This window comes from Ciceribacter sp. L1K22 (assembly GCF_017599385.1).
Classification (GTDB): Bacteria; Pseudomonadota; Alphaproteobacteria; order Rhizobiales; family Rhizobiaceae; genus Allorhizobium.
On record NZ_JAGFPK010000002.1, the window covers coordinates 627944 to 685614 of the forward strand.

Consider the following 57671-nt stretch of genomic DNA (forward strand, 5'->3'; position numbering starts at 1 on the left):
GAGGACATCCTCGATATTGAGCGAAGTGCGGCCCCGAAGCCGGACATCGCCGCTGGCGCGACGGCATGGAAGGATATTCAGGACATCTCTTTCCAGCGCTTCGCCGGAAGCAAGAGCCCGATCGTAGCGGACCGGCTCGCCTCCGACGGCGCCGCCATCGCCCTTGACCGCAGCTCGACAGGTTGGAACACGCAGCTGAAGTTTGACAAACTGCCAAAAACCGGGACATGGTGGCTTTATGCTGCCCTTCGGACCGAAGGCGCGACCGATGGTGAAAGAGTTGCAAGACTGGGTGCCGCGCCACCGATGAACTGCTTCACGACGATCAGGAACGGGACCGGCATGACGGCATCATATCGATGGTTTCAGGTACCGGGCGGTCCATTTTCCCACACATCGGACCATTCTTTCAGCATCTACGTCCAACCGCTGGGCGGGCCGGAGGGGTCACGTATCCTGGTCGACCGGATCGTCGCGCTTCCCGAGCCCGCAGGTGAGGTTCCGGCTGCCTCGGTGGAAGGAAACTGCGGTTGACCTACTACTACAACGACCTCCCGTCGCGCATGTCCGGTCGCCCCGATACGGTGGAGACAAAAGCGCCCGCCCGAACGGTCTGGGATATTCCGGCCTTCCTTTTGTGCGCGGGACTTCTCGCCCTGCCCTTCCAGGTAGTTCAGGTATCGATCGCCCAGCCGGGACACCTCTGGATGCTGGCCACGCTTGGCTTCATGCTGCTTTACCGATCAGTGCGGTTCTCCACGGCGGAAGCGCTCGTTTTCGCACTGTTTCTCGGCGTAACGGTCATCCTGACGTTCTTGCAGGACTATCCGCGGGTCAAGAGTGTGGAGCAGCTCAGCAAGTTCGCCTTCTTCTATCCCGGTTTCTACCTAGTGGGCCGCTGGCTCGGATGGCGGTTTGAAAACAGGCTGATTCCGCTGGGATACGTCTTTCTGTTCAGCTTCCTTCTCTTCCAGTATCTCACCCAGGCACTGTCGCTGCCCGTCATTTACCAGGAAATCAACTTCGGCCAGGGGGCTCTCCACGGCACTTTCCGGGAGCGCAACTGGCTCGCCGTCTACTTCCTGCTCTTTTCCTACATCCTTCTTTTGAAGGACGAGTCGCGATGGAAATTTGCCTGGTTCTTTCTCCTGAACGGGCTCGTGATGCTGCTCTCCGGGTCGAAAACGACTTTCGTCGCGGCCGGCATCATCTTCCTGTTCCAGTCGCGCCTGCCGCTATGGATGAAGCTCGTGCCCATGGCCGTGGGAGCCGTATTTTATCTCTCCGTGTTTTCGGATGAATTCAGCGAGGAGAAGCTGAACGTGAAACTCGAGGAGGAACGCGGTCTCGCGTTCCAGGCGAGCATCGAACTGATCGAGAAGAACCCGGTGGGTTACGGGCTCGGGTTCGTGGAAGCCTATTTCGGCAGCAACTCGCTTGAAATCCGCGGTCTGGGAGAGGGTACGAACTCCGTCTTCTCCGTGCCGCTCGATCTGATGATCGTTGCCGGCTTCGCAGGCATCGCCCTCTGGCTGATGATTTTCGTCGGCGTTGGAAATTCAGCCGTTCTCGCTTTGGCGCCAATAGCGGCACTATCGCTGCTCAATCCGCTGCATCAGTCGGAGCTGGTGTACTTTTTCATCGGCTTCATCGTCACGCTCGCCCGCATGAAGGCATGCAAGCCAGGTATGACTTCCGTCCATCGACCGTGACTGATGCAAACCGTCTGGCCTAGAGTTTGAAGCCCGAGGCCTTCAGGACTTTCTTTCGCTCTTCAGGCAATTCCTCGAACACGGCAAGGGCACGCACGCGCAGCAGGTCACCGGGATCTTTCAGTGTTCGCGCTGCCTCCCATGCTGGAGCGTAGAGCAAAAGCGTCCGCAGATCCGCGTTCAATGCATCCGCAGCCAGATCCAGGGTTTGTTCGCTCGCCTTTCTCCAGACAATGAAGCGTGCCTTCACGACTTCACCATTCGCCGGCGCATAGCGGACCGACTGCTGCAACAGAAACGACAGTAGAGGCGGCTGCTCGGCGATGGCCCAACGAACCATCGCCAGACGCAGCCAGAGGTTTCCATCGCTGGGCGAGCAGCCGATCGCATGTTTGATGTAACGGTCCGCGTTCTCCATGGCGGCCGCCCATGCATCATAGCGAGCAAAGGAATTCTGCCGGTCGAGATCGGCGAGGATCACCCGCAGACCGTCACCGACAATGTCGCTTCGGCAGACGCCGTCGTTCGAAACCGCCATCGCCTCCCGCGCATAACGCGAGAGCACGGCCGCATCAAGCTGTGCTCCATCCTGCAGCCGATCGGAAAGATAGGAAATCGACGCGAAGCGCACTGATGCCGCCAGTTCCCGGGCGGCAAGGCCTATGGTTGCGGCCGCTGCAACGGCGAGCGCCACGAGAGCCAGGCGAGATCCGACGACACCGTCACGACGCATCGCGGTAATAGGATGAATAGCGAGAGTAGTAGTATTCGCTCGAACCGTAGTCCCGGTAGAGATCCATCTTCTTCTCGTCGACCTTGTTAAGGATCACGCCGGCGCAACGGCGGAAGATTTCGGAGTCGTTTTCCAGACACGTCTTGACCATCTTCCGAGAAGTGCGTCCCCATTCGATCACATAGAGGAAACTGTCGATCCGCGAGGCGATTGCGCGTGCATCGACGACCGGCGCCAGCGGCGGAAGGTCAATCACGACATAGTCGAACGTACTTTTCGCCGTCTCCAGAACGGTTTTCATGGCTGGAGAGGAGAGCAGTTCCGACGAATGCGGCACGCGGCGCGTCACGACCGACGGCAAAAAGCCCATCTTCGTCTTGAGGTCGAACATCAGCATGTCCTTGATCGGCCGCTTCTCGATCAGCGCCTCGAGAAGTCCCGCCTCCGCGTGACGCCCGATCGCGCGGGTCGACCCGGGATTGCGCAGGTCGGCGTCGATCAACAGGACCCGGGAGCCCTGCATCGCAAGAAGCTCGGCGAAATTGATAGCAACCGTGGACTTGCCTTCGCCAGGCAGGCTCGACACGACGCCGATCACCTTCGCGGTCTCGCTCTGGCTCGGGCCGGACAGATCGACGGCGATCTTGGCACTGCGCAAGGTTTCGGCGAACATCGAAAGGGGATGTTCCAACACGTAGCTCGTCACCGAATTGACGTGCCGGATGTGACGCGGGTGATCCTGCAGATTGTCGGCCGTTCTTGCTTCCATCGACTGCGCAAGCGGCGCGGTCCCCAGGAATTCGACACCGAGTTCGCGTCGCACCTGGTCACCGGTCCGGAAGAAACGGTCTCGAAACTCCCTAAATGCACCGATCCCGGCACCGACCAGTCCACCAAGAAAGATCGAGAAGGCCAGAACGAGCTTCTTGTTCGGCTCGCTCGGTCCCTTGGGGGCGACAGCGCTGCTGATCACACGCGCTTCCGTCACGGGGAAGGACTGCTGCTGGATCGCCTCCTGGTAACGCTGGAGGAAGGTCTGATAAAGGTTTTTGTAGGTATCTGCCGTCCGCTGTAGCTCGCGCAGTTGCACCTGGGTTTCGCCGGCAAGCGCGGTCACGCCTTGCGCCGCGTCCACGCTTTCCTGCAGCGCCTTCTCCCTCGCTTCAGCGACGTTCATATCGCTCTGGTAGCTCTCCGCGATACGACCGAGCTCCTCGAACATCAGCCGTTCGAACTCCTTCATTTCGCTCCGCAAGCGTACCGCCTGGACGTGATTGGGACCAAGTCGCCGAGAGATATCTGCCTCTAGCTTGGAAGCATCCAGGTATTTCCGCCGCAGTTCGTTCGAGATCGAACTGTCCAGCACGTCATTGACGATCGCGTCGGTCTTGCCCGAACTGATGATCTCCTGGATCCGGTCATAACGAGCCCTGGTTCGCGCCGTCTCGGCGCGCGCCACGATCAGTTGGCTGTTCAGTTCGGACAGCTGCTGGTCACTGATCAGCGTGTCTCCCGCCGCCACAAGACCATTTTCCGTCCTGAAACGCTGGACCGCCAGATCTGATTCGAGAGCCTTCTGCTTCAACTCGTCGATGCGCTCGAGCAACCAGTCGCTGGCGCGACGCGTCGCATCGTACTTGGAGTTCAGCTTGTCGAGCAGGTAGGCCTCGGCAATGCCGTTGGCGACGCGAGCGGACAAATCCGGGTCCGTAGACGTGTAGCGAATTTCCAGTACGTAGGTTTTACCGACGCGGCGAACTTCGGTGTTGCCGGTGATCAGTTTGATGGCGGCAAGCCGTTCGGCCTCGACCTCGTCGGCAGTCTTGACGTCTTCGCTGCTGAACCAGTTGAGCGGGTTGGCGACGAACTTGATGCCATCGATCATCCGGCCGAGCGGCGACGCGGTCTGGTTCATGAACAGCTTGTCTTCAAAGAGCTTCCGCTTTTCCACCACGGACGCGGCGATCGTTTCCGACTTCAACAATTCGAGCTGGCTGAGTACGGTAGGTTCGTCATCGATGGCAGAGCCGATGGCTGCCAACTGGTTGACGATCTCGCTCTGGCTACGGTCGATCAGAACGGTTGTGAGAGCGGTGTACCGAGGCACTGCTGTCGCCACGTAAATCACAGCAAGCACGACGAAAAATGCGGTAGCGGCGGCAACCACACGCCACTGCCGTCTCACGACCGCCATCAGGCGGTCGAAATCAATCTTGAAATCGATATTGTCATCCCCCGTACCGTTGCCCCCACCCCTTGAGAACATGTTATCCGGAGACAGCAAACCGGTACCTCGCGACTATAAGTGTTAAATCAGAGCATGACGACGACGATCAGTTCGTCGGGCTCACGCTGGTTCCGTCGTTTCCGGAGGAGAAGCCACCGCCGCTAGCGACAAAACCGGGCGCGCCGGACTGCCCGACGGTAGTGTCGCCGCCGATTCCGGCGGAACCAAGACCGCCTCCTCCGCCGCCACCACCGCCGATGTCACCACCGCCGCCGACTGCGCCGATTGCGCCCAACGCAGCCGTCTGGACCTCGTTGCTCGCCGCCAGGAATGCCGTCAACAACTCCGGCGAGTTCAGCTCCGCTACCTTCTGCTGAATCAGACCGGCATATTCCGGATTTACAGGGGCACAAGCTCTTGCCGCGCGGGCCAAGCCGGTACCCATCGCCGCTTTTTGATCGGCGTTGGCTTGGGGAACCGTGCTCAACAGCAGGTCAAGTGTGGCCTCGCTCGAGCCGACCAGCGCGCGCACCTCGCTCGACATCCGCAGGCCGCCCGTCGGATTATCCGAAAGCAGCGCAGCGGGATTGCCCGTAAATGCCGAGATGGCTTCATCGTTCATTCTCGCCGGCCCCTGGAAACACGCACCACCAGCCTGCGCGAAAGCAAACGTCGCGGTAAAGGACGAAGAAATCGTAGCCAGCAACAGGGCTGCGCCGGCGTTCCGTACAGTCTTGTGAATGGACATTGTAGACCTCTCTTCAACAAGGATGTCCGCGGGCAGACCTTTGTACCGCGTCCCGCAATTTGAGAGACCCGGCGACAAGTTGCCGGGCCGAAACCAAACCATTAATCCGTCAGCTCGCGTACCGCATCGCGAGTGGTCACAGCATCGGAGCTTACACCCGAAACTGTCGAGGAGACGCTGTTCACGATACTCAAGAACTTTGTCAGCTCAACCGAGTCCGAGTTCGAGATATACAGGATGTCCTTATCCTGCATCGCAAACTGCTGGGCCGCAAAGAAGGCAGACGGGTCTCGCAGATTGGCGCGGAAGATAACCGGAATGCTGTCTCCCTCGAACGCCGAAGTGTCTATGCCAAGTGCCTGGAGCGTCTTGCGGTCAACCGAACGATAAAGGGCAACCTGTGCGGGGTCGGCCCGACTGTCGAGCAGACCGCCTGCCTTCGCCAACGCATCTGCCAGCGTGAGCGACGATTCCTCGAAATCATACCGCCCATTGGTGCCCGAGGCACCGAATGCAAGGTATGTGCGGCGCTCGCGGTCGACGAAGATGGTATCGCCAGGCGCCACGAAAATATTCTCTGCCGGCGTCTTCGAAAGCTTTTCGTAGGAAATCGTTGCCGTCCGTCCGCGGCGGTGCAACGTGATGTTCGTTTCCACTCCCGGAGACGAAAGACCACCCGCCGTGGAGATCACATCAAGAACACGTTCCCCGGCAGAGGTCACGGTCACTTTTTGCGGGCTATTGACATCACCCAGAACGGCGACCTGGCTGGAACGGCTCGAAGAAACCGTAATGACGACCTGCGGTTCAATGGCTCGATTTGCCAGCAGATCCTCGATCTCCTGTTCTACCTGCTCCTTGGGACGCCCGGCGGCGGCGATGCGACCGGCGTATGGCACGGAGATATTACCGCTACTGTCGATCTGCTGAGGTGGCAGCGTTATGTAGTTTCCAGGACGGCTACCCGCATCCGCAGGAATGAAAAGACCGCCCGCCTGCGCCTCGAAAATCGACACTTCGACCGTATCTCCGGTCCCAAGCGGAATACCGGGAGGACCACCCCTTCCACCGCCAAAACCGCCCTGAAGCGAAGTAGCGACATCAGACTTGAAGTGGCTGAGTATACTCTTGTTTATATCGATGAGAACGTAGTCGATACCGACCTTCTTCCCCTCGGACGACAGCTTCACAGCCGCCTGCCCCTCAATCGCACGAGGCGCCGGGCCGGATGCGGGAAGCGCTGTGCAGCCGCTGAGTGCAGCCGCGAGGATAGCCACGGAAAAGTGCGCTTTGCTTACCAACATATTTCCGCCCGATATAAAAGTCTAATTTTCACAAATTCTATGACACGCGATCCGATCAGCGGCCAGCCTCCGGGAGACCTAAACAACGCCCTGAAAAACAATCTAGCAGCACTTGTTGCCGCAGCGCAACATCCTGCATCGTCATAAATTTATTAAGATTTGCAACATCTTGATGTATTGAAATGCACTTGCCCAATTTAAGTGCAGGACTAAGCTTTATTGTGCGAAATCTGCCGCGCCAGACAGATCGTCACGATTGGAGCCATAGCGGCCGAAAAGAAAAGCGCCATTCCCGGCAACTGCAGGGAAAAGTCGAGCACGGAGTGCACCATCGTCATCGCCAGAATGGCAATTCCGATCACCGGATAAATTCGAAGCCGTCGACGGGCTCTCAAACCCGACACCAGAATCCGCGACAGAAGCACCAATCCGGTCGCCAGAACGGGGACAGCAGCAACGCCCAGCCCTAGCATCGCCTCAAGATACACGCTGTGAGCGCGGTCCCACACGCCATAGAGCCCGCATTCCGGTGGACGAAACGCCGCGAAAGACTGGAGGAAGGCACCAAACCCGGTGCCCGAAAGCCAATTCTGACCGATCGCGGTCAAAATAGAAGGATAGATACAGAACCGCGGATCGGAGAGTCCGCCCACATCCGCCCGCAAGAGAACCTGACCGGCAAATGCCACGAGCACGACTGTTGTCCCGAGGACGATCCCGGCGATGCGCAGAAATCGTATCGCTCGCCTCTGCGGCAACCTTCCCACCCCCAGTCCCTCACCACCTGCCTCGCGATCCGCGGCTGCAAGCACGAGAAGCAGGACCAGAGCGAGAAAGACGCTCAACGTACCCGCCCGCGAGACCGTCAGCAGCAAGCCGACGGTACTGAGACCGAGCAGGATGACGTCGAACAGCAGTTTCCAGGCCTTGCGGCGCTCCGGTGAAGCAAGCCTTTGCCCCATGATCAGCGCCAGTGCCAGGCGATGGCGCCGCCGCAGCACCGCATCGACGATGAGACCTGCGAGCACCAGGATGACCAACCCCAGAAAGGTCGCAGCAGTATTGCGGTTGACGAAGGTACTGGTGAAGCTATCGAGGTAGAACCGTTTCTGCCACAGCAGGAGTGTGTCGGCGAACGACATGTACTGCAGCAGCGCCAGCGCTGCCAGGACACCGCCGGCGCGCGCGAGCGTTCCAACTGCCCAGACAGCGTCGTCATCGGTCCGAAAAATCAACAAACCGTTACAGAAAAGCAAAAAAGGAGCCGATATCTGCAAGAGGCTGGCGATCGTATCTGCCGGAGCGACGGAAATGACCGCGCCTTCGCCACCGGTGACGCTGTTGGCAGCCGCCCACGCGGCGTCTGCAAATGCACCGGGAAAGGGAAGGTAAGCCTGAAAGCCGATGAGGAGCGCTAGAAATAGGAAAAGAGCGACGGTATTTCGGAGTGTCGCCATCACATAGAGCGGTCGCTGGGCGAAACCGATCACCACCAGGCTCAAGAGAGCGGTGAAACCGGCAAAAACAGCCTGCGCCTCGATCGACACCGCGCCCCTTGGAAGAAGGGCAAGCAATGGTATCGCGACAAAGCACCATCTGAGAACTGATTGCACCCGCCACTCCACTGTCTGACGGGCTTTTCAACAAAGCTGCCGCCGAACAAGGCCGGGATCGACCGTCTGGCAGGCATGCCTGTGCCCCCGCGGAGGTTTATCCATCCGAACGGGGGCAAGCAAGATACCGCTGGGCTTTTACATGGCCATCCAGAGGCGGGGATTGTCGCCGGACTGTATCTTGATCCAGCGAAGATCGGTTTTCTTCCAGGGCTTGATGGCATTGGTGCGATTGTCGAGAACGAGATCGCCCTCGCTTGTCTTGACGACCAGCACCGCATGTCCCTCACCAGATCCGGTCCGCGCCACCGCGATGCGCAACGCCCGGGGCGACCAGCCCATGGCAATCAGGCGCTTTCGCTTTGTCAGGGCGAAATCCTCGCAATCACCGCTGTTGACGGCGATCTTCCACACATCGCCAAATTCATCGAAGCCATTGTCGTTCACCGGCCGGATAGAAGCGTTGATCGATGCGTTCACACGACGCAACTGCTTCTCGCGATGGTCGGTAAGAGCGATGGTCGACACGCCGGCCGACGCGCGGCATTCTCCGGGGTTCTCCATGCAGAACTTGACATGTGCGAAGGGAGCCAACGTCGGGCGTCCCGCAACGATGAAGCTGACCGTCGGATTGTTCCGCAGATTGCGGGCCAGGCCACCTGGGCCAGCCGCCTGAACAGGCTCGGAAAGAACAAACGCCGTCGCCGCGACGACAGCCGTTGCAAGCAGTTTCTTCAGCATGACCTTATCCCCGTTCATCTCTTCTTTTCTTCTGGCGGGGAACGCATCCGAAGGTGTTCGATGTCCCCGATGCGTCTTGGTTCGAGACCGAAGCCTTCGACCGCCTTGTACCAGACACTACACGGGAGGTTTTTCGACCGACTTAAGCAGAATGATTCAATTTTACGGGATGACGCATTTATCCCGTTTTGGCACGACTGGGTGACGTACCATGTCCCAATGCTGTAAGAATCATCCGACCGATTCCGACTAGTGACTTCAGCGACGGCGAACGGCAGGTATCATGAGAGGTATTTTGGAGCGCGTTTTCGGACGGGTGGCGCCGACCGGGAAACAGCGGAGGCCGAGGCACTTCTTCAACCGCATTCCGCGCACTGTCTACGTAATCGGTGACATTCACGGCTGCCTGAAGGCGCTTCTCGATCTGGAGCGGAAAATCGTCGATGATGCGGCGTTCAGAAGCGGGATCAAGCTTCTGGTCTATCTCGGGGATTATGTCGATCGTGGCCCCTCGTCGGCGCAAGTGATCAGCCATCTCCTGAAACCGCCACCACGTGACTTTCGGCGCATCTGTATTGCCGGCAATCATGAGGAGATGTTTCTCGAGTTCATCGCCGGCGGCTGTCGCAACGATGCCTGGCTCGAGATGGGCGGTCTGCAAACCCTGACATCCTACGGCGTGCAAATGACTGGTCAGACAAAAAAAGACCTGGCTGCGGACATTCAGGAACGCGTCCCGGCAACGCACCTCGATTTTCTGGCCGGCCTGCCCTCCCTTGTGCGCATGGATGGCTACTGCTTCGTTCACGCCGGCATAGATCCGGCCACAGGCCTTGAGGAACAGAAGGATCGCGTGCTGATGTGGTCGCGTCCAGGGGAGTTTACTTGGCCCGACGATGACATTGGCTTCACCGTCATTCACGGCCACACACCGGTCACCCACGTGGAGGTGGCACCCAATCGCATCAATGTCGATACGGGCGCGTTCATGACGGACGTACTTTCAGCCGTGCGGATCACCAGCGACGGCACAACGATATTCACCTCGCGCTAAGCCGCCCGACACCTCGCTGTTTTTACAGGCTTCCAAACAAGATACGGATACGATTTAGTTCCAGCCATCGCAGTGGCGATGTGCACCGGCCAGGCGATATCCGTCCGATGAGCAACTCGAGGTCGACTATGTCAAATCATCTTAAATTCTACATCGACGGCGCCTGGGTCGACCCCGTTGCGCCCAGTACCCTCGATGTTATCGATCCCTCGACCGAGGAACCCTTCACGCAGATATCTCTTGGTTCGAAAGCCGATGTCGACAAGGCGGTTGCCGCCGCGAAGACGGCCTTCGTCACCTTCTCGCAGACTTCGGTCGCCGACCGCCTGGCGCTGCTGCGCAAAATTCTGGAAGTCTACAACGCCCGATTTGAGGATGTCGCCCAGGCAGTGAGCCGCGAGATGGGCGCACCGCTGTCTTTCGCCCGCGACGCGCAAGCATGGGCCGGACGCGCGCACATGGAATCGACCATCGCCTCGCTTGAAACCTATGAGTTCTCCGAAAAGCGCGGCTCGACAATGATCGTCAAGGAGCCGATCGGCGTTTGCGCGCTGATTACACCGTGGAACTGGCCGCTCAACCAGATCGTCTGCAAGGTCGCGCCGGCGCTCGCCGCCGGCTGCACGGTCGTGCTGAAACCTTCCGAAATAGCGCCGATCTCCGGTATCGTCTGGGCCGAGATCATGCACGAGGCCGGCGTTCCGAAGGGTGTGTTCAATCTCGTCAACGGAAATGGCCCTGATGTCGGTCAGGTGATGGCCAGCCACCCCGACGTTGACATGGTCTCGTTCACCGGCTCGACCCGCGCCGGCATCATTGTCGCCAAGACGGCTGCGGATACGGTCAAGCGCGTGGCGCAGGAACTGGGTGGGAAGTCGCCCAACATCATTCTCCCCGACGCGGATTTGGAGCACGCGGTGCGTCAGGGCGTGCAGGGCTGCTTCGGCAACTCCGGTCAGTCCTGCGACGCGCCGACCCGCATGCTGGTACCGGCCGACCGGCACGATGAGGCGCTGGCTTTCGCAAAATCCGAGGCCGAGAGTTTTGTTACCGGCGATCCGCGCGACGAGAAGACTGTGCTCGGACCCGTCGTCAGCCAATTGCAGTTCGACAAGATCCAGCGCCTCATCGAGACGGGTATCAAGGAGGGCGCTACGCTCGTCACCGGCGGCCTCGGTCGCCCGGAGAACCTCAATCGTGGCTACTACATCCGCCCCACGATCTTCGGCAACGTTTCCCGCGACATGACCATCGCCCGCGAAGAAATCTTCGGGCCGGTGCTCTCGATCCTACCCTACAGCGACGAAGAGGAGGCGATCGAAATAGCAAACGACACCGTCTACGGTCTCGCGGCCTATGTCCAATCGACCGATATCGGCCACGCCCGAAACGTCGCAGCGCGCATGCGGGCCGGCTCCGTCTATCTCAACTATCCCGAATGGGACACCTTCGCCCCCTTCGGCGGCTACAAGCAGTCCGGCAACGGTCGCGAGTACGCCGATTGGGCGATCCACGACTTTCTAGAGATCAAGGGCATCGTCGGTTACGGCGACTGAGAGCGCACAAATCAAAGGCAACCGGCCTCATGGCCATTTGCCGGGCCGGTTTGGGCTCGATCACCTCAAATATTGACAGACTAACGGATTTTGCATGTCGGAAAACCTCGGAAAATCGGTGGCGCAGCTCGCCGTCCTCCTTCAGCAGCGGGCACTCGACCCTGTCGATCTCGCGGAGGAGACATTGGACGCAATGGCCAACCATCCGGACAAGGCGATCTTTACGACCATGACCGCCGACCGAGCGAGAACGGAAGCCCGCCTCTCCTCCGAACGCATCCGCGGGGGCCGTTCGCACGGCCTGCTGGACGGCGTGCCGATCGCGTGGAAGGACCTCTTTGATCTCAAGGGTCTCTCGACGACCGCCGGCTCGGTCGTTCTTAAAAGCGAACAGCCGGCGAGTACGGACGCCGACGTCGTGACCGCGTTGAAATCCGCCGGGATGGTCTGCATCGGCCGAACCAACATGAGCGAATTCGCGTTCTCGGGCCTCGGCATCAATCCGAATTACGGGACGCCGCGCAATCCGCGCTCGACCGACGTTCCAAGACTTCCGGGAGGCTCCTCCTCCGGCTCGGCAGTCGCCGTCGCCGCCGGACTGGTACCCGTTGCGATGGGCACAGACACTGGTGGCTCGGTCCGCATTCCAGCCGCCTTCAACGGGCTGGTCGGCTACAAGGCGAGCCGCAGCCGCTACTCGATGAGCGGCGTCTATCCTCTCGCAACCAGCCTCGATTCCCTCGGCCCCCTTGTCCGTACCGTCTCAGATGCGATCTGGGTCGATGCTGCAATGCGGAGGATGACCGCGCCGTCCATCCCGGCCACCTCTATTGCCGATCTGAAACTGGTCGTTCCGGAAACGGTCTTCTTCGATGGCGCCGAACCGGGCGTGGTAGCTGCGTTCGAGGCTGCTATCAGCCGGCTGGAGAAGTCGGGTGTGAGGGTTCGCCGACAGGCTTTTCCGGAAATCTCTGAAATCTTCGAACTCATGACGCAACACGGGGCGCTTGTCACCGCCGAAGCCTATGTGTTGCATCATGAGCGCCTGGCCGGACCGGACGCCAGCCGGATGGACCATCGTGTCGTTCAACGGGCACGTCTTGGCGAAAAGATCAGCCTCGTCGACTACGTGATGATTCAGCAGGCCCGCGAGCGTCTGACGCGCTCTTTCGCCTCGAAGCTGTCCTCGGGCGAACTGATCGCGTCACCGACCCTTCCCCATGTCGCACCGCCAATCGAGCCGCTGCTGGAGAACGACGACTTATTCTTCGCGACCAACGGCAAGACGTTGCGCAACACGCTGATCGGCAATTTTCTGGACTGGTGCGGTGTATCGCTACCCTCCGGAAAAGGCGACGCGGGTATGCCGGTCGGTTTCCTTCTGTCCGGCCTTAAAGGCCAGGATGAGGCCGTCCTCTCCGCGGCATTCGCGATCGAGCATATCGTCGGCGGCTTCTAGGAGCCGCCGACCCTCAAAAGTTCAATAGCCCGCTTTGATCTTTTCGAACTCGGCGATCATCTTCTGCCGCAGCTCGATCGGCATCGGCGACTGGAACAGCGTATTCGAGACGAACTTGTCCACATCGGCATAGCCCTTGTCAGCGAGGATCTGCGCATCGACCGCGGCCATGCCCTTGGCATTGGCATGACCATAGCCCCAGCTCTCGACGATGTAGGCAGCGACATCGGGGGCGGAGATCGCATTCAGGAAATCATACTGCTTTTCCTCGCTGCCCTCGGCCCCTTTCAGCCGGACATAGCCGCACACCCAGGTGGAAAGCCCCTCGGTCGTATCGCGTTTCATCTCTACCGGCACACCATCCGCAAGCAGCGTGGTGGCGGTCTCGTTCCAGGCCCAGGCGAGATCGACCTCGCCGCCGGCGATCGCCTGGCTGAGATCGGTATTGTCCGTCCAATAAAGACGCACATTCTTGTGCACCTCGCGAAGGAAGTCGGAGGCCTGCTGGAACTGCTCGTCGGTCAGCGTAGTCCAGTCCTTGACCCCGATCGCCAGGCTGGCGAGCGCATAGGCGTCATCGACATTGTCTCCGATCGATACCCGGTCCTTAAACTTCGGATCGGCGAAGGCCTTCAGCGACGTGACCTCTTCCGGCTTGACCGTGTCGGTCCGGTAGGTGAGCAGGGTATTGCCCCATTCGAAGGGCAGGAAATAGGCTGTGCCGTCCGGCCCGGTCATCAGGCCCTTCATCGACTGGATGCCGGGGAGCACGTCGTTCCAGTTCTCCAGCTTTGCGGTATCCAACGGCTCAAGCAGTCCCGCGTCACGCCACTTGGCAACACTCTGCGAGCAGGGGTGCGCGAGATCGGCCTTGAAGCCGGAGCGAAGCTTCTGGAACGCCTCTTCTTCATCGCCGAAGAACGAGAACTCGGGCTCCTCGCCATGTTTTGCAGCATAGGCCGGATGGAATGCCGGGTCCTCGTAGCCGGACCAGTCGAATATGACGATATTGTCTGCGGCTGATCCCGGCAAAGCCGTTGCAGACAAAAAGCCCGCGGTCAGAACGGCGAGGACAGATTTCCCAAAGGCAGAGGTAGTCGACATGGTTTTCTCCAGTTCCGGTTTGCTGTTCCTTATTTCAAAATTGGACCCTCGCGGGTCATGTGATCGGGAAAGGCGGCGACGATAAATTCTATCGCAGCCGCATGCGCGCCCTCCCGCGCCAGCCCGTCACTCATCATCAGACGCCACCACAGCCCCTCCAGCGTGGCGCAAAGCGCGAGCGTCATCGCCTTCGGCTCATAGAGATAGCCGCCCTCGGCCTTCATCTGCGACACCAGGTCCTCGAAGAGCTGCTGGTACCGCGCATCCCGCGCCCCGCAGAGAGCCTGGTAGGTCGGACGGGATTTCGCCTCACCCCAGAAGGCGCACCAGGCAGCAAGCTTGCGCTTCGTGGTGATCTTGCGGTCGAAATCGGCGGCAACGAGCGCCCATAGTTTCGCCGCGGCGCTGGATCCGGCCTTTTCCAGCGCAGCCATCCAATGGGAGGCATATTCGTCGGCCATGTGCTGCAGCGTTGCAACCAGCAGCTTGTCCTTGCTCTCGAAGTGGAAATTGACGATGCCGCGCGACAAGCCAGCCCCATCGGCCACGTCGGCAAGCGTCGTCTCCGCATAGCCTCGCTTGGCCAGCGAATCGATCGTCGCCTCGATCAACTGCTGGCGTCTCGTTTCCTTCGAAGCCTTACGGCCACGCTTCTCGGTCTCTGCCCCATCCTGCCTCGCGGCGGCGGTCTCTTTCATGCCTTTGGCCCAATCATCATCTTCGGGATCGCGCAGCATCATCATGTCAGCCGATCCGCCTTGTAACCGCGAAGATGAGTGGGACAGTGCTCTCCACTGTCAAGGACCTTCTGCATCGCCGTCCACGTACGAATGTTCTTCTCCACATAGGCCTCGCCGACCGCAGCGACGGCGGCAGCGCGCAGTGGCCCTTTCAATCTTTCAAGTTCGCCGCGAGCAACCTCGCGATACCAGGCATTTCGGCTTTCCGCCGTGACATCGACAAATCCCGCCTGTTCCAAGGCCGAGATGTAGCGCCGTGCCGAAGCCATTCCGAAACTCAGCCCTTCGGCCGCTATATAGTCACGCATGTCATCCGACGGTTCGTTATCGTGACCGATAAGCCAGTCGGAGGCGGCGAAAACGCCTCCTACCTTAAGCACCCGATAAATCTGCGCGAATACCGCTTCCTTATCAGACACATGTACCAACGCGTCTTTTGAAAAGACGAAGTCAAAGCTGTCGTCAGGGAACGGCAGCGGTCCTGGCACGCCTTGGATGAAGTCGACCCGACCCGAAAGTCCGGCCATTTCGGCCGCCCCCCGGGCTCGCTCGATGACGGGCAATTCCACATCGAAGCCGGTCATGCGGGCCGGTTCGGTTGTGCGGACAATGTGAAGCGTAATGCCGCCTGCCCCGCAGCCAATATCCAATCCGGATTTGCCCCTGAGATCGAGGCCTGCAAGCACACGGTCGACCTCCTCCGGCCCGCCAGGCGAGAGATAACCCTCACCCCACAGTACCTCCAGAAAACGGATCGCCTGCTCGTCATACTCAGGCTCATGGACTTCTTCGACCGCCATGCAGACCTCGTTCGGATCACCTCGAAATCCTAGCGCATAATCGCAGGATTGCAACAAACTTGCTGAATGTTCATTCAATACGGCTGGAAAAAATTCCTGATTTCGTGCCACTTTCCCCTCATGCACTGCAAACGAGGGGCGAAATGAAGACCCATGACGTGGTGATGATTGGCGGAGGGCACAACGGCCTCGTGGCGGCCTGTTATCTGCAGCGGGCCGGGCTCGACGTGCTCGTTCTTGAAAAGAACGACTGGGTCGGCGGCGCCGCGACGAGCCGCGAGCTGACGCCCGGCTTTCTCTATTCGAACTGCTCCTATGTGTGCTCCCTCTTCCGGCCGGAGATCATGCGTGATCTTGAGCTGCCAAAACACGGTCTTCAGGTGATTTCGTATGAAGGCGGCGCTGTTTTCACCCGCGACGGCGATTATCTCGCCTCCTACCGCGATCACGACGGTCACCGCCGCGAATTTGCCCGCTGGTCGAAACGCGACGCGGAAGCCTATGACCGCTATGCGCGCGACGTCACGCGCCAGTGCCGCTTCATCCAGCCACTCCTGATGCGCACCGCGCCTGACCCCTTCTCTTTCAAGCCACGCGACATCGGCGAACTCCTATATATCGCCAAACGCTTCGGCGAATTCTCTCCGGCTGAAATGGCCCGCACGCTGCGTTTCTGGACAATGTCCATTTCGGACTTCCTCGACGAGTATTTTGAAACCGACGTCATCAAGGCCTATCTCGCCCTCTCCGGCATCATCGGCACGGCGCTCGGCCCGATGTCGCCCGGCACGGCCTATGTCCTGCTGCATCATTACATGGGCGAGGTGGACGGCTCCGTCGGCGCATGGGGCTATGCCAGAGGCGGTATGGGCGCCATAACCAAGGCGCTGGCAAACTCATTTAAGGCATCGGGCGGAACGATCCGCACGGGCGCCGACGTCGACAAGGTCCTGACCCGCAGCGGCGAGGCAACCGGCGTCGTGCTCGTGAATGGCGAGGAAATCCGTGGCCGCACGATCGTTTCCAATGCCGATGTAAAGCGCACTTTCCTCGGAATGGTCGAGGAAAACGATCTGCCGGAAACCTTCGTCCATCGCGTCAGGCACTTCAAGATGCGGGGCTCCTCGGGGAAGCTGAACATCGCGCTCGACAGCCTGCCGGAATTTCCCGCGCTGCCGAAAGGGTCGAGCTGCATCCGCGGCGACATGCATTTCACCGATTCCGTCGAACGCATGGAGCGCGCCTACGACGACTGGAAGGCGGGGCATTGGTCCGCCGATCCCTTCGTCGACATGATGATCCCCACAACGCTCGACCCGACGATGGCACCGCCCGGAAAGCACTTCATGAGCTGCTTCGTGCAGTACTGTCCGCCCAAGGTGGAGGGCCGGGACTGGACAGATGCCGACCGCGACGCCTTCGCCGAGACCGTCGTCAGCCAGATAGCCGACTACTCTCCCGGCTTCCGGGACCGCATCCTGCACATGGAGGTCCGCACGCCGCGCGAGATCGAGGCGGAGGTTGGCCTGACCGAGGGCAATATCTTCCAGGGCGAACTGACCTTCGACCAGTTGCTCTTCAACCGCCCAGTTCCCGGCTACGCCCAGTATCGAAGCCCGGTGAAGGGGCTCTATCTCTGCGGCTCCTCCACCCATCCTGGCGGCGGGGTCATGGGCGCGCCAGGCCGCAACGCGGCGGTGGAAATCTTGCGAGATCTCAAACGCGACCGCCAGCATATGAGTGAAGCCCATGACGTCATTTGATGTGATCGTGATCGGCGGCGGGCACAACGGGCTCACAGCCGCGACGAAGCTGGCGAAAAGCGGCCGTAAGGTCATCGTGGTGGAAGCGGCTGATCGTGTCGGTGGCGCGCTCCGTGGCGACGAATTCCATCCCGGCTTCCGGGCCGACGGCCTCGCCCACATCGTCAACCGGCTCGACCCGGATGTTGCCGATCTGCTCGATCTGCCCACGACCGGAAACGCGAAACCGATGCTCACCGCCGTTCTCTCGACGGACGGGCCAGCGGCCATCCTCGAAGGTGGCTACGGTGAACGCCTAATCGGAGTATCGCCCGCCGAGGCTGAGGCCTTCTCCCGACTGCGCGAAAAACTGCTTTTTCAGGCTGGCATCCTGAAGCGTTTCCTGAAGCGTCCTCCGCCTCGAATCGGCGAAATCGGCGCCCGCGACCTTGCCACCTTTGCCTCGGCCGGCTTCGGCCTTATCAGAAAGGGCCGCGAGGAAGGCCGCGATTTCCTGCGCATGCTGTTGATGAATGTCGCGGATGTGGCCGATGAATATCTCACCGACGACCGTCTGAAAGGTCTGCTTGCGTTCGATGCGACTTTGGGCATTCATCTCGGTCCGCGGTCACCGACCTCGCTTCTCGGCCTTTACTACCGGTTGACTGGCGAGGCGATGGGCGCCGCCGGCGCGCAATTCATCCCGGGGGGCGGCATGGGCGCGCTGGCGGCGGCCTTCGAATCCGCCGCCGTCGAGGCCGGCGTCACCTTGCGATGCGGGTCTGCTGTCGCCCGTATTCACGCCGATCGCGGGACGGTCAGCGGCATCGTCCTTGCAAATGGCGAGGAATTGACGGCCCCCGTGATCGTCTCCGCGATCCATCCGAAGACGACCTTTCTCCAGCTTGTCGATCCGGCCGAAACCGGCACCGGTTTCCTCCGCAGCATCAGCAATATCCGCTCCAGGGGCAATGTCGCCCGCCTTGATCTCGCCCTTGACCACCCGCCAGAGTTTATCGGCCTTGGAACCGAGCAACTCAAAAGCCGCATCGTCATTTCCCGCTCGATCGATCACGTGGAGACGGCCTTCAATCCGGCCAAGTACGGGGAATTCTCTGCCGACCCGGCAATGGAGATCGTGCTGCCGAGCCTGCACGACACGAGCCTTGCACCATCCGGCGCCGCAACCCTCTCCGCTCTCGTGCAGTTCGCGCCTTACGACTTGAAAGAGGGTTGGGAGAGTGGGAAGCCGAAGTTCGAAGCCATTATACTCGATATTCTTGAGCGCTATGCGCCCGGCATCCGGGCCTCCGTTCGCGCCTCCCGCCTGATGACACCAAAGGATATCGAGACGACTTACCACATGCCCGGCGGGCACTGGCATCATGGCGAGCTCCAGGCGGATCAGCTACTCGTTAATCGACCGGTCAATGCCGCCTCCGGCTACGCCACCCCGCTCAAGGGGCTTTATCTCGCGAGCGCGGGCGCCCATCCGGGTGGCGGCATCTCCGGCCTGCCTGGTCTTCTTGCCGCCAGAACGATCCTTGCTGGAGACCGCCGATGACCAACGCTAACGCCATCCGCCGGAGCCTCCAGCGCCACATCTCGACACCGCGGCTGGAAACACCCTTCCATCCGCGACTGTCGGTCCTTTCAACGACAAGCGACTGGTACAACTGGGCCGGCTACAAGGCACCGCATTCGATCTTCGACAGCGAGCTCGAATACTTCGCCATCCGCTCCACCGCCGCTCTCTTCGATATCTCGCCAATGGTGAAATACCGTATCAAGGGGCGCGACGCGGAATCTCTCCTCAACCGCGTGACACTCCGCGATGTCCGCAAACTGATCCCCGGCCGCGTCCACTACACGGCCTGGTGCGACGATGAAGGTCACGTTCTCGATGACGGAACGCTGTTCCGCCTTTCGGATCAGGATTTCCGCCTCTGCTGTCAGGAACGCCACCTTCCCTGGCTCGCCGACAGCGCCATCGGCTTCAACGTCGAAATCGCCGAAGAAACCGACGAGATCGCCGGACTGGCCCTTCAGGGACCGACAAGCTTCGCGGTTCTTTCTGAGGCCGGATTTGCAGGCGTCGAACATCTGAGACCTTTCCAACTCGCTCTGTTCGAGCACGATGGCGGCGCGGTCGTGATTTCGCGGACAGGCTTTACCGGTGATCTGGGCTACGAACTCTTCGTCCCAGCACAGTCGGCGCTATCGCTGTGGGACCGGCTCTGGCAGGCCGGTCAATTGCTCGGGGTTCAGGCCATCGGCTACGACGCGCTGAACCGCGCAAGGATCGAAGCTGGCTTCATCGTCGCCAATGCCGATTTCGTCACCGCCGAAGCGGCGTTGAGGGCAGACCGGGAACGCCTGCCGGACGAGATCGGCCTCGACTGGATGATCGATCTTGAAAAGCCCTGGTTCAACGGCCGGGACGCCATTCTCGAGGCGCGCCGCAAGCATAGCCTGCGCTACATCCTCGTCGGGCTTGAAATCGAGAGCAATATCCCGGCCGAGCACGCGCTCGTCTATCATCGGAAGAAGAAGGAAGCAGGCCTGGTGACGGCCGCGATCTGGTCGCCGCTTGCCAAGCGCAACATCGCGATCGCTACACTGGAACGTCCCTTCGGCGACCGCATCGTCGATGATCTCTGGGTCGAGATTTATGCGCTGCGGGAGCTTCAGTATCACAAGATGATGAAGCGCGCGAAGATCGTGCCGCGCCCGTTCGTCAAGCTGGATCGCCGATCCGCCAACCCGCCCGGACGGTTCTGAAGAGCAGGCTATGGACTCCGACACGGCAGTGCAATGGGAGCTTGTGAACACACCGGTCGGCGAGGAATGGTCCGGACGGGCTCGCTATGCGGCAGCGATGTTCTTCCACAAGCGCGGCGAGATGGATGCGGCGACGCTGGAGATCTATCGCTATCTGGCGCGTCTCGATTTCGAGGATCCGCTTGCCGCTCTCAAGCGGTACAAGATTGGCGACGACTGGATCGCCCGGGTTCAAGCCGGCCGCTCCACCCGGTGACTTAGAGAATGCGCTCCTCCGGCTCGTCCTCGGCCAGCGGCACGAAGGCGTCCGGATCGAAGGCAAGCCGGATCGGCGCCCCAAGCGGCAGATCGTCGGCACCGTAAGTGTTCGTCTCGATCATGGAGAGCGGCGTTTCCAAGCCGTCCACCTGAACCGACAGGTGCGTCGTCTCCCCGAAATAGGCACGGTCCACTACCCTCCCCTGAAGTTCATGCTCGGCACGCTCCTCGTCCCACAACAACCGCAGCCGCTCCGGCCGGATGCCAAGCGTGATCTTGCCGCCGGCGGGCATCAGTCCGGGTGTTGCCGGAAGTTTCAGACGGCCGAACCGTTCAGTGTCGACGGCAAGCACACCGCCGGCCGTATCGACCACTGTCCCGGAAAGGAAATTGATACCGCCCAGAAAATCGGCAACCCGCCGGGTGCGGGGATGCTGGTAGATTTCCTTGGGTGTCGCCACCTGTGCGATCCTGCCGCCGAACATCACCGCGATGCGGTCGGAAAGCGCTAGCGCCTCATACTGGTCATGGGTGACGAGCACGAACGTGATGCCCACCGCCTTCTGCAGCGACCGGAGTTCCGTCTGCATCTCCTCGCGCAGCTTCTTGTCGAGTGCCGAAAGCGGTTCATCGAGCAGCAGCACCTTTGGCCGCAGTACCAGCGCACGCGCAAGCGCAACGCGCTGCCGCTGCCCACCCGAGAGTTCGTGACCCCGGCGCTTGCCAAGTGCCGTCAGCCGCACCTGCTCGAGCACCGCGCCGACGCGGCGCTTCTCCTCGGCGCTCTCCAGCCCCAGCCGCTTCAGCCCGTAGGAGACGTTTTGCTCGACGTCGAGATGCGGAAAGATCGCATAGCTCTGGAACACCATGTTGGTCGGACGCCGGTTGGGTGGCACGCCGATCATCGTCTCCCCGTCGATCCGGATGTCGCCGCTGCTGGGTGTTTCAAAGCCCGCTATGGACCGCAGAAGTGTCGTTTTCCCGCAACCCGAGGGACCGAGAAGCGAGAAAAACTCCCCCGCTGCAATGTCCAGCGAGACCTCCGACAGAGCCTTGTAGATGCCGTAGAACTTGTTCACTCCGGAAATCGCGATCATAGGTTTCTCATGCATGCAATGTTCCTCCGGAAGAAACCTGGCGCTCGGCCCGACGACGCAACAGTTCCGCCGCCACGAGGAGCAGGATCGACAGCAGCAGCATGATGCTTCCGAGCGCCAGAACGCCGGGCAGCTTGGCGGCAAACCGCAACTGCCCCCAGATGTAGACCGGAAGCGTCGGCTCGGTTCCCGACAGGAAGAAAGCCAGCAGGAACTCGTCGAGCGAGATGGTGAAAGACACCAGCAGGCTCGACAGCACCGCCGGCGCCACGACCGGCAGCGTCACCCTGCGAAACGTCCCGAATGCCGTCTCGCCGAGATCGAGCGAGGCTTCTTCGAGCGACCGGTCGAAACCATCGAAACCCGCCGTCAGCACCGACATGGAATAGGGAAGACAGAACACCGTCTGGCCGAGGATGACGGTGGCAAGCGAAAGCTCCAGCCCGATTTGCAGGATGATCATCAGCAGCGAAACGGCCACGATGATCTCCGGCAGGAAGAGCGGCGCCATGATCAAACCGGTCGCGGCACGGCGTCCCCGGAAGCGATAACGCGTGACGGCACGGGCAGCGCAGATGGCAAGACCCGTAGACAGCAGCGAAACGCAGACGCCGACGATCAGGCTGTTGAGCGCCGCGTCCAGCATTTCGCGATTGCCCCAAAGCGAGGCGTACCACTTGGTCGTGAAGCCTGCGAGCGGAAAGCGGGTCGCAGCGGCATTGTTGAAGGAGAAGACCGGCAGCAGCAGGATCGGCAGGTAGAGAAACACCATGTAGATGGCGACGAAGACGGGCAAAAGCCGCCACCGCGATGATCCCGCCACCCTCATCGGATCCGCCCCACGACGAACTTGAGCGACAATGCACAGACGGCGGCCATCAGTGTCACCACAGCCATCGTCGTGACCGAGAGTGCCGCACCCAGCGGCCAGTTCGCGCCCTTGCCGAACTGCGCCTGGATGGCGGTTGCAATCATCACGCCATCCTTCCCGCCGACGAGCTTCGGCGTCACATAATCGCCGACCGTTGGGATCATCACGATCAGCAGTGCCGAAATCACGCCCGGCAAGGAGAGCGGCAGCACCACTCTCAGAAAGCTGCGCACCGGTCCGTCGCCCAGATCCCGTGCAGCCTCGACCAGCGAGCGATCAATCTTTTCCAGTGAGACGAAGATCGGCAGGATGGCGAACGCCGCCCAACTGTGGACCAGCGTGATGACGACGGCATTGGAATTATAGAGGAGTGAGGCGATCGGCTGGTCGATGACACCGGCGGACATCAAGCCGGTATTGAGCACGCCCTGGTAACCGAGGATCATCTTCCACGACATCACCCGGAGCAGGTAACTTGTCCAGCAGGGGATCGTGATCAGGAAGATCAGCAGGTTCTTGTGTCGGCCACCGTGAAACGAGATGAACCACGCAACGGGGTAGGAGATCACCACAGTCACCACGCTGACCACAAGCGAGATGATCAATGAACGGACCAGAAGATCCTGGTACATTGGCTCCGTCAGCGCGGCACGATAATTGTCCAGCGTCAGCGTGAGGTCGATTTCCAGATAGTTCTGGCTCCAGAAACTGTAGGCAACGACGGTCAGGATCGGAACCCCGAGCAGTGCGATGGCGTAGATCAGTGTGGGAGACACCAGCGCGAGGCCGGTTGCTTCTTCGCTGTTTCGCCACGACCCGCGGGAGCCCGCCTCACCGGGGCGCTGCCGAAGGTCTGCGCTCGCGGCAAGGGCCATCAGACCCTTCCCGTGGCCGACCAGCGGCGACAATCGCACGCTATCGATCGCCTCATCCTGTTCCCCTTGGAGCCTTTACGGCCCTCGTCCTTCTGTTTTCCAAGATGACCGCAAATGCCACAGGATTGCAAGCGAAAGATTTCCGAATCTGATTGAACGGCCATTCAATATAGTGTTATTACTCTCATGAAATTCATGGAGTTGCGACTGCAAAAGAGAGGAGCCGCGAAATGGCTGCCGAACCCAAGTTGTCGATGGATATATCGACCGTCGAAGATGCCCTCGTCACCGACGCGAAGGCCCATCTTATCCAGCCGTGGCCGACCTCCGGAAAGATCGGCGCCGAGGCCCGCAGCGGCCTCATGGACGGCGACGGAATTTATGTTACTGACATGGAAGGCCGACGCCTGATCGATGGCCCCGCCGGCATGTGGTGCACCAATGTCGGCCACCGCTGCGAGCCCATCGCGCGCACGCTTTACGACCAGGCGATGGCTCTCTCCTACAGTTCACCCTGGTACACGATGAGTGAACCGTCGGTGCGGCTTTCGAAGCGGCTGGCTGGACATGCGCCCGGCGATCTGGAGCACGTCTTCTACACGACAGGCGGATCATCGGCTGTCGAGACGGCGCTGCGCTTCATGCAGTTCTCGAACAACGTCACCGGCCGCGCTGAGAAGAAACTTATGGTCGCACGACAGGGCGCCTATCACGGTTCGACCTATCTTTCGGCATCCCTCAATGGCCGTCCGCGCGATCATGACTGGATGGACAGCGCAAGCGACCTCGTCGTCAAGCTGACCTGCCCCAACCCGTTCCGCCGCCCTTCGGACATGACCGAGCCGGAATTCTGCGATTTTCTCATCGGTGAATTCCGCGATGTGATCGAGACGCGCGGAGCCGAAAACATCGGCGCCTTCGTCGCCGAACCGATCATGGCCTCGGGTGGGGTCATCGTCCCACCGCAAGGCTATCTGAAGCGCATGCGTGCCCTCTGCCAGGAAAACGACATCCTGTTCATCGCCGACGAGGTCGTCACCGCCTTCGGACGTCTGGGTCATGTCTTCGCCTCGAAGGATGTTTTCGACATCGAACCCGACATCATCACCTTCGCGAAGGGCGTCACCTCCGGCTATTTCCCTCTGGGCGGCGCGATGATCTCGTCGAAGCTCTTGGAACGGCTGCGGTCATCGAACCACTCCGACGCCATGTTCGCCCACGGCCTCACCTATAGCAGCCACCCGATCGGCTGCGCGGTGGCCCTCACCAATCTCGACCTACTGGAGCAGGGCTTACTGGCCCACGCCCGGGAAATCGCACCTTACTTTCAGAGCCAGTTGAAGACTCTCGAGGATCTGCCGCTGGTCGGCGAGGTGCGAGGTCTCGGCCTGATGGCCTGCGTCGAATGCGTCGCCGATCGCAAAAGCAACAATCCGCTTGCACTCGACCTCGAAGTCGGCAAGCGAATCGATGCCCACTGCCAACGCCTCGGACTGCTTGTCCGCCCGTTGATCCATATGTGCGTGATGTCGCCCCCCCTGACGATCACCAGACCGCAGATCGACGATCTCGTCTCTATCCTGCGACAGGGTATTAAGCTCACGATGGATGAACTCGTGCGCGAAGGACTGTGGCGCGGCTGAGGAGCGAATGAAAAAGGGGCGAACCGTCGTTCGCCCCAAATCCTACTGCGGCATCGCCGTCACGGGTGGCTCGACATCCTGCCGTTGATCTCCGCCATGTCCCGCTCATCCGGCGCCTCGTCGAGCGTCATGACCGGCAGGACCGCGCGCAGATGATCGTGATGCGTGCGGACACCATATTCGAGGTCGGACAGATAAAAGCCCGCGAATGCCTTCGAGGTCATCGCCTCGTTCGACCAGACCGTCAGTTGCACGTCTTCCGCTTGGGTGTCCCGGTCGATGCGCATGGCAAGATAGCGAGCCAGTCTCTGTGCCCGGCTCTCGTCCTTGTACCGGTAGACGCCGCCTCTCAACATCGTCTTCCCGACGGCGACCGGAAACTCCTGATAAAACTGCACCGTCTCCGGCGTCACCGCGATAACGGTGTTGGGAAAGAAGCCGTAGTAGATCCAGGCGGTTCGCAGCTCTTGCGGAAGATGCATGCCCTCAGGGGCGACGTTCCTGTACATACGCACGCTCCAACGCCGTCCGGCATGCGGATTGTAGGTTGCGAACGAGCGACAGAGCCCATCGACGAACGGTTCGTCGTAGTAGGTCGAACCATAGAGATCCTGAAGTGCCGGATGCGCCATCGCGACGTGATAACCCTCGTTATCGACATCGCGCACCGACTTCCAGTTTACGGCCGACCCCTGCGTCCACAGACCCGCCGTCGGAACCATGTCGGTACTGCGATAATGGGCAAGCTCCGCTTCGAAGGGTTTGGCGAGTTCGGCGACGGACGGCTGCGGCCCGGGCTTCATGCGAATGAACACGAATCCCATCCAGACCTCTGTCTCAATGCTCGCCAGCGCGAACTCGTCCTTGTCGAGAGGCGGAAAACTGTCGGGCCGTGCTGCGCCGCGCAGCGTGCCGTCGAGATTGTAGACCCAGCCATGGAACGGACAGACCAGCGCTCCGCGGCAACGGCCCTTGTCATCCGCCACCAGCCGCGAGCCGCGATGCCGGCAGATGTTGTGAAAGGCCCGAACTTCCCCGTCCTTGTCCCGCAGCACGAGCACCCGTTCGCCGACGATGTCGAGCGTGATGTACTGTCCGGCCTCGGGAATGTCTGAAACGTGGCAGGCGATCTGCCAGTGTCGCCGGAAGACATGTTCTTTCTCCAGCTCCAACAGCGCCTCGGAATGGTAACACCAGCCGGGCAGCCCTCTGCGATCCCAGCTCTTTGGCACCGAGATGTCGCGCACATGTGTATTCATGGCGAGCTCCTTCTTGCTGAACGTTCATTCAATATAAGCACAAAAATACAGGGTAGGGAAGCAGCAGAAGGCAGATCAGGCCTGGCGAGAGCTTAACTGGACACAGAATTGAAAGTTGTTCGTGCGCTACGCGCTTACGTCATTGATAGCCGACAGTGCAGCCAGAAATGCGGCCGGTTCAGGTCGGTGCGCTGGACCGGTCGGCACAGAAATCGTTACGGATACGGCGTGGAAACATTAGCCGATTGCCCCATGCGCGGCAAAACGCATCACATGGAAAATGCGCCGACGATGTCTGCCTCGGAAAAGATCAGGCCCGGCAGAAAGCCCTGCTGTTCGAAGAACAGGCGTCTTGATGCATCCGCGGTAAAGACGGCCGCCTGTTCAACTGCAGCTTCAACCTGATCGTCTGATGGAGCAACGACCGAGATCCGCCGGTCTAGACCCAATTCTAGCAACAGGCCAGCAAGCGATGGTACGTCAGCCACGCTGTCGAGGACGAGAAGTCGAATGTCGGGAGCAGCGTTCACTTTGTGGGCAAGCGATTGCACAGCACACATCAATGGGAGCTTCTCGGCAATGGCCTTGACCTCCGCCACATGCCCGTAGCCGTGATAGGCAAGTCGTGCATAAATCTCGTAGGCCTTAGCGAAATCCTTGTTCGCAAACCACATCCGCAAGGCAACAACCATGCGTTCGAACATCAGCTTGCTGCAGGCCATGTCGAGACGGGCCCTGTTCTCTGGTTGAAGATCGATCTGTTTCCGGAGAGATCCGAGATAGAGCAAATATTCGAGCCCGCCCTTGTATCGATCCCAGGCATGCATGGCCTCCTCATGCCCGGCCTGTACGCCACGCTCTATCCTGGAGCGCGTGACGGAACGGTAAAACGGTTTGTTCAGAAACCCCACAGCGCCAATGTCTATAGCGTGAGCCAGGAAAGCGAAGGCCCAGAAGCAAAAGTGTCGTTGGACGTAGATCGCCCGCAATGCCTCGGTGCGGTACACGCAAATCTCCGGAAAAATGTGTCTTTCCGTGATGAACGCGAAGAGACCCAGGAAATTCCATCGCTGAAAGCGACGCGGCGATTCAACCTCGTAGAAAAGCTGGAGGTCTCTCTCCGCAACCGCATCATATAGGGTCCATGGCGCATGACAGACCACCATGTCCGGATTCTCGTCGAGATGGTCGATGACGGCTTTGAGGTTGTCCCAGATCAGCAAGTCGTCATCGGCAAGGTAGAGCGCATACTCTCCCCCCGCATGGCCGAAGGCATTGGCGAGGTTTGGCCATCCGCCTCCATTCACGTCGCGCTTCAGATATCGGATCGGCAATCCCTCGGCGATAAAGCGCTCGACAACTGCCGTTGTATCGTCCGTCGAAGCATTGTCGGAAATGACGATCTCGTGGCTGAGATCCGTCCCCGCCTTGTCCGCAAGCGTTCCGAGCAAATGCTCCAGAAAGCGCGCCCGGTTGAAGGTCGGGATGCAGATGCTGAGCTTGATGTCGGTCATGACCGTTCCTTTACGTAAGCGGCAAAGGCCGCGTCCCTGTCGCCGATCAGCGAGGGTTCTGCCGGCCACTGAATACCGAAGGCGGGGTCGTCCCACCGCGCGCCACGGGCTGCCGCCGGCACATAAACCGTCGACATCTGGTAGAAGACCTCGCAGTCGTCGTCGAGCGTCAGGAAACCATGCGCGCAACCCGCTGGAATGTAGAAAGCGTTGCGCCTCCTCCAGTCGAGCTCCAAAGCATCCCATAGGAGATAGCTCGGCGAGCCCGGTCGAAGATCCACGGCCACGTCAAAAACCCGGCCGCGCGTAGCGCGCACCAGCTTTGCCTCGCCGTACGGTTCCGCCTGATGATGCAGTCCGCGCAGCGTCCCTTTCTTGGGATTGAAGGACGTGTTGCACTGGGGAAATTCGCTGGCCAGCCCGCGCGCTGCAAAAGTCTCGCGACAGAATGTGCGCGCAAAAAGTCCGCGCTCGTCCTGATGCGGTTCCGGATCGATAAGGAAAGCGCCCGAAATTCGGCTCTCGGTAAACTTCATCCGATCACCTGCAAATGCGGGATCGCCACCACGAAGCGACCGCCCCAGGAGGCGGCGTCGATGGACGACACAATCTCCGACGCGATGTTCCATGGTAGGATCAGCACGTAATCCGGACGCGTCTCGGCAAGTTTGTCCGGCGAAAAGATCGGCAGACGACTGCCGGGAAGTAGATGCCCCTGCTTATGCGGACTGCGGTCAACCACGTATTCGATCAGATCGGTTCCGATGCCGCAGAAGTTGAGAAGCGTATTGCCCTTTGCAGCAGCGCCGTAAGCAGCAACCGTTTTGCCCTCCAGCTTGGCCTGACGAAGAAATGTCAGCAAACCGTCCCGCACTGGCAGAATGGTGCCCTGAAAGGCTGCATAGCTGTCGACATCCGTCAGCTTGGCATTCGCCTCGTCATCGCGCACCTTAGCAACACGCTCACTAATGCGGCGTGTCGAGCTACCCTCTTCAATACAGGCGGAGACTCTGAGGCTGCCGCCATGCGTCGGAAGCTCCTCGACGTCGAAGACCATCAGACCGTGACGAGAGAACACGCTCTCCACCGCCAGAAGCGAAAGATAGTAGAAGTGCTCGTGATAGATCGTGTCGAACTGCACGTTCCTGATTAGTTGCAGCAGATGCGGAAACTCGAGGCTGATCGCGCCTTCCGGCTTCAGGAGCATCGCCAGGCCGGCAACGAAATCATTGATATCGGGGACATGGGCAAGCACGTTGTTGCCGATCAGCAGATCGGCCGCATGCCCCCTTGCCTTCAGATCGGCAGCCGCCTCTCGTCCGAAGAAGCGGCATTCGGTTGGCACTCCCGCCGCACGCGCCACGTCCGCCACGTTGCGGGCGGGCTCAACGCCGAGAACCGGGATTTCCCGTTCGACGAAATGCCGCAGCAAATAGCCGTCATTGCTCGCAACCTCCACCACCTGTGATGCCGTTGTCAGTCCGAACCGCTCGATAGCACCGATGGCAAACCGGCGCGCATGCTCCACCCAGCTGTCGCTGAAAGATGAGAAATAGGCGTAGTCGCTGAAGATATCTTCCGGCGACGCAAACGCGTCAGCCTGGACCAGCAGACATTCGGAACAGACGAAGACCCGCAGCGGATAGACTGGATCGGGCCTGTCGGCCAATTCAGGCTTCACATAGGAGTTCGCGAGTGGCGTTGCACCGAGATCAGCGAACAGTTGCTTCAGCGGGCTCGAACAGGAACGGCAGGCATGTGTGGTCATGCAGCCAGCCTTTCATAGGCTGCGATCTGCCGGATTGTGAATGCCCGCATATCGGCTCCCGACAGCATGGCCTTGTACCAGCCACAGGTCCACTGGATGGTTTGTGCGCGATCCAGCCGTGAACGCCAACCGAGCGAACGGTCGGCAAGTGTCGAGTCGAGCGACAACTGCCGCGCTTCAGGCGGATGAGGCCCTTCGGCCGGTATCCAGCCGTTCCGGATGCCCCATACTGAAGCGAGTTCATCGGCCAACTCGCCGACGGTTGCGACATTGCGGGGATCCGGACCGAAATTGATCGCCGACGGAACATCATGACGAGCCTCGGTCAGAGCCTGCGCATAGGCGAGATAGCCGCCCAGCGGCTCCAGAACATGCTGCCAGGGGCGCGTCGCCTCGGGATAGCGCAGCGCCAACGGCTTGCCATCGCCAAAAGCACGGACAGCATCGGGAACAAGCCTGTCTTCCGACCAGTCGCCACCGCCGATCACATTGCCAGACCGCGCGGTCGCAAGGCGAATACCAGCGTTCGCCATGAAGCTGTCGCGATAGGACTCGCAAACGATCTCGGCGGCCGCCTTGGATGCGCTGTAGGGGTCCTTGCCACCGAGAGGGTCGCTTTCGAGATACGGCGCTCCGTTTGCGTTCTCGGCATAGACCTTGTCCGTGGTTGCCACCACCACGGTCCGGACGGAACCGCAAGACAGCACAGCATCCAGCAGATTGACCGTTCCGCCGACATTGATGGCAAAGGTTAGGGCCGGCTCCCGATAGGAACGCCGGACAAGCGATTGCGCAGCAAGATGAAAGATGATTTCCGGCTCCGCACGCTTCACCATGTCTGTCAAGCCGGACGCGTCGCGGACGTCGCAGATGCGGTGCGCCTGCCCACCCCAGTCCCCCACCAGCCCATACATCGCCGGAGCTTGGTCTGGTTGAAGCGCAATGCCGCTGACGTTCGCGCCCAGATGCTCGAGCCAGAGACACAGCCAGCTTCCCTTGAACCCGGTATGTCCCGTCACTAGAACACGCTTTCCCGTCCAGAACGACATCAGTCCCAGACCTTCCACGGCGCGCGCCCGGAGTTCCACAGATCCTCCAGCATCATCCGCTCGCGCAACGTGTCCATCGGCTGCCAGAACCCGTCGTGCCGATAGGCGGCCAGCTGCCGGTTGTCGACGAGCGCGTTCAGCGGCTCGTTTTCCCAGACCGTCATGTCATCCTCGATGAGATCGATGACGGACGGATCGAGAACGAAGAAACCGCCATTGATGCGCTGGCCGTCTCCCTTCGGCTTCTCGAGGAATTCACTCACCAGATGACCGTCGAGCGCGGCGGCGCCGAAACGACCTGGTGGCGAAACCGCGCACATGGTCGCCTTAAGTCCGTGTGACCGGTGAAAGGCGATTTCGGCGCTAATGTCGACATCGCCGACACCGTCGCCATAGGTCAGACAAAAGGGTTCGTTCGGGTCGAGATAGTCCCGTACCCGGCGGATACGCCCCCCCGTCATTGAGTTCAGACCTGTATCGACAACCGTCACCCGCCAGGGCGGCGCCTCACGTTGGTGATATTCGATCTGCCGCGTGCCGAGTTCGATGGTCACGTCGCTGTGGTGCAGGATCAGGTTTACGAAGTATTCCTTGATCATGTAGCTCTTGTAGCCGGCACAGATGATGAAATCCGTCAGCCCGTGATGGGAGTAGATGTTCATGATGTGCCAGAGGATCGGCTTTTCCCCGATCTCGACGAGCGGCTTCGGACGAAGAATCGTCTCTTCGGCAAGGCGGGAGCCAAGACCCCCGGCAAGAATTACGACTTTCATTCCATCAATCCGGCCGGTGCATGGGTGCCGAGGCACCGTCATGAGATCGTCTTAGCTCTCAGACTTTGTGTGAACCTTGACGGTCGTGCCTGATATCACTTCACCAGCCAGGCACCGGGTGCGTTCGCCCACGGAAAGCGCGTGAGCGGCTTCTCGATCTTCCGTGCCCGTGCGAACTCGTCCCAGGCGATCGTCTCGCCCGGCCATTTGCTGGTTGCATACTCGTCGAGAACGAGGACACCGCCAGGCACGAGCCGGTCCCAGCATTCCTCCAGGATCACCCGCGTCGGTTCATAAATGTCGACGTCAAGATTGAGCAGACAGAAGCGTGTCTCAGGGTTTTCCTTCAGCCATGCCGGCAGCGTCTTGCAGATATCGCCCTTGACGATGCTGCCGCGGTTCGCCGGGATTACGGAATCAGCATTGTGAAGGTCGAGCAATGCCTGGAACTCATCAAGAAAGCTCCCGGAACTCAGTCCGCCGATTTCCTTTTGGATGTTGCCATCGGTCCCGCCGTCCTGTTCCGCGAGATCCGGAAAACCTTCGAAGCTGTCGAAGCCGATGACCTTCTTGTGGGTGGCGGTCGGCGTGAAGGTTTCGAGAAACTTGTGCCAGCTGAAGAACGATTTGCCGAAATAGACCCCGAAATCCGCATAGTGGCCAGGAAGATCGATCGTCAGCTTGAAGAGCTCATAATGCGCCAGTTGTCGAATGAACGAACGGCGGCTTGCATAGACCGGAAACAGGTCGAGATAGTGCCGCACATCGTGGGGCCACTTTTCGATGAGCTTGTTCAATTTCTGGAAGAACGCATCTTCACCGGCAGACGGATAGTAGAAGGTATCGGATGCCATCGGTTCTCTCCTTGGCTCATGCCGTTCGGCGATGTCTCAGATCCGGCGAAGGAAGCCGTCGGCTGCCGCCGTGATCGCGATCTTGTGCTCGATCGTCTTGTCCGTCTCGAAGGCGAGCCTCTCGCCGTCCGCAGCCTTTCGCCCCTCAGCCGACAACAGGCGCTGATACGCCCACACCGCCGTCTTAGGATTGTCGCCCCTGCCCCAGGGGCGATCGGCACACATTTCGTCTGGCAGGTCTTCGACGCCGGTATCCCAGACGACGCAGTATGAACCCTTCGACGTTAGCGGTGCATAAGCCTCCAGTTCGGCCAGCACATGCTCGTGCGTATGGTTGGAATCCAGAAAGACCATGATGCGGTCGTAGCCTTGAGCATGCGCCTTTACTTGCTCGACGACCTCCGACGCGATCGACGAACCTTGGATCGTGACCATCTTGTGCGCCATCGGATGGCTTTCTATCGCGGCCCGATTGTGTGCCCTGATATCGATGTCGACGCCGACGACCTTGCGGCGGCTTGCCCGCGGATCGAGTACGGTACCCGCCTCGATCGCATCGCAGTAGTCGAGCATGGCCAGCATCGAGGCGCTCAAGACCAGGGACCCGCCATGGGCGATTCCGGTCTCGATGATGAGGTCGGGGCGACAGGTCCAGATCAACTCCTGGATCGCATAAACGTCCTGCGGCACCTGGATGACCGGCCGGCCGAGCCAGGTGAAGTTCTGGGCGTATTCCTTGCGGATCGATTCGCGGACCCAGATATTCGTGAGGCCGATGAAATCGCGATCCTCGCCGATCCTTCGGATGTTTCGAGCAACACGTTGGCGAAAGTCTTCTACGGGATCCATATCCGTTTTCCTGCGTGGTACGGGTCAGTCGACCCAGCAATAAAGCACTGTTTCCATCAGCTGCGGCGAATGGTGACGAAGGGCGAACTTGTAGTCGGGGACGAGAGAGCGGATATATCTGGCGATTGTCGGTACGTCCGAGGGGTAGTGATAGACACAGATGGCGAGCTTCGGCCGGCAGGCTACAATCGTCTTGGCCGCCCCGGCAAGCAGGGCCATCTCCATTCCCTCGACATCGGCTTTGATGAAGGTCGCCGGCGCCCCGGCAAGGTATTCGTCGAGAGATACGGTAACGACGTCACCCTCGGATGAAGGATGGAGCGACATGCTCTGCAATTGGCCGCTCGCGGTCGCGCCGGCCATAATTGCGGTCTGATCCCCGAGCCCCGCGCGAGTGAGCTGGATGACATCCTCATCAAGAGCCCATTCCTGGCGCAGTCGGCGGCCGCGTGCTTCCAGCGCATCGAACTGTCGCGGAGACGGCTCGAACGCGTATATCTTCTGGAAGACGCCGGCATTGGCCCAGATGAAGCGCTCAACGCTGTCACCGACATAGGCGCCGGCATCGACATAAATTTCCTTCGCCGCACCCGCAAACCTGGGCAGGCAGAAATATTGGTCACGCTCCAGCACATTTTTAAGCGGAGCGTGGTCACCAGTTAGCATGGCCATCATCACAACGCGAAGGGTCTCTCGAGAGCGATCGTCGGCCATCAACACATGGATGTCCACGAAGGCATCGAAGTGGTTCGCAACATACCAGGCATCCATCGAACACCAGGGAGTGCCAGACGGGCTAATGACAGCTGCAACTTGCTGGACGGAGTGCCGGGCCGTTATCAATATAAGATCAAGATCCGTCGAACATATGTCTTTCGGAGAGGAAATCGGCAGGCCGCAAAAAACCTCTCCATGCCGCACTGCGTTTCCATCGAAACACCCGGCCGGCTCTATTCCAAGGCTCCGCAAAAATTCCACGGTCCATCGACCGAGAAAGCCGGTGCCATAAATGCCAACTTTCAGCGAATGTGTCAGCATGCCTGCCGGCGCCACTTTCAACACCTGGTCGCGCTGTCTCTCGAGTGCCGCGATAGAAACGTCAGCAGTCACTGAAGCTCCTCCGGCAATGCATAGACAACCGCCCCCGTCCCGCACCAGCTGTGCAGCCGCATCAGAAAACGGTAGCCTCTTAGTTCGCTCATCAGCCAAGACGGCGTCCGCCAGATGCCGTCGTCATTGTGATAGATGGTCGCGGCGATGATCGGCCGGCACCGGTTGATCGTCTCCATCCCACCCTTCAGAGCGTCGAGTTCTCCGCCTTCAAGATGAAGCTTGAGGAAATCGGGCGAAAGATTGAGCCCGTCGATGGTGGCGGTCCGCAAAAGGCGATTACCTGTCTGGGACAGCTGAGAGGCATAACCGAGCCCACCATGGAACAGCCGCTCCCGCTTGGTGGCATCGAGCGCCTCGTTGAGGATCGTTACCCGTCCCGAGATGTCATCAGGCTTGGCCAAAAGGCCCTGCCTATGAGCAGCGGAATTTTCCAAATCCGGCTCAATGGCGACGACATGGGCATCATTGCTTTTGGTGTTGGCCAGAAAGCGATCGGTGACCCGACCGTCATAGGAACCGCCGTCGACAAACATCCGGACACCGCCGATATGCGCCATAATCTCCGGGATGAAGAAGCGATCGTCTCCCCTGACCGGTGCGTCCTCGAAGGTCCACTCCTCCCTCAATCGCCGCCAGGCGATGAACTGCAGGTGATGGGCCCTTGAAACATCGTCCTCCCAGCCAAACAGGACGCGCGCGGTTTCCTCCATGTCCTGCGGGGAAAACGCGCCGACGAACCAGCCGTTCGAAAGCGGGTGAACCGCTCTCAGACTCTCGGCTACGTCATAGAACGGAACGACGTTTCCCCAGCCGTCCCGCGCCAGTGTTTCTGCCAGTGGAAGGAAGGGTGCTGTTGCCACACATACTGCCAGCTGAGCAGTCGCTTTGAGGTCCTTGGCGACCTCATCGGGTGCGAAAACCGGAAGCCCTTGCCAAAAAGCGTCCTGCCGCAATCGCTCTGCGTTCCGATCGACAAGCGCTGCGACCTCGAGACCGAGGCCGGAGCAATAGTCCCGTGCCAGCCGGCCCAGGTCGCCGCCCCCATACAGGACCAGAGGTGGCTGGACAGCCGCCGGAGAAAACCGACACTGTGCTGCATCAATACCACGTAGAAGCTCTCCGGCCGTTCTCGTATCGGGCACGCTATCGAAGGCGCGGCTTCCATATCCGGACAACCCGATCCGAGCGCTAGTGTCGTCTGCGGGGCGCACCTGCTGGGCAAGCGCCATCTCAGTTCCGCCTTGCGGTTGTTGCCGACTCTGTCACGATGGCCGAATTATTCCATGGATTCGCGATGAACTCTCCGTTTTCCTTTAGCAGCAACGACCTTTTGCGAGCCTTGCCGTGAGCACCGTGCTTCTGACGGGCGCCACCGGCTTCGTCGGTCGGCAGATCCACCGTCACCTCGTTCGACAGGGCCACGACGTTAGAACCGTCGTCAGATCCTGCAGCGCTATGCACCTCGCCGCCCAATCGTCGGACATCGTCGAGACTGACAATCTTTTCCGGGAAACCGCGGAGTGGTGGGCCGAAACGTGCAGAGGTGCGGACACCATTATCCATAGCGCCTGGTACGTTAAACACGGCGTCTATCTCGACGCGCCGGAAAATGCGGAGTGCGTGGAAGGCACTTTTGCCATGGCCGAGGGAGCCACCCGCGCCGGTGTCGGCCATGTCATCGGCATCGGCACCTGCATGGAGTACCGGTTGCCGGGCGATCGTCTCGACGTCGCCTCGCCTGTCGAGCCGTCGAACTTTTATTCCGCCTGCAAGCTTTCCACCTACCATATGCTGCGGGAGTGGTTCGCCCCGCGCGACACGCTCTTCTCGTGGTGCCGCATCTTTTATCTCTTCGGCGAAGGAGAGGACCCCCGTCGGTTGGCCGCCTATCTCCGCGGCCGGATCGAGGCGGGTGAGGTCGCCCGCCTGTCCGCCGGAACCCAGCTTCGCGATTTCCTCGACGTGCGGACAGCCGGCGCGATGATCGCAAGCGTCGTGGAGACGCGACAGCCTGGCGCAATCAATATTTGTTCAGGTGAACCAATCACGATTCGCGCCTTCGCGGAACGGATCGCGGATGCTTATGGCAGACGGGACCTGCTGGAGTTCGGCGCGATGGCACCGCACCCCTCGGACCCGAGCGCTGTCGTCGGCGTCTGCAATCTCGAAGGTGCATCGATGCTGCTGGAGAGCCTGAATGAAAGCACAGCTGAAGCCGAGAATTAACCTCGACGACCGGACAGCCCTGGAGACGGTGATTCCGCTGGAAACGCCGTTCATCGTCTTTGTCGATCCGGCAAGTTCGTGCAATTTCAAATGCACCTTCTGTCCGACGGGCCATCGCGACATGATCGCGGAAACCGGTCGCTACCAGGGAGCGATGAAATACGAGGTGTTCCAGAAGGTCGTCGATGACCTCGGCGAATTCGACAGGCCCATCAAGGTCCTTCGTATGTACAAGGACGGCGAGCCTTTTCTCAACAAACGCTTCGCCGACATGGTCGCCTACGCCAAGAAGAGCGGGCATTGCGACTACATCGATTCCACGACCAACGGCACATTCATAACGCCCGAGCGCATGGGACCGGTCATCGAGGCCGGCTTGGACAAGCTCAACATCTCGGTCGATGGCATGACGCGGGAGCAATATCAGCAGTTCACCGGCTTCAATTTCGACTTCGACACGTTCGTCGAGAACGTGAAGTGGCTCTACGACAACAAGGGCGCGATGGAGGTCTCCATCAAGATTCCGGGTGAACTGATCACCGAAGCCCAGCGGCAGGAATTCTTTGACACCTTCGGTGACTATTGCGACCGCATCTTCATCGAGAATTTCGCACCCTGCTGGCCGGAATTCGACATCGAGAAGCATACCGGCGTGAAGATCACCGGCGGAATCTACCAGCAGGAGATCGGCGACACCGACACCTGTCCTTACATCTTCTATGGCTACTCGGTGAATGCCGACGGCCTCGTCAGTTCCTGCTTCCTCGACTGGGGCCGCAAGCTTGTTATCGGCGACGTCCGCAAGGAGACGATGAAAGATATCTGGAACTCCGACCGCATGAATGCGCTCCGCCTCCAGCACCTCGAAGGTCGCCGACGCGAGAATGGCGTTTGCGGCAATTGCGGACAGTTGAGCCACTGCCTTCCGGACAACATCGACGCCCACCGACCGTTGCTGCTCGACCGCTTCAAGGGCCATCTCGGAGCACGCCATGTGGGTCCGGCCCCCGGCGGACTTAAGATTCCCGACCTGAGCGCCGCAGAATGAAGATCCTCCACATCACCGCCCATCTCGGCGGCGGCGTCGGCAAGGCGCATTCAAGTCTGATCAGTGCCGACGCCCTGTTCGTCAGACGCCACTATGTGCTGCTCGAAGAACCGCGCGATACCCGCTACGCCGAAAGCCTGGTCAAGAGCGGGGCCACGCTGACGATAACCCCCAGCAAGGCGACTATTTTACAGCTGGCGGCGGAAGCTGACATCGTTCAGATCGAGTGGTGGAACCATCCACGTCTCTACCATTGTCTCTGCGAAAACGACTGGCCGGTCATGCGCACGCTGATCTGGTGCCACATATCCGGACTCACGCCGCCGCTTATTCCGCCGGCTTTGCTGCCGATCGCGGACCGTTTCATGTTCACATCGCCATGCTCGCTCGCACTGTTGGACAGAACCAGCCTGCCGGCTGCGTCCCGCGCCAGGATCGGTGTGGTCAACAGCGGCTTCGGCTTCACCGCGAGGCAGCGTCGCAAGGGCATCACCCGACGCGACGGATCGGTCGCCTATCTCGGCACCGTCAATTTCAGCAAAATGAGCCGGGACTTCTTTTCGGTGGTCGATGACGCTGGCGACAGCAAGATGCCCGTCGCCATATGGGGAAGCATCGAAGACAAAGGCGAGGTCATACATGCCGCCAACGCGATGCGACGCCGGGAGCGCGTGCGCTTTATGGGACATGCGGCGGACCCCGCTTCCGTGCTGCAGGAAGCCCAGATCTTTCTCTACTTGCTGAAACAGGATCATTTCGGTACGGCCGAAAACGCCCTCGTTGAAGCGATGTCCTGTGGCTGCGCGCCCCTGGTTTTCCCCAATACACCGGAACTGGCGATCGTCACCGATGGTGAAACAGGCTACGTCGCCGAAAATGCCGACGATGCGGCAAGACGCCTGCGCTGGATGCGTGAAAATCCGGCGGAGATCGAGGCGATCGGGCGCAACGCCGCAGAACACGTCGCCGCCACACGTCTTCCCGTCTATAGCGCCACGGCCTTCGCCCGCCTCTATGGAGAACTTTTGGTTCGGCAGAAGCGGCGCGTCGAGTTCCGGGCCGTTCTCGGAACAACCGCCGCTGACTGGTTCATGGGGACGCGAAACCCGCTCGCCGACGACCAGTCCGTGTCACCCACTCCCGGCGACAGCGCATCGAAGGGAACATTGTCGCATTTTCTGTCGTGCTATCCGCAGGACGAATCGTTGCTGGAGCTCGCGGCCGCCTCGGGCTGATTTCGACATGTGGCCCGACGCTCGCCGTTTGCACTCGACGCTCTATTGTTTGGCGCCCCTTCTCAATTCCGCTAAGGAAGAATAACGCGGGCACCATCGAGAAGGAGCGTCCATTGACGGAAACGGACAAGATCACCCATCGACGTGGTTTCGGCGTCTCCGCCGTGTACGAGACGCTTCGAAACGAGATTATCGAACTCAGGCTCGCACCCGGCAGCCCGCTCGACGAACAGCAGCTGTCCGATCGCTTCGCACTCTCCCGCACCCCGATCCGAGAGGCCCTGGTACGGCTCGCGGCTGAAGGACTGATCACAACGCTGCCAAACCGCGCCACGGTCGTTGCCAACATAGACTTTCTAGCCCTGCCGGAGTTCTTCGACGCGCTCACGCTGATGTACCGCGTAACCACGCGGCTTGCTGCGGCGCGACACATACCGTCCGACATCGACACCATTCGCGATCTCCAGGCGGCCTTCGAACAGGCGGTCGGCAAGCGGGACGTGCTCGCAATGATCGCGACGAACCGTGATTTCCACGTGGCAATCGCCAAGGCCGGTCGCAACCGGTATTACACTGACCTCTTTACTCGACTGCTGGATGAAGGCCGTCGCATCCTGCGCCTCTACTATTCTTCGTTCAACGACATGCTGCCCCGGCAATATGTCGCCGAGCATGAGGAGATCATCACGGCGATCGTCGATCGTGATGTCGACAGGGCAGACGCTCTGGCCTCTGCCCACGCCGACCAGATCGTCACACAGATCCGCTCCTACATCTCAGCAGAATCGAGAGACAGCATCGACCTCTGAAGGCTGCCCCGATCGGGATCAGAGGCGTAATTCGACCCGAACTCGAATCTTGTATTTTTTTTGTCGACAAGAATTCGACATAGTGCTACCAAACGCCATGTTCCACTGAAACAGGCCCGGCAACACCAGCGCCGGTGGCAGGATGCGAAAATGACAGCTTCAGTCTTTACGGGATGCATTCCCGCCCTCATGACGCCGTGCAAGCCGGACCGCACGCCGGATTTCGATGCGCTCGTCCGCAAGGGCAAGGAACTGATCGGCCTCGGCATGTCCGCCGTCGTCTATTGCGGTTCGATGGGTGATTGGCCGCTGCTCACCGACGAACAACGCCAGGAAGGCGTTCGCCGTCTCGCGGAAGCCGGCGTCCCGGTTATCGTCGGCACCGGCGCAGTGAACACCAAATCGGCCGTCAGCCATGCCGCTCACGCGGCGAAGGTCGGCGCCAAGGGCTTGATGGTCATTCCGCGCGTCCTGTCGCGTGGCTCTTCGGTCAGCGCCCAGAAGGCCCATTTCTCCGCCATCCTCGAAGCGGCGAACGGGCTTCCGGCGGTCATCTACAACAGCCCCTATTACGGCTTCGCCACTCGCGCCGACTTGTTCTTCGATCTGCGCGCCCGTTTCTCGAACCTGATCGGTTTCAAGGAGTTCGGCGGCAAGCAGGACATGACCTATGCCGCCGAGAACATCACCTCCGGCGATGACGCGCTGACGCTGATGGTCGGCGTCGACACAGGCGTCTACCACGGCTATGTCAACTGCGGTGCTGGCGGCGCCATTACCGGCATCGGCAACGCACTCCCGAAGGAAGTGCTGCACCTCGTCTCGCTGTGTGAAAAGGCAGCCAAGGGCGACCCTCAGGCCCGCCGTGACGCCCGCGAACTGGAAGAGGCCCTGATGGTGCTCTCGACCTACGACGAAGGCCCCGACCTCGTCCTTCACTATAAGTACCTGATGGTGCTGAACGGCGACGCGGAATACACGCTGCATTTCAACGAGACCGACGAACTGAGCCCGTCGCAGCGCCGCCATCTGGAAAACCAATACACGCTCTTCCGCACCTGGTACGCCGCCCGCTACCCGGCCGCCTGATTGTCTCCGGACCACGGAAGGCCGCTCACAGGCGGCCTTTTTTCGTTCTGAAGCGTGACCCTCAGCTGACGTGACGCTCGAACTTGAAGACATCGACCGGCAGCGACGTGCCGCCGTCCAGCGCGAGGTCGGCCAGAATTTCCCCCACCACGCTCGTGAACTTGAAGCCATGGCCGGAGCAGGCCGAGCAGATCACAACGTTCTTCTGGTGCGGGATAGCGTCGATGAGGAAATCCTCGCTCGGCAGCATGGTGTAACGGCACGTGGTCGATTTCATCCTCACCGATGCCGCGCTCGGCAGCCGCTTCCTTGCGAAGCCGTCGAGCAGCGCCCGGTCGGCATCGTTGACCGGCGGATTCTCCAGGTCGGGATCGATCGCCTCCCGGAAATGCGCATGCCGCCCGATCTTGACGCCATCCGTCCCAATTACCGGAAAGCCGAAATAAGACCCTTCCGCACCCTCGTCGCGCAGGAAGCACGGCATGCGTTCGGGCTGCGCGACGAAACCGTCACTCGGCTGATACCAGGCAACCACTTGGCGGATCGGGTTCGCCATGCCACGCAACTCCGGTACCAGCTCCGCGATCCACGCCCCGGTTGCAACCACGATCTTCCGTGCGTGATAACGACCTTCGTTTGAAAGAATCGTGACCCCATCGTCGGACGGCTCCACTGCCGTGACCCGCTCGCCGAAATGCATGACGGCACCATCGGCGGCCGCAAGCTTCAGATAGCCCATGATCGCAGCTTCCGGCCGGATATAGCCGCCCTGCGGATCGAAGACGCCGATTTCGCCCTCATCCAGCCGGAAGGCTGGAAACCGTTCCGCCATCGACTTCTGGTCGAGCACGAGATGCGGAAGACCGTGCAGTGCGCTGGATTTCAGCGTGCCTGAGACGATCTTGCTGTCTGGCATCCCGATCTGCAGCACGCCGGTTACCGTTAGGATATCGGCACCAAGCCGCGTTTCCAGCGACCGCCAGTTCTCGTAGGCGCGTTGCAGCAGTGGCACATACGACGGGTCTTCGAAGTAGCCAAGCCGGATCAGTCGGCTGTCTCCATGCGACGAACCCAGCGCATGCGCCGGATATTTCGCCTCGATGCCGATGACCTTGGCACCGCGACCGGCGAGATAGGCGAGCGCCGCGCTCCCCATAGCGCCGAGACCAATCACCGCAACATCATATATCGTCGTCATAGATCAAGCTCCGGCGTATTGTTTTGTGAAAATTTCATCCTGCATCACGGTAGAGCTCTTACATGGTCTCGCGGCGACACAGAATGTTCCGTACACCGGATCAACTACCCCAGACGACCGCCTCTTCATGACGCTTGATCAGGTGGCGCAGGTTCTCGAAGCTCGACCGCACGAAGGATGAAAACTGCTCGACCGCCGGAGACCGCGGCGCGTCGACACGTCTGAGGATGGCCAGCGCACGCTCCGGGTGCGGAATATTGATCGGCAGGGCCGTGATCGTCTTTTCCTTGCGCTGCGCAAAGACCACGCTATGCGGCATCACGGTCAGCGCATCGGCGCCCTTCAGATAATTGACGACACTCGCCAGCGACCCGCCGGAATAGCGGATTCGGATTTCCGTCGCACCGAAGGAGAGGAGCAGCGCTCTGAGGTCGGCCAAAAGCGGGCTGCCCGGCGGCGGCGCCACCCAGGAATAGTCGAGAAGATGGGACGGCTGCACACGGCGCTTCAACAGGAGCGGATGGGTCACGCGGCATGCGATGACATTGCGGCCAGGGAGGATCTGCTGGAAGGCAAGACCCGAGCCCTCGTCGAGAATGTCGATCGGGCAGATCGCCAGATCGATCTGGTCGGCCTTCAGCGCCGCACGCAGATCCGGAAAATAGCCGTAGGATTGATCTATCCGCACATCCGGATGCGTCGCCTGAAACTCGGCGCACATACCGGCGATCAGCGAATCCATGAAGAAAGGGCTGCCGCCTACACGCACCACGCCGCTTTTGCCGACCCGGAAGCTTTCCATCAGATCGGAGGCCTTGCGCGACGCCGCCAGCATGGCAAGCCCGTGTTCTGCCAGCGCAATCCCGAGCGGCGTCGGCTGCAGCGGGCGCCGCCCCTTGATGAAGAGCGGCTCGCCCACCCGCTTTTCCAGCATCGACAGGGTGCGCGACACCGCCGGCTGTGCCAACCCCAGGAGGGCCGCACCTTCGGTCACGCCACCCGTTTTGACCACGGCAGCCAGCTGGATGAGATGTCGCTCGTCGAACTTCATAACGGATTGTTATATTGACACCCAAACAAATCATCAATCCTGCATGCAAGCCCTGCTAGCTTCCTCTCGACCAGCAATGCGGATTTGGGAGGAGATGCATGTCGCGGGCCGCCGAACTCATCACCTTCGACGAAGCGACGTCATCAGAGGCGTTCACCAGCCGCTTCGGCACGCCCGATGACGCAACCGCCCGCCTGCTCTCCGCCGTGGTCTGTCATGTCCATGAACTCATCAAGGAGTTCCGCCCTACCCAGGAGCAGTGGCGCAAGGTCCTCGACTTCCTGACCGAGGTCGGCCACGCCTCGGACGAACGCCGCCAGGAATGGGTGCTGTTTTCCGATCTCGTCGGCGCCTCTGCGCTTGTCGAAGAGATCAATACCCGCCGTCCCTCCGGTGCTACCCCCAACACGATCCGCGGTCCCTTCTTCCGGACCGACACCCCGGAACGGGCCTTGGGCAGTTCCATCTCGCTGGATGGCGCAGGTTTACCGTTGCTGGTCGAGGGCCGCGTCGAAGATCTCGACGGCCTGCCGATCACGACCGCCGAAATCATCACCTGGCAGGCGAATGCCGAGGGCTACTACGAAAACCAGCAGCCGGATCTCCAGCCGGAATTCAATCTGCGGGGTCTGTTCCGTCCCGATCAGGACGGGAAATTCCACTATCGCACGGTCCGGCCCGCCGGCTACGGCGTACCCGGTGACGGGCCAGTGGGCCGGCTATTCGCCCAGGCGGGCTATCCGCTGCACCGTCCGGCCCATCTGCATTTCGTCGTCCGCGCCCCGGGTTTCGAGACGATCACCACCCACATCTACGACGCGGATGATCCGAGACTCGGCGAAGACGCGCTGTTCGGCGTTCGGCCGGAACTGGTGCATTCCTTCGAGCAGACCCTGATCGACGGCAAGCCGGCCTCACGCGTCAACATCCGTTTCGTCATGGTCCGCGCACGTCCCGGGAGGAGCAAATGAAGAGCTTCACCTATGCCGGCAATCCGGCCCGTATCCTCTTCGGTTCCGGCCGCAGCGCCGAGGTCAGCAGCGCCGTTGAGGCGCTGGGCTGCCGCCGCGCGCTAGTCCTGTCGACTCCCTATCAGAAGGCTGATGCCGAAGCCCTGTCGGAGCGCTTGACTACCCTCTCCGTCGGCGTCTTCGCTGGCGCCGTCATGCATACCCCAGTCGATGTCACGGAGACCGCGCTGAAGGTCGTCCGCGACGCGCAAGCCGACTGCGTCGTCTCGCTCGGCGGCGGATCCACCACCGGTCTCGGCAAGGCGATTGCCTACCGCACCGATCTGCCGCAGGTCGTCATCCCTACGACCTATGCCGGCTCCGAAGTCACGCCGATCCTCGGCCAGACCGAAGGCGGTCGAAAGACCACGGTCCGAAACGCCAGCATCCTGCCGGAAGTCGTCATCTACGACCCCGACCTCACCCTTGGCCTGCCCGTCGGCATGAGCGTCACCAGCGGCCTCAACGCCATGGCCCATGCGGTCGAGGGACTCTACGCCCAGGATCGCAACCCGGTCTCGACACTGATGGCGCTCGACGGTTTACGGGCATTCCGGGACAGCCTTCCGGTTCTGGTGAAGGGCCCTCATGACACCGATGCGCGGGCAGAGGCGCTTTACGGCGCCTGGCTTTGCGGCACCGTGCTCGGCACCGTCGGCATGGCACTGCACCACAAGATCTGCCACACGCTGGGCGGCTCGTTCGACACGCCGCATGCCGAAACCCATGCAGTCATGCTGCCGCACACGGCCGCCTTCAATGCCGAGGCCGCGCAAGCGGAACTCTCAGGCGCCGCCGAACTGTTCGGCGGCTCCATCGGCGGCGGTCTCTGGGACTTTGCCAAGTCGATCGGCGCGCCGCTGTCACTCAAGGATTTCGGGCTCACTGAAGCCGATCTCGATCGCGCTGCCGATATCGCTACCGAAAACCCCTACTGGAACCCGCGTCCGATCGACCGGACGTCGATCCGCACACTTCTGCAACAGGCCTGGGAGGGCGTCAGGCCCGACTGACCGAAACGACATCTCGCGCGCTGCGCGCTCTTTGGGAGGAGAGACCATGATGGGAGGAAATATGTTTACGCGACGCAAATTCCTGCAGACGACGGCAGCCGGCGGCGCCGTGCTGGCGACCTCGGGCCTTGCGGCTCCTGCGATTGCGCAGTCTGCAGCCGTGAAACTCGGCTATGTCAGCCCGCAGACCGGGCCGCTTGCCGCCTTCGGCGAAGCCGACAAATTCGTCATCGACAGCTTCCTTGCGACGACGAAGAAGATGGGCCTGAACTACGAGGTCGTGGTCAAGGACAGCCAGTCCAACCCCAACCGCGCCGCCGAAGTCGCCAAGGAACTGATCGTCGACGACGAAATCAACCTGATGCTCGTCTCCTCGACGCCGGAAACCACCAATCCGGTTTCGACAACCTGCGAAGCCGAACAGATCCCCTGCCTTTCGACGGTTGCCCCGTGGCAGCCCTGGTTCATCGGCCAGCAGGGCAACCCTGGCGACCCGGCCAGTTGGAAGCCCTTCAACTATGCCTACCACTTCTTCTGGGGTCTGGAGGACATCATTGCCGTCTTCACCGGCATGTGGGGCCAGATCGAAACCAACAAAAAGGTGGGCGGTCTCTTCCCGAACGACGGCGACGGCAACGCCTGGGGCGACAAGGTCGTCGGCTTCCCGCCGGTGCTTGAAAAGCTCGGTTACGGCCTGACCGATACCGGCCGCTACCAGAACCTGACGGACGATTTCTCCGCCCAGATCAACGCTTTCAAGCAGGCCGAGACCGAGATCCTCACCGGCGTGATGATCCCGCCTGACCTCACCACGTTCTGGAATCAGGCGAAGCAGCAGGGCCTCAAACCCAAGATCGCCTCGATCGGCAAGGCGCTGCTTTTCCCGCAGACGGTGGAAGCCCTGGGTGATGCCGGCCACAACCTCTCGACCGAAGTCTGGTGGACGCTGTCTCATCCCTTCACGTCTTCGCTGACAGAAGAGACCGCTGCCGATGTTGCGACAGCCTTCACCACGGCGACCGGCCGCCCATGGACACAGCCGATCGGCTTTGCCCATGCGCTCTTTGAACTGGCGGTCGACGTCATGAAGCGGGCGGAAGATGTGACGGATGGCGATGCGGTCGCCAAGGCTATCGGCGAAACCAAGCTGGACACGCTGGTCGGCCCGATCGCCTGGAACGACGCCAACCTGCCGCCCTTCGCCCAGAAGAATGTCGCCAAGACCCCGCTTGTCGGCGGCCAGTGGCGCCTGAAATCCGGCGGGGGCTACGACCTCGTCGTCGTCGAGAACGGCCAGGCAACGAACATCCCTCTCGGCGGCAAGATGGAAGCGCTCAGCTGAACCTTGTGAACCCACGGCAGCGGCGTCCAGATCGTTCCGGGCCGCCGCCAGCCTGACGGAGGAGTGTCCATGCCGATCCTGGAATTGAAAGGTGTGTCGAAATCCTTCGGGGCCCTCGTGGTCGCCGAGGATATCGGCTTTTCCGTCGACACAGGCGAAGCGCTTGGGGTCATCGGGCCGAACGGCGCCGGCAAATCGACGTTGTTCAACCTGATCACCGGCAACCTCTCAGTTGCCAAGGGCACTGTTCATTTCGATGGTCGCGACGTGACCACTGTCCCGCCCATGCAGCGCTGCTTTGCCGGAATGGGCCGCACCTTCCAGATCCCCCAGCCTTTCGAGCGGCTAACGGTCTATGAAAACCTGCTTGTCGCCGGCGCCTTCGGCAGCGAAAGCAGCGAAGCGGACGTCGCCGAGTTCTGCGCCGAAATCCTGGTGGAGACGGGCCTCATCGCCAAGGCCAACCGCCCGGCCGGCAGCCTTACCCTGCTCGAGCGCAAACGGCTGGAACTCGCCCGGGCACTTGCGACCAGGCCGAAGCTCTTGTTGCTCGACGAGATCGCCGGCGGACTGACCGAAGGTGAGTGCCGGCAGCTGGTCGCCACCATCAAACGCGTCCACCAGCGCGGCATGGCGATCATCTGGATCGAACACGTTCTGCATGCCTTGAACGCGGTCGTCGAGAAAATCCTCGTCCTGAACTTTGGACGGGTCATCGGCCATGGCGATCCGCAGACCATCATGAATTCGCGCGAAGTGCGCGAAATCTACCTGGGCATGGAGGTCTGAACCATGAGCCTCATCGAAACGAAGAACCTCACCGCCTTCTACGGCGACTTCCAGGCCCTGTTCGGCGTTGACCTCGTCCTTCATCCCGGCGAGACGATTGCCGTGATCGGCGCCAATGGCGCGGGCAAATCGACACTGATGCGATCCATTGCGGGCGTCCTGCGCAACCAACCGGATGCGATCCGCCACAAGAACGAACCAATCGGCGCGCTCGCCGCCCCCGACGTCATGGCCCGCGGCATTGCGCTGGTGCCGGAAGGCCGCCGGCTTTTCCCCTCGCTCACCGTCGAGGAGAACCTCCTCGTCGGTCGCTATGGCCGCAAAGTCGATGGGCCTTGGTCGCTCGAAACCGTCTATGAGCTCTTCCCGATCCTGAAAGAGCGGCGCCGCAATCCCTCGACGGCACTCTCCGGCGGGCAGCAGCAGATGGTCGCAATCGGCCGGGCGCTGATGTCCAATCCGGAAGTGCTGCTCTGCGACGAGTTGAGCCTCGGCCTCGCCCCCGTTGTCATCAAGGACATCTACGCCGCCTTCCCGCGCATCCGGGAAACGGGTGCCGCCATCGTCATCGTCGAGCAGGACATCGCCCAGGCGCTGCAGGTCGCGGACCGCGTCTATTGCATGATGGAAGGCCGGGTCACGCTGGAAGGTCGCCCGGCGGACCTCGACCGCGCGGAGATCCATGCGGCCTATTTCGGAGCGGAAACCCATGAACTGGCTTGATACCATTTTCCAGGGCATTCTGCTCGGCGGGCTTTACGCCCTCTTCGCGGCGGGTCTGTCGCTGGTCTTCGGCATCATGCGGCTCGTCAATCTCGCTCATGGCGATCTCATCGTCTTTGCCGCCTTCCTCATCCTGCTTCTCGTCTCGACGCTCGGGCTCAACCCCTTCGTCGCTGCGCTGATCGCCGGCCCGCTGATGTTCGCGATCGGCTACCTACTGCAATATCACCTGCTCAACCGGACGCTCGGCAAGGACATCCTGCCGCCGCTGCTCGTCACCTTCGGCCTGTCGATCGTCATCCAGAACGGCCTGCTCGACGCCTTTACCGCCGACAGCCAGCGCATCCCGGCAGGCGCACTTGAACAGGCATCGCTCTCGCTCGTCGGCATCAATGCCGGCGTCATGCCGCTGCTGACTTTCGCCTCCGCGATTCTGGTGATCGTCGGCCTCAACCAACTGATCTACAAGACCGCCCTCGGACGCGCATTCCGCGCAACCTCCGACGATGTTGTTACAGCAGGTCTGATGGGCATCCGCCCGAACCAGATCTTTGCCATCGCAACCGGCCTTGCCATGGTGATCGTCACCATCGCAGCGCTTTATCTTGGCACCCGCGCCAATTTCGATCCGACCGCCGGACCAGCTCGCCTGATCTACGCCTTCGAAGCGGTCATCATTGGCGGTCTCGGCTCACTCTGGGGCACGCTTGCCGGCGGCATCATTCTGGGTGTCGCACAAACGCTGGGTGCCGCCATCAACCCGGAATGGCAGATCCTCTCCGGCCATATCGCCTTCCTGCTGGTCCTGCTGTTCCGCCCGCGGGGTCTTTTTCCCCGCGCTGTCGATTGAGGTGACGATGACGACAAACCGAGACATCCTGTCGAATGTCATGCGCCCCTCACCATCCTGGCGGGTCGAGACGCGCACCCGCCTCTCTGCGCTGTTTTCAATCGCGGCCGTCCTCTTCGTGCTGCTCCTGGCAGCAGCCCCTTTCGTCGCCTCGCGCGGCGTGGTGCAGGATCTCTTCTTCATCCTGACCATGCTGGCGCTCGCCCAGAGCTGGAACCTTCTCGCTGGCTACGCAGGCCTGATCTCCGTCGGCCAGCAGCTCTTCGTCGGCTGCGGTGCCTATGCCCTCTTTGGCTTCGTCATCCTGCTCGGTCTCGATCCGATCCTGGCGATCCCGCTTGCCGGCCTCTTCGCGGTCCTCGTTTCCATCCCGACAGCCTTCTTCGCCTTCCGCCTCTACGGCCCCTATTTCGCCATCGGCACCTGGGTCATCGCCGAGGTGGGCCGGCTGCTATTCGCTCAATGGAAGGCACTCGGCGGTGGCACCGGCACATCCCTTCCACGCGACGCGACGCGCGAAATGTTCGGCGTGGCCTTTCTGGAAGACATGTTTGGCATGCGGGCTGCAGCTGCCGCCGATGCGGTCGCCTTCTGGCTGGCTCTGCTCGTGCTCGTGCTGACCATCTTATTCGTCTACCGCCTGCTGCGCTCCAAGCAGGGGCTGGGCCTCGCCGCGGTGCGCGATAACGAGACGGCCGCCCGGGCCCTCGGTGTCGACGCCCTCCGGCTGAAGCTCGTGATCTACCTCTCGACCGCCTTCATCACCGGCATCGTCGGCGCGATCATCTACCTGCAGAAGGCCCGTATCTCCCCGGATGCTGCCTTCTCGCTCACCGACTGGACGGCCTATGTGCTGTTCATCGTCATCATCGGCGGCATCGGCACCATCGAAGGGCCGATCGTCGGCGTCATCATCTTCTTCCTGATGCAGAATGCGCTGTCGAGCTACGGGTCCTGGTACCTGCTGCTGCTCGGGGCGATTGCCATCATCACCATGCTGTTTGCGCCACGCGGGATCTGGGGCCTGATCACCGACCGCACCGGCATCGAACTCTTTCCGGTCCGCCGCACCTTGAGGGGCGGATCGGTTGAACAAACGACAAAGGGAGGGCCAAATGGCTGACATCACAACCGACGTCCTGATCATCGGCACCGGGCCGGCCGGCTCGGCAACGGCCGCATTGCTCGCGAGCTACGGCCTCGAGCCCATGGTCATCAACCGCTACCGCTGGCTCGCCAACACGCCGCGCGCCCACATCACCAACCAGCGCACGATGGAGGTCCTGCGCGATCTCGGCCGCGACGTTGAGGACGAAGCCTATATGTTCGCGACCGAACAGGACCTGATGGGCCAGAACGTCTTCTGCACGGCGGTCGCCGGCGAAGAGATCGGCCGCATGCAAAGCTGGGGTAACCATCCGCTCTCGCGCGCCGAACATCTCCTGTCCTCGCCCGGCCGGATGAACGACCTGCCGCAGACCTATATGGAACCCCTGCTCTTCAAGACGGCCTGTTCGCGCGGCGCGCAGTCACGCATGTCGACGGAATATGTGAGCCATGTGCAGGATGCCGACGGCGTCACCACCACTTGCCTTGACCGCCTGACCGGCAAGCAATTCACCGTGCGCTCGAAATTCCTGGTCGGCGCCGATGGCGGCAACTCCAAGGTTGCCGAACATGCCGGCCTCACCTTCGAAGGCAAGATGGGTGTCGCCGGCTCGATGAACATCCTGTTCGAATGCGACCTCTCTCGCTACGTCGCCCACCGTCCCTCGGTGCTCTACTGGGTCCTGCAGCCGGGCGCTGATGTCGGCGGCATCGGCATGGGCCTCGTCCGCATGGTCCGCCCGTGGAACGAGTGGTTGATCGTCTGGGGTTACGACATCAACCAGCCGGCACCCGCCGTCGACGAAACCTTCGCCACCAAGGTCGTGCGCGATCTCGTCGGTGTCCAGGACCTGCAGCCGAAGATCAAGTCGGTCTCCACCTGGACCGTCAACAACATGTACGCAACATCAATGTCGAATGGTCGCGTCTTCTGCATGGGCGATGCGACCCACCGCCATCCCCCGTCGAACGGCCTCGGGTCCAACACCTCGATACAGGACGCCTTCAACCTTGCATGGAAGCTCGCCGCCGTCATCCGCGGCCAGGCCGGCATGGGCCTGCTCAAGAGCTACCAGGCCGAACGCGCCCCTGTCTCTAAGCAGATCGTTACCCGCGCCAACAAGTCGATCGAGGAATTCGGCCCGATCTTCAAGGCCCTCGGCCTGCTCGATTCCGTCGACCCGGTGAAGATGCAGGAAAACATGGATGCCCGCTGCAACGACACGGCGGATGCGGAGAAGCAGCGTGAGGCGATCCGCCAGGCGATTGCCGCCAAGGTCTATGAGTTCGACGCCCATGGCGTCGAGATGAACCAGCGCTACAAGTCCGACGCCGTCGTCACCGATGGCCAGCCGGAACCGGCCTTCGAGAAGGATGCCGAACTGCACTACCAGCCGACCACCTGGCCCGGCGCCCGCCTGCCGCATGTCTGGCTCTTCGGCCCCGAGGGCGAAAAGGTCTCAAGCCTTGATCTGACTGGCCATGGCGTCTTCACCGTTCTCACCGGCATCGGCGGCGATGGCTGGGTGGCGGCCGCCAAGTCCCTGTCGAAGGAATTCGGCCTGCCGATCGCGGTCCACAAGATCGGCCCTCGCCAGACCTGGCAGGATTTTTCCGGCGACTGGGCCCGCGCCCGCGAGATCCGCGATTCCGGCGCGCTTCTTGTCCGGCCGGACCACCACGTCGCCTGGCGCGCGGAAGCCGCCGTCAAGGACCCCGAAGGCGAGCTGCGGCGCGTGCTGAAAACCATTCTGGACCGGTGAGGAGCAATCATGGACGCGCATGAAAAGGGCTATTTCACCGAGGAGACCTCCGTTGAAGTCGTCACTGGCCGCAACGCCAACGCCAAGGACGAGCGGCTGAAGCAGGTGATGGAGGTCATCACACGTAAACTGCACGAGGCGGTCAAGGAACTCGAGCCGACCCAGGACGAATGGATGGAGGCGATCCTCTTCCTTACGCGCACCGGCCAGATGTGCAACGAATGGCGGCAGGAATTCATCCTGCTGTCAGACGTGCTCGGCGTCTCCATGCTGGTAGACGCCGTCAACAACCGCAAACCCTCGGGTGCCTCGGAAAGCACGGTGCTCGGCCCCTTCCATGTGGCCGACGCACCCGAATTGCCGATGGGCGCCAATATCTGCCTGGATTCCAAGGGCGAGGACATGGTGATCGAGGGCCGCATCCTCGACACAGAGGGCAAGCCGATTGCGGGTGCCGTGATCGACGTCTGGCAGGCCAATGACGAGGGCTTCTACGACGTGCAGCAGAAGGGCATCCAGCCCGACTTCAACCTGCGCGGCATCTTCCGCACCGGGCCGGACGGGCATTACTGGTTCCGCGCGGTGAAGCCGAAATTCTATCCGATCCCCGACGACGGCCCGGTCGGCCAGTTGCTTGGCAAGCTCGGCCGTCATCCCTACCGCCCGGCGCATCTGCACTACATCATCAAGGCGGATGGCTACGAGACGCTCGTCACCCACATCTTCGATCCGGACGATCAGTATATCCATTCCGACGCCGTCTTCGGCGTCAAGGAGAGTCTGCTGGCGAAATTCGACCGTCGAAAAGACCCGCAGCGCGCCGCCGCCTACGGCTTTACCGAAGAGTTTTGGGAAGTGAAACACGACTTCGTGCTGGTTCGTAAAGGCTGAAGTGAACGGGCTGGTGCGGTCCTGTACACAGCCTCTGCTGATCCGTTGCGACGTGTCACACAAAATCCTCGACCAACGGTCGAGGATTTTACCGTAAGCGGAATAGGGCAAACGAGGGTGCGAGCCGCGCCCTCGACGCCTCCTCAGGCCAGGGCTTCCATTTGACCCGCGACCGGAATGTTCGGCGCCGTTTTGTTATCAACGATGACGAGGTCGAAGGTGCCATCGTCCTTGCGCCGCCACTGGCCGCCGACCAGCGGCGTCTTGGTGACGTTTTTGGCGGCGAACGGCGGAACACCCTGGCCGTTCCACTCGACATGACCGACGATCGTGTCCACCTTGGAGGAGGCAATCGCCGACGCGACGGCTTCGGGATCCGTGACATCCTGGACGCGGCCCATCACATCGGTCGCCATTTCGAACAGCGAATGAATGAAGCCGATCGGCTGGGTCCAGGGGCGGCCAGTCTTCGCGGTGAAATCGGCAGCGAGTTCGCCCGCGCTCTGGCCGGTCAACGACGATTTGAAAGGGTGCTGCGCCGACCACCAGACTTCCGATGACAGGTTATGGCCCGCAGGCCCAAGCGTTTCGACCGATTGCGGGAAGAGGATTGCCTTGGCGACCGTGACCGCCTTCGGATTGTAACCCTGCTGTTTGGCCTGGTTCCAGAAAGTCGTGAAATCGGGCGGAATAACGACGCCGGTGATGATGTCACATTGGCCCTGCCTGAAGGCGTTGACTTGGGCGGTGAAGTCGTCCGTCAGGTTCTGGTAGCGGCCGGGATCGAGCAATTCGAATCCGGCCTGTGCCAGTCCCGGCTTCAGGCCGACATTCGGATCGCCCCAGGCATTGCCGTCGGCATCATTGGGGAAGAGGCCGCCGACCTTTCTGTTGGTATCGAGCTGGGCCCACATGTTGGTGAAGACGGCAATAACGTCTTCCAGCCCCCAGAAGTAATGGTAAGCGAATTCGAACGGCTTCCAGCTCTCCGGATCGCCTGGATTGCCCTGCTGGCCTATGAACCAGGGCTGCCATGGAGCCTTGGTCGAAATGCAGGGCATGCCTTCGGCCTCACAGGTCGTCGCAACGGGATTGGTGTTCTCCGGGGTCGATGCGACCAGCATGAGGTTGATCTCGTCCGACAGGATCAGTTCCTTCGCCACATCCGCGGCACGGTTCGGATTTGACTGGCTGTCCTTGACGATGATTTCGAAGTTCTTGCCTGCCTCGGTCGCGAGGAATGATGCGATATTATAGGCGTCACTTTCCCCGAAGCTCGCCAGCGGCCCGGTCTGCGGGCTGACATAGCCGAGCCTGATCTTGGCCCCTTGAGCGATGGCTGGTGCTGCGAGGCCTCCGAAGCCATAGGCGAGACCAGTGGCGGCCCCTGCCTTCAGCAGTTTTCTGCGCGTAATCATGCTGTCCTCCTCCCGTTGTGTCTTTGAAACTAAGCCGCGACGCGGCGAAATGGCCGGCTTCCCTCCGCAAGATCCTGAAGCATGGCATCAAGCGCCGCGACCTCCATCTCGGATGCCTGATGCGTTCGTCCCGGAAAGAGCTCGCACCGCAGCCTCGCCCGCGCCCTCCCAAGCGCCTCGGAAGCTTCAGCAAAGGCGTGGACCGGTATCCAGGGATCCTGATCCGAACCGGTGAGATAGACGGGCATGCCGTCGAGATCGCGCTCCGGGCGCGTGTCCGAGGGCTGGCCGACCCGACAGCCCGTCAGATTGACCATGGCCCCATTCCAGGGGCCATAGGTCATCGCATATTCAAGCGACAGGCAGGCGCCCTGGCTGAAGCCACCGATGAGAAGCGGCTTGTCCCGGCCTCCGGCCTGTCGCAGGGCCCCCGCCAGCCCGTGAAGATAGTCAAGTGAAGTACCCAACTCGCAGCGCGTTGCCTCTGTCAGGGCATCCGTGGCACGTGCCGCATACCAGGATTTTTCCGCAGCGCGCGGGAGACAAAAGGACACGCCGCGCACGGAGAGCCGTCCAATAACCTGCTCAATCATGTCCTCGGGCGATTGGGTGCGTCCGTGGACGAATACGCAAAGGACATCTGCATCCTCGGGCGCCAAACCCGTGTTCAGCGGCTCAGCATGACTGGCCATGATCGCCCCCGATCAGAAGTTGGCGGGTTCGAGGCCGGCGATCAGCTCCTCGCGGCGATCCTCGAACCAAGGCGGGAAGACCAGCGTAGAGCCGATCGCATCCGCCGGCTCATCCTTTGCCCAGCCACCCTCGACCGACCATGCGATCTCGAACAGCGCGCCGCCTGGCGAGCGCACATAGCAGGACTTGAAATAGTTGCGGTCCTTCTGGTCGGAAACATCGGTGAAGCCCAGCCCTTCGATGTGAGCCTTAAGCTTCAACTGGTTTTCCTCGTTGACGGTATTGAGCGCCAGATGATGGATGGTGCCGCCCGACAGCGTCCAAGTGCCCTGTGGCCCGGTCGGCTGGTGCAACACTTCGACCATGCTTGACGGCCCACCATTGTTGGGAACCGAGAACATCAGGCCCTCGTCGCTGTCGGCCTCCTTTTTCATCGAAAGGCCGACCGTCAGGAAGTCGTCCATCGAAGTGCGATCGAACACCGCGATCGCTGCGCCATATATGCCCCGTATGCCATGAGCCTGGCCGATGCCCTGGCTTGTATTGGTGATCGGATCGCGCGTATCGGCCGGGCTTTCCACCAGTTCGTGATCAATCCCGCAAGGGTGGGCAAGCGCCACGCGGGTCAGGCCGAAACGACTGGTCTTCTTTGCCGCAATGCCCCTCTCGTTCAGGCGATCGACCCAGAAGTCGGCCGCGCCCGCCGGAATGGAAAGCTGGATGATCTTCGACTGGTTAGTGCCGCGCTTGCCGTAGATTCCCGGTTTCCTGAAGGGGAATGTGGTGACGATCGTCGAAGGATCGCCACTCGGAGCACCGTAGTACAGGTGATAGACGGGGATCACTCCGTCAAAAAGCACGGTTCGCTTGATCGAGTGCAGGCCAAGCGTCTTCGTATAGAAATCGTAATCCTCCTGTGCGCCGTCTGTGCTCAGCGTCAGATGGTGGTATCCCGATATGAGCGACATGCTTTTCTCCTCCTCGCTGCGCGGGCGGGTTTGGAGCCGATACGGATCGAACGGGCCCTCCCGCAGCATAGCTGCTGCACCCGTCCTCCTCCTGTCCGACCGGATCCTTCCCGATGCTCCGACTATATAGATGCGGGGACTAGCTGTTGATAAAATTGCTTATGTCCTGTATAGCAAATTGCTATGAAGATTGATGAGCGCCATCTTGTGCAGCTCGCGGCGGTCGCGGAAACCGGGGGCGTCACGGAAGGCGCAGCGCTGCTCGGAATGACCCAGCCTGCGGTGTCGCGCACATTGTCGATGCTTGAGCGGCGGGTTGGCGAACCACTGTTTACACCAGGGAAACGTCCGCTTCAGCTGACCCCGCTCGGGCAGCAGCTTGCGATACAGGGCCGCTCCATCCTGAGTGCCTCGCGCAAGGCGGCCGAGATCGTTCGCAGTTTCCAATCCGGCACGGCAGGCCGTATCAAGGTCGGGGGCGTTCCGTTCTTCATGGACGCGGTTATCTCGCAGATGATCGCGTCCTTCCAGCTGCGCGAACGCGATATCATGGTCGAGCAGTCCTACGGCAACCTGCCGGACTTACTGACGGAACTTGACTCCAGCCAGATCGACGTCGCGATCACCCCGATAGGTAGCACCGATCTGAAGGCCGATTTCGACTTCCAGCCGATACTTCCAGGTCGAAACGTTTTGACCTGTGCTGTCGGCCATCCGCTTCTGCGCCGAAGGCGGCTGAGCATAGACGACATCATCACCTATCCTTGGGTGGCGCCGCTACCCGGATCGCCGCTTGTGCTCGACCTCCACAATATCCTCATCACGCTCGGCATCAGCGAACTCCAGGTTCGCTATTCGGGCGGCTCGCTCCTGTCCGTCGTCAACTACATCGCATCGACAGACGCACTGGCGATCCTTCCACACTCGGTGGTCTTTTCGTTCAAGGGCGAAAACAAGATATCGATCGTTCCCGTCGACATTCCCCAGCCGGAGCGCACGCTCGGCATCATCACCAAACGCAAGACCTATCCCAACCCGGCATGCCGCAAGTTCCAGGATCATATCGTTATGGAATTCAGTGACCTCAAGAAGGTCATCGAGAGACACGAAAAGTCGATAGTCTGGGGACAGGGTCCATTCCTGCCGGAGCGTGAACGATCAGATTGAGGCAGTTTTCAGCTCCCGTCTGGTCAACCTAACTCTACCGAGGGCGAACGACCTCCGCCCCGTGATCCTTCAACTCGTCGATCGACGCAATACCCATCAGCGCAAGGCTGATCGAGATCTCCCGCGCAAGAATCCCGATAACGTCGGTCACGCCCTGCTGACCGGCGGCGGAAAGCCCATAGGCATAGGCACGGCCGAGCATCACCCCATCCGCGCCGAGCCCGATCGCCTTGATTATATCGCTGCCGCGACGAATGCCGCCATCCAGCATGAGGCAGAAGTCCGGACCTACCGCAGCGCGGATGGCCGGAAGCGCCCGAATCGTGCTCGACGCCCCGTCCAGTTGCCTACCGCCATGATTGGAAATCACCACGCCGTCGCAGCCGATATCGCGCGCCCGCACCGCATCCTCGGCGGCAAGAACGCCCTTGACAACAAGCTTGCCCGTCCATCTCTCCCTGAGCCAGGCGATATCTGTCCAGGACAAAGTCTTGTCGATCCGGCGGGAGAGATTTGCCGCCTGCTCCAACGCGCCGCGGCCAAATTCCGGCCGGTGCCCTACGGCGCGGACCGAGGGCATGCCGGCAAGGGCCACATCTGCAAGCCAACGGGGCTTCATCGCCAGACGGGCAAGGAGACCCGGCGTCAGGCGCGTCAGCGAGCGAAAACCATTGCGCACGTCCCGTTCACGGATGCCGGTTATCGCGGTGTCCACTGTAACGAACAGAGTATCGACACCGGCATGTTCCGCAGCCTGCAGGAATTCCTCGCAGAGCGAGCGGTCGTCCAGCACATAAAGCTGGAAATGCAGTACCCCGTCGGTGACCGCCCGGAGGTCGGCAAGCGAGGCGATGGAAAAGGTCGATAGGCAGAACGGGATGCCGGCGGCGCGGGCCGCATGCACGGCCTTCTCTTCTCCCTTGCCGGCATAGAGCCCGAGAAACCCGACCGGGCCCAGCATGAACGGAAGCGGATGACGAGCACCCAGAAAATCGGTGGAGAGATCCTGCGGACGCGGCTCGACCAGGACGTTTTGGCGCAACT

At 60.9% G+C, this 57671-nt stretch carries 53 protein-coding genes (2 of these 53 running past the window's edge); 25 read left to right on the plus strand and 28 right to left on the minus strand.

Annotation, left to right across the window (positions count from 1 at the left end; all coding sequences use genetic code 11):
* Nucleotides 1–534: the 3' end of a DUF4838 domain-containing protein gene (locus J5J09_RS20880; RefSeq protein ID WP_208554156.1), read on the plus strand. It extends 2409 nt beyond the left edge of the window; only the last 534 of its 2943 coding nucleotides appear in the window; its start codon lies beyond the left edge, outside the window; the stop codon is at nt 532–534.
* Nucleotides 531–1712: a hypothetical protein gene (locus J5J09_RS20885; RefSeq protein ID WP_208554157.1), complete on the plus strand. Its 1182-nt coding sequence runs from the start codon at nt 531–533 to the stop codon at nt 1710–1712. Before J5J09_RS20880 ends, J5J09_RS20885 begins: the two co-directional genes overlap by 4 nt.
* 19 nt (nt 1713–1731) lie before the next feature.
* Here J5J09_RS20885 and J5J09_RS20890 read toward each other — a convergent pair whose 3' ends face one another.
* The 6 genes from J5J09_RS20890 to J5J09_RS20915 form a co-directional block, all read right to left on the minus strand.
* Nucleotides 1732–2445: a hypothetical protein gene (locus J5J09_RS20890; protein ID WP_208554158.1), complete on the minus strand. Its 714-nt coding sequence runs from the start codon at nt 2443–2445 to the stop codon at nt 1732–1734.
* On the minus strand, nt 2435–4711 hold the full coding sequence (locus tag J5J09_RS20895; protein WP_208554159.1) for a polysaccharide biosynthesis tyrosine autokinase: 2277 nt from the start codon (nt 4709–4711) through the stop codon (nt 2435–2437). Before J5J09_RS20895 ends, J5J09_RS20890 begins: the two co-directional genes overlap by 11 nt.
* A 67-nt stretch (nt 4712–4778) precedes the next feature.
* Nucleotides 4779–5420, minus strand: coding sequence for a hypothetical protein (locus J5J09_RS20900; RefSeq protein ID WP_208554160.1), 642 nt, complete (start codon nt 5418–5420; stop codon nt 4779–4781).
* Between the two features lie 101 nt (nt 5421–5521).
* The gene (locus J5J09_RS20905; RefSeq protein WP_208554161.1) at nt 5522–6724 is read right to left on the minus strand and encodes a polysaccharide biosynthesis/export family protein; all 1203 of its coding nucleotides are present in this window, start codon (nt 6722–6724) and stop codon (nt 5522–5524) included.
* 209 nt (nt 6725–6933) lie between these two features.
* Complete coding sequence (locus J5J09_RS23045; protein WP_208554162.1) at nt 6934–8337, minus strand: O-antigen ligase family protein; 1404 nt, start codon at nt 8335–8337, stop codon at nt 6934–6936.
* 138 nt (nt 8338–8475) lie between these two features.
* Nucleotides 8476–9078 (minus strand): transglutaminase-like cysteine peptidase, encoded by a 603-nt coding sequence (locus J5J09_RS20915; RefSeq protein WP_246746030.1) that lies wholly within the window; start codon nt 9076–9078, stop codon nt 8476–8478.
* 283 nt (nt 9079–9361) lie between these two features.
* Between J5J09_RS20915 and J5J09_RS20920 the strand changes: the two genes are divergently transcribed.
* From J5J09_RS20920 to J5J09_RS20930, 3 genes are all read left to right on the plus strand, one after another.
* Nucleotides 9362–10132, plus strand: coding sequence for a metallophosphoesterase family protein (locus tag J5J09_RS20920; protein ID WP_208554164.1), 771 nt, complete (start codon nt 9362–9364; stop codon nt 10130–10132).
* 128 nt (nt 10133–10260) lie between these two features.
* Nucleotides 10261–11688, plus strand: a complete 1428-nt coding sequence (locus tag J5J09_RS20925; protein WP_208554165.1) for an aldehyde dehydrogenase family protein — start codon at nt 10261–10263, stop codon at nt 11686–11688.
* Nucleotides 11689–11782: 94 nt separating this feature from the next.
* On the plus strand, nt 11783–13147 hold the full coding sequence (locus J5J09_RS20930) for an amidase (RefSeq protein ID WP_208554166.1): 1365 nt from the start codon (nt 11783–11785) through the stop codon (nt 13145–13147).
* A 21-nt stretch (nt 13148–13168) separates the two neighbouring features.
* On the opposite strand, the gene J5J09_RS20935 is transcribed toward J5J09_RS20930, so the two are convergent.
* From J5J09_RS20935 to J5J09_RS20945, 3 genes are read right to left on the minus strand one after another with little or no spacing between them, the layout of a single operon-like run.
* The gene (locus tag J5J09_RS20935; protein WP_208554167.1) at nt 13169–14251 is read right to left on the minus strand and encodes an extracellular solute-binding protein; all 1083 of its coding nucleotides are present in this window, start codon (nt 14249–14251) and stop codon (nt 13169–13171) included.
* Between the two features lie 29 nt (nt 14252–14280).
* Nucleotides 14281–14949 (minus strand): TetR family transcriptional regulator C-terminal domain-containing protein, encoded by a 669-nt coding sequence (locus J5J09_RS20940; protein ID WP_208554464.1) that lies wholly within the window; start codon nt 14947–14949, stop codon nt 14281–14283.
* A 41-nt stretch (nt 14950–14990) separates the two neighbouring features.
* Nucleotides 14991–15791 carry a class I SAM-dependent methyltransferase gene (locus tag J5J09_RS20945; protein ID WP_208554168.1) on the minus strand — a complete coding sequence of 267 codons (801 nt, stop codon included), beginning with the start codon at nt 15789–15791 and terminating at the stop codon, nt 14991–14993.
* A gap of 143 nt (nt 15792–15934) precedes the next feature.
* Here J5J09_RS20945 and J5J09_RS20950 point away from each other — a divergent pair, with 143 nt between their 5' ends.
* Genes J5J09_RS20950 through J5J09_RS20965 form a run of 4 tightly spaced genes read left to right on the plus strand, consistent with a single transcriptional unit; the run spans nt 15935 to nt 20570 of the window.
* Nucleotides 15935–17554 (plus strand): NAD(P)/FAD-dependent oxidoreductase, encoded by a 1620-nt coding sequence (locus J5J09_RS20950; protein ID WP_208554169.1) that lies wholly within the window; start codon nt 15935–15937, stop codon nt 17552–17554.
* The gene (locus tag J5J09_RS20955; RefSeq protein WP_208554170.1) at nt 17541–19097 is read left to right on the plus strand and encodes an NAD(P)/FAD-dependent oxidoreductase; all 1557 of its coding nucleotides are present in this window, start codon (nt 17541–17543) and stop codon (nt 19095–19097) included. The genes J5J09_RS20950 and J5J09_RS20955 overlap by 14 nt, the downstream gene beginning before the upstream one ends.
* On the plus strand, nt 19094–20314 hold the full coding sequence (locus tag J5J09_RS20960) for an aminomethyltransferase family protein (protein ID WP_208554171.1): 1221 nt from the start codon (nt 19094–19096) through the stop codon (nt 20312–20314). Before J5J09_RS20955 ends, J5J09_RS20960 begins: the two co-directional genes overlap by 4 nt.
* A 10-nt stretch (nt 20315–20324) precedes the next feature.
* Nucleotides 20325–20570 carry a hypothetical protein gene (locus J5J09_RS20965; RefSeq protein ID WP_208554172.1) on the plus strand — a complete coding sequence of 82 codons (246 nt, stop codon included), beginning with the start codon at nt 20325–20327 and terminating at the stop codon, nt 20568–20570.
* 1 nt (nt 20571) lies between these two features.
* Here J5J09_RS20965 and J5J09_RS20970 read toward each other — a convergent pair whose 3' ends face one another.
* The 3 genes from J5J09_RS20970 to J5J09_RS20980 are packed head-to-tail and all read right to left on the minus strand — an operon-like array spanning nt 20572 to nt 23415.
* Nucleotides 20572–21669 carry an ABC transporter ATP-binding protein gene (locus tag J5J09_RS20970; protein ID WP_208554465.1) on the minus strand — a complete coding sequence of 366 codons (1098 nt, stop codon included), beginning with the start codon at nt 21667–21669 and terminating at the stop codon, nt 20572–20574.
* A gap of 7 nt (nt 21670–21676) precedes the next feature.
* Nucleotides 21677–22441: an ABC transporter permease gene (locus J5J09_RS20975; protein ID WP_246746059.1), complete on the minus strand. Its 765-nt coding sequence runs from the start codon at nt 22439–22441 to the stop codon at nt 21677–21679.
* Between the two features lie 53 nt (nt 22442–22494).
* Nucleotides 22495–23415 carry an ABC transporter permease gene (locus J5J09_RS20980; RefSeq protein ID WP_208554174.1) on the minus strand — a complete coding sequence of 307 codons (921 nt, stop codon included), beginning with the start codon at nt 23413–23415 and terminating at the stop codon, nt 22495–22497.
* A gap of 254 nt (nt 23416–23669) precedes the next feature.
* On the opposite strand from J5J09_RS20980, the gene J5J09_RS20985 reads away from it, so the two are divergent.
* The gene (locus J5J09_RS20985; RefSeq protein ID WP_246746060.1) at nt 23670–25058 is read left to right on the plus strand and encodes an aminotransferase; all 1389 of its coding nucleotides are present in this window, start codon (nt 23670–23672) and stop codon (nt 25056–25058) included.
* A 59-nt stretch (nt 25059–25117) separates the two neighbouring features.
* On the opposite strand, the gene J5J09_RS20990 is transcribed toward J5J09_RS20985, so the two are convergent.
* The 10 genes from J5J09_RS20990 to J5J09_RS21035 form a co-directional block, all read right to left on the minus strand.
* Nucleotides 25118–26317 carry an aromatic ring-hydroxylating dioxygenase subunit alpha gene (locus tag J5J09_RS20990; RefSeq protein ID WP_208554176.1) on the minus strand — a complete coding sequence of 400 codons (1200 nt, stop codon included), beginning with the start codon at nt 26315–26317 and terminating at the stop codon, nt 25118–25120.
* Between the two features lie 269 nt (nt 26318–26586).
* Nucleotides 26587–27831 carry a glycosyltransferase family 2 protein gene (locus J5J09_RS20995; RefSeq protein ID WP_208554177.1) on the minus strand — a complete coding sequence of 415 codons (1245 nt, stop codon included), beginning with the start codon at nt 27829–27831 and terminating at the stop codon, nt 26587–26589.
* Entirely contained in the window at nt 27828–28367 is a 540-nt protein-coding gene (gene rfbC, locus J5J09_RS21000) for a dTDP-4-dehydrorhamnose 3,5-epimerase (RefSeq protein ID WP_208554178.1), read from the minus strand. Before rfbC ends, J5J09_RS20995 begins: the two co-directional genes overlap by 4 nt.
* A complete protein-coding gene (locus J5J09_RS21005) occupies nt 28364–29599 on the minus strand; it encodes a class I SAM-dependent methyltransferase (RefSeq protein WP_208554179.1) in 1236 nt (411 codons plus the stop codon). The genes rfbC and J5J09_RS21005 overlap by 4 nt, the downstream gene beginning before the upstream one ends.
* Nucleotides 29596–30657 carry a CDP-glucose 4,6-dehydratase gene (gene rfbG / locus J5J09_RS21010; RefSeq protein ID WP_208554466.1) on the minus strand — a complete coding sequence of 354 codons (1062 nt, stop codon included), beginning with the start codon at nt 30655–30657 and terminating at the stop codon, nt 29596–29598. The genes J5J09_RS21005 and rfbG overlap by 4 nt, the downstream gene beginning before the upstream one ends.
* Nucleotides 30648–31421, minus strand: coding sequence for a glucose-1-phosphate cytidylyltransferase (gene rfbF / locus J5J09_RS21015; protein WP_208554180.1), 774 nt, complete (start codon nt 31419–31421; stop codon nt 30648–30650). The genes rfbG and rfbF overlap by 10 nt, the downstream gene beginning before the upstream one ends.
* Before the next feature lie 95 nt (nt 31422–31516).
* Nucleotides 31517–32275, minus strand: a complete 759-nt coding sequence (locus tag J5J09_RS21020; protein ID WP_208554181.1) for a TylF/MycF/NovP-related O-methyltransferase — start codon at nt 32273–32275, stop codon at nt 31517–31519.
* Between the two features lie 36 nt (nt 32276–32311).
* Complete coding sequence (locus J5J09_RS21025) at nt 32312–33124, minus strand: cephalosporin hydroxylase family protein (RefSeq protein WP_208554182.1); 813 nt, start codon at nt 33122–33124, stop codon at nt 32312–32314.
* A gap of 24 nt (nt 33125–33148) precedes the next feature.
* Nucleotides 33149–33895, minus strand: a complete 747-nt coding sequence (locus tag J5J09_RS21030) for an FkbM family methyltransferase (protein ID WP_208554183.1) — start codon at nt 33893–33895, stop codon at nt 33149–33151.
* Nucleotides 33896–34230: 335 nt separating this feature from the next.
* Nucleotides 34231–35466 (minus strand): FkbM family methyltransferase, encoded by a 1236-nt coding sequence (locus J5J09_RS21035; RefSeq protein ID WP_208554184.1) that lies wholly within the window; start codon nt 35464–35466, stop codon nt 34231–34233.
* Between the two features lie 115 nt (nt 35467–35581).
* Here J5J09_RS21035 and J5J09_RS21040 point away from each other — a divergent pair, with 115 nt between their 5' ends.
* From J5J09_RS21040 to J5J09_RS21060, 5 genes are all read left to right on the plus strand, one after another.
* Nucleotides 35582–36463 (plus strand): NAD(P)-dependent oxidoreductase, encoded by an 882-nt coding sequence (locus J5J09_RS21040; protein WP_348646500.1) that lies wholly within the window; start codon nt 35582–35584, stop codon nt 36461–36463.
* Complete coding sequence (locus J5J09_RS21045) at nt 36435–37511, plus strand: radical SAM protein (protein ID WP_208554185.1); 1077 nt, start codon at nt 36435–36437, stop codon at nt 37509–37511. Before J5J09_RS21040 ends, J5J09_RS21045 begins: the two co-directional genes overlap by 29 nt.
* Nucleotides 37508–38746 (plus strand): glycosyltransferase, encoded by a 1239-nt coding sequence (locus J5J09_RS21050; RefSeq protein WP_208554186.1) that lies wholly within the window; start codon nt 37508–37510, stop codon nt 38744–38746. The genes J5J09_RS21045 and J5J09_RS21050 overlap by 4 nt, the downstream gene beginning before the upstream one ends.
* Nucleotides 38747–38859: 113 nt before the next feature.
* A complete protein-coding gene (locus J5J09_RS21055; RefSeq protein ID WP_208554187.1) occupies nt 38860–39555 on the plus strand; it encodes a GntR family transcriptional regulator in 696 nt (231 codons plus the stop codon).
* Nucleotides 39556–39705: 150 nt separating this feature from the next.
* Nucleotides 39706–40644, plus strand: coding sequence for a dihydrodipicolinate synthase family protein (locus J5J09_RS21060; RefSeq protein ID WP_208554188.1), 939 nt, complete (start codon nt 39706–39708; stop codon nt 40642–40644).
* A gap of 61 nt (nt 40645–40705) precedes the next feature.
* On the opposite strand, the gene solA is transcribed toward J5J09_RS21060, so the two are convergent.
* A complete protein-coding gene (gene solA / locus J5J09_RS21065) occupies nt 40706–41842 on the minus strand; it encodes an N-methyl-L-tryptophan oxidase (protein WP_208554189.1) in 1137 nt (378 codons plus the stop codon).
* 100 nt (nt 41843–41942) lie between these two features.
* Nucleotides 41943–42893: a LysR family transcriptional regulator gene (locus J5J09_RS21070; protein WP_113458611.1), complete on the minus strand. Its 951-nt coding sequence runs from the start codon at nt 42891–42893 to the stop codon at nt 41943–41945.
* Nucleotides 42894–42991: 98 nt separating this feature from the next.
* On the opposite strand from J5J09_RS21070, the gene J5J09_RS21075 reads away from it, so the two are divergent.
* The 9 genes from J5J09_RS21075 to J5J09_RS21115 all read left to right on the plus strand — a co-directional run bounded on the left by J5J09_RS21075 (nt 42992) and on the right by J5J09_RS21115 (nt 52381).
* Nucleotides 42992–43864, plus strand: coding sequence for a dioxygenase (locus J5J09_RS21075; protein WP_208554190.1), 873 nt, complete (start codon nt 42992–42994; stop codon nt 43862–43864).
* The gene (locus J5J09_RS21080) at nt 43861–44916 is read left to right on the plus strand and encodes a maleylacetate reductase (RefSeq protein ID WP_208554191.1); all 1056 of its coding nucleotides are present in this window, start codon (nt 43861–43863) and stop codon (nt 44914–44916) included. Before J5J09_RS21075 ends, J5J09_RS21080 begins: the two co-directional genes overlap by 4 nt.
* A gap of 61 nt (nt 44917–44977) precedes the next feature.
* Nucleotides 44978–46258: an ABC transporter substrate-binding protein gene (locus J5J09_RS21085; RefSeq protein ID WP_208554192.1), complete on the plus strand. Its 1281-nt coding sequence runs from the start codon at nt 44978–44980 to the stop codon at nt 46256–46258.
* Between the two features lie 69 nt (nt 46259–46327).
* Complete coding sequence (locus J5J09_RS21090) at nt 46328–47047, plus strand: ABC transporter ATP-binding protein (protein ID WP_208554193.1); 720 nt, start codon at nt 46328–46330, stop codon at nt 47045–47047.
* Between the two features lie 3 nt (nt 47048–47050).
* Nucleotides 47051–47770 (plus strand): ABC transporter ATP-binding protein, encoded by a 720-nt coding sequence (locus tag J5J09_RS21095; RefSeq protein ID WP_208554194.1) that lies wholly within the window; start codon nt 47051–47053, stop codon nt 47768–47770.
* Nucleotides 47757–48620 carry a branched-chain amino acid ABC transporter permease gene (locus J5J09_RS21100; RefSeq protein WP_208554195.1) on the plus strand — a complete coding sequence of 288 codons (864 nt, stop codon included), beginning with the start codon at nt 47757–47759 and terminating at the stop codon, nt 48618–48620. Before J5J09_RS21095 ends, J5J09_RS21100 begins: the two co-directional genes overlap by 14 nt.
* Nucleotides 48621–48627: 7 nt before the next feature.
* Entirely contained in the window at nt 48628–49743 is a 1116-nt protein-coding gene (locus J5J09_RS21105; protein WP_208554196.1) for a branched-chain amino acid ABC transporter permease, read from the plus strand.
* Nucleotides 49736–51490, plus strand: coding sequence for an FAD-dependent monooxygenase (locus tag J5J09_RS21110; RefSeq protein WP_208554197.1), 1755 nt, complete (start codon nt 49736–49738; stop codon nt 51488–51490). Before J5J09_RS21105 ends, J5J09_RS21110 begins: the two co-directional genes overlap by 8 nt.
* Before the next feature lie 9 nt (nt 51491–51499).
* On the plus strand, nt 51500–52381 hold the full coding sequence (locus tag J5J09_RS21115; RefSeq protein ID WP_208554198.1) for an intradiol ring-cleavage dioxygenase: 882 nt from the start codon (nt 51500–51502) through the stop codon (nt 52379–52381).
* Nucleotides 52382–52524: 143 nt separating this feature from the next.
* Here J5J09_RS21115 and J5J09_RS21120 read toward each other — a convergent pair whose 3' ends face one another.
* From J5J09_RS21120 to J5J09_RS21130, 3 genes are read right to left on the minus strand one after another with little or no spacing between them, the layout of a single operon-like run.
* Complete coding sequence (locus tag J5J09_RS21120; protein ID WP_208554199.1) at nt 52525–53799, minus strand: ABC transporter substrate-binding protein; 1275 nt, start codon at nt 53797–53799, stop codon at nt 52525–52527.
* A gap of 29 nt (nt 53800–53828) precedes the next feature.
* On the minus strand, nt 53829–54491 hold the full coding sequence (locus J5J09_RS21125) for a phospholipase (protein WP_208554200.1): 663 nt from the start codon (nt 54489–54491) through the stop codon (nt 53829–53831).
* Nucleotides 54492–54503: 12 nt separating this feature from the next.
* A complete protein-coding gene (locus J5J09_RS21130; RefSeq protein ID WP_208554201.1) occupies nt 54504–55460 on the minus strand; it encodes a VOC family protein in 957 nt (318 codons plus the stop codon).
* 183 nt (nt 55461–55643) lie between these two features.
* Between J5J09_RS21130 and J5J09_RS21135 the strand changes: the two genes are divergently transcribed.
* The gene (locus tag J5J09_RS21135; RefSeq protein ID WP_208554202.1) at nt 55644–56627 is read left to right on the plus strand and encodes a LysR family transcriptional regulator; all 984 of its coding nucleotides are present in this window, start codon (nt 55644–55646) and stop codon (nt 56625–56627) included.
* 34 nt (nt 56628–56661) lie between these two features.
* On the opposite strand, the gene J5J09_RS21140 is transcribed toward J5J09_RS21135, so the two are convergent.
* Nucleotides 56662–57671, minus strand: partial view of an alpha-hydroxy acid oxidase gene (locus J5J09_RS21140; protein ID WP_208554203.1) — the 3' portion only. Its footprint extends 136 nt past the window's final position; only the last 1010 of its 1146 coding nucleotides appear in the window; the start codon falls outside the window, past its right edge; its stop codon occupies nt 56662–56664.

Bases quoted from the DNA above. Each gene is read 5' to 3' on its own strand.
- J5J09_RS20890 (WP_208554158.1), bottom strand. From the start codon at position 2,445: ATGCGTCGTGACGGTGTCGTCGGATCTCGCCTGGCTCTCGTGGCGCTC.
- J5J09_RS20895 (WP_208554159.1), bottom strand. From the start codon at position 4,711: ATGTTCTCAAGGGGTGGGGGCAACGGTACGGGGGATGACAATATCGAT.
- J5J09_RS20900 (WP_208554160.1), bottom strand. From the start codon at position 5,420: ATGTCCATTCACAAGACTGTACGGAACGCCGGCGCAGCCCTGTTGCTG.
- J5J09_RS20905 (WP_208554161.1), bottom strand. From the start codon at position 6,724: ATGTTGGTAAGCAAAGCGCACTTTTCCGTGGCTATCCTCGCGGCTGCA.
- J5J09_RS20915 (WP_246746030.1), bottom strand. From the start codon at position 9,078: ATGCTGAAGAAACTGCTTGCAACGGCTGTCGTCGCGGCGACGGCGTTT.
- J5J09_RS20920 (WP_208554164.1), top strand. From the start codon at position 9,362: ATGAGAGGTATTTTGGAGCGCGTTTTCGGACGGGTGGCGCCGACCGGG.
- J5J09_RS20925 (WP_208554165.1), top strand. From the start codon at position 10,261: ATGTCAAATCATCTTAAATTCTACATCGACGGCGCCTGGGTCGACCCC.
- J5J09_RS20930 (WP_208554166.1), top strand. From the start codon at position 11,783: ATGTCGGAAAACCTCGGAAAATCGGTGGCGCAGCTCGCCGTCCTCCTT.
- J5J09_RS20935 (WP_208554167.1), bottom strand. From the start codon at position 14,251: ATGTCGACTACCTCTGCCTTTGGGAAATCTGTCCTCGCCGTTCTGACC.
- J5J09_RS20940 (WP_208554464.1), bottom strand. From the start codon at position 14,949: ATGAAAGAGACCGCCGCCGCGAGGCAGGATGGGGCAGAGACCGAGAAG.
- J5J09_RS20945 (WP_208554168.1), bottom strand. From the start codon at position 15,791: ATGGCGGTCGAAGAAGTCCATGAGCCTGAGTATGACGAGCAGGCGATC.
- J5J09_RS20950 (WP_208554169.1), top strand. From the start codon at position 15,935: ATGAAGACCCATGACGTGGTGATGATTGGCGGAGGGCACAACGGCCTC.
- J5J09_RS20955 (WP_208554170.1), top strand. From the start codon at position 17,541: ATGACGTCATTTGATGTGATCGTGATCGGCGGCGGGCACAACGGGCTC.
- J5J09_RS20960 (WP_208554171.1), top strand. From the start codon at position 19,094: ATGACCAACGCTAACGCCATCCGCCGGAGCCTCCAGCGCCACATCTCG.
- J5J09_RS20965 (WP_208554172.1), top strand. From the start codon at position 20,325: ATGGACTCCGACACGGCAGTGCAATGGGAGCTTGTGAACACACCGGTC.
- J5J09_RS20970 (WP_208554465.1), bottom strand. From the start codon at position 21,669: ATGATCGCGATTTCCGGAGTGAACAAGTTCTACGGCATCTACAAGGCT.
- J5J09_RS20975 (WP_246746059.1), bottom strand. From the start codon at position 22,441: ATGGTGTTTCTCTACCTGCCGATCCTGCTGCTGCCGGTCTTCTCCTTC.
- J5J09_RS20980 (WP_208554174.1), bottom strand. From the start codon at position 23,415: ATGGCCCTTGCCGCGAGCGCAGACCTTCGGCAGCGCCCCGGTGAGGCG.
- J5J09_RS20985 (WP_246746060.1), top strand. From the start codon at position 23,670: ATGGATATATCGACCGTCGAAGATGCCCTCGTCACCGACGCGAAGGCC.
- J5J09_RS20990 (WP_208554176.1), bottom strand. From the start codon at position 26,317: ATGAATACACATGTGCGCGACATCTCGGTGCCAAAGAGCTGGGATCGC.
- J5J09_RS20995 (WP_208554177.1), bottom strand. From the start codon at position 27,831: ATGACCGACATCAAGCTCAGCATCTGCATCCCGACCTTCAACCGGGCG.
- rfbC (WP_208554178.1), bottom strand. From the start codon at position 28,367: ATGAAGTTTACCGAGAGCCGAATTTCGGGCGCTTTCCTTATCGATCCG.
- J5J09_RS21005 (WP_208554179.1), bottom strand. From the start codon at position 29,599: ATGACCACACATGCCTGCCGTTCCTGTTCGAGCCCGCTGAAGCAACTG.
- rfbF (WP_208554180.1), bottom strand. From the start codon at position 31,421: ATGAAAGTCGTAATTCTTGCCGGGGGTCTTGGCTCCCGCCTTGCCGAA.
- J5J09_RS21020 (WP_208554181.1), bottom strand. From the start codon at position 32,275: ATGGCATCCGATACCTTCTACTATCCGTCTGCCGGTGAAGATGCGTTC.
- J5J09_RS21025 (WP_208554182.1), bottom strand. From the start codon at position 33,124: ATGGATCCCGTAGAAGACTTTCGCCAACGTGTTGCTCGAAACATCCGA.
- J5J09_RS21030 (WP_208554183.1), bottom strand. From the start codon at position 33,895: ATGGATGCCTGGTATGTTGCGAACCACTTCGATGCCTTCGTGGACATC.
- J5J09_RS21035 (WP_208554184.1), bottom strand. From the start codon at position 35,466: ATGGCGCTTGCCCAGCAGGTGCGCCCCGCAGACGACACTAGCGCTCGG.
- J5J09_RS21045 (WP_208554185.1), top strand. From the start codon at position 36,435: ATGAAAGCACAGCTGAAGCCGAGAATTAACCTCGACGACCGGACAGCC.
- J5J09_RS21050 (WP_208554186.1), top strand. From the start codon at position 37,508: ATGAAGATCCTCCACATCACCGCCCATCTCGGCGGCGGCGTCGGCAAG.
- J5J09_RS21060 (WP_208554188.1), top strand. From the start codon at position 39,706: ATGACAGCTTCAGTCTTTACGGGATGCATTCCCGCCCTCATGACGCCG.
- solA (WP_208554189.1), bottom strand. From the start codon at position 41,842: ATGACGACGATATATGATGTTGCGGTGATTGGTCTCGGCGCTATGGGG.
- J5J09_RS21070 (WP_113458611.1), bottom strand. From the start codon at position 42,893: ATGAAGTTCGACGAGCGACATCTCATCCAGCTGGCTGCCGTGGTCAAA.
- J5J09_RS21075 (WP_208554190.1), top strand. From the start codon at position 42,992: ATGTCGCGGGCCGCCGAACTCATCACCTTCGACGAAGCGACGTCATCA.
- J5J09_RS21080 (WP_208554191.1), top strand. From the start codon at position 43,861: ATGAAGAGCTTCACCTATGCCGGCAATCCGGCCCGTATCCTCTTCGGT.
- J5J09_RS21085 (WP_208554192.1), top strand. From the start codon at position 44,978: ATGTTTACGCGACGCAAATTCCTGCAGACGACGGCAGCCGGCGGCGCC.
- J5J09_RS21090 (WP_208554193.1), top strand. From the start codon at position 46,328: ATGCCGATCCTGGAATTGAAAGGTGTGTCGAAATCCTTCGGGGCCCTC.
- J5J09_RS21095 (WP_208554194.1), top strand. From the start codon at position 47,051: ATGAGCCTCATCGAAACGAAGAACCTCACCGCCTTCTACGGCGACTTC.
- J5J09_RS21100 (WP_208554195.1), top strand. From the start codon at position 47,757: ATGAACTGGCTTGATACCATTTTCCAGGGCATTCTGCTCGGCGGGCTT.
- J5J09_RS21105 (WP_208554196.1), top strand. From the start codon at position 48,628: ATGACGACAAACCGAGACATCCTGTCGAATGTCATGCGCCCCTCACCA.
- J5J09_RS21110 (WP_208554197.1), top strand. From the start codon at position 49,736: ATGGCTGACATCACAACCGACGTCCTGATCATCGGCACCGGGCCGGCC.
- J5J09_RS21115 (WP_208554198.1), top strand. From the start codon at position 51,500: ATGGACGCGCATGAAAAGGGCTATTTCACCGAGGAGACCTCCGTTGAA.
- J5J09_RS21120 (WP_208554199.1), bottom strand. From the start codon at position 53,799: ATGATTACGCGCAGAAAACTGCTGAAGGCAGGGGCCGCCACTGGTCTC.
- J5J09_RS21125 (WP_208554200.1), bottom strand. From the start codon at position 54,491: ATGGCCAGTCATGCTGAGCCGCTGAACACGGGTTTGGCGCCCGAGGAT.
- J5J09_RS21130 (WP_208554201.1), bottom strand. From the start codon at position 55,460: ATGTCGCTCATATCGGGATACCACCATCTGACGCTGAGCACAGACGGC.
- J5J09_RS21135 (WP_208554202.1), top strand. From the start codon at position 55,644: ATGAAGATTGATGAGCGCCATCTTGTGCAGCTCGCGGCGGTCGCGGAA.